Annotated in this window: 46 protein-coding genes, 4 tRNA genes, 3 rRNA genes and 2 pseudogenes (2 of these 55 cut by a window edge); 13 read left to right on the top strand and 42 right to left on the bottom strand. The window is 48.3% G+C overall.

Going from position 1 to position 57,671, the window contains the following annotated elements:
* The 3 genes from IPK30_09420 to IPK30_09410 form a co-directional block, all read left to right on the top strand.
* On the top strand, positions 1–1,442 hold the 3' portion of the coding sequence (locus IPK30_09420; GenBank protein MBK8103479.1) for a protein kinase. The gene continues 907 nt to the left of window position 1, outside the view; 1,442 of the gene's 2,349 nt are visible here — the last part of the coding sequence; its start codon lies off the left edge, out of view; the stop codon is at positions 1,440–1,442.
* A 92-nt stretch (positions 1,443–1,534) separates the two neighbouring features.
* Positions 1,535–2,590, top strand: coding sequence for a hypothetical protein (locus IPK30_09415; protein ID MBK8103478.1), 1,056 nt, complete (start codon positions 1,535–1,537; stop codon positions 2,588–2,590).
* 851 nt (positions 2,591–3,441) lie between these two features.
* Entirely contained in the window at positions 3,442–3,621 is a 180-nt protein-coding gene (locus tag IPK30_09410; protein ID MBK8103477.1) for a hypothetical protein, read from the top strand.
* A 108-nt stretch (positions 3,622–3,729) separates the two neighbouring features.
* Here IPK30_09410 and IPK30_09405 read toward each other — a convergent pair whose 3' ends face one another.
* From IPK30_09405 to IPK30_09360, 10 genes are all read right to left on the bottom strand, one after another.
* The gene (locus tag IPK30_09405; GenBank protein ID MBK8103476.1) at positions 3,730–4,656 is read right to left on the bottom strand and encodes a YqaJ viral recombinase family protein; all 927 of its coding nucleotides are present in this window, start codon (positions 4,654–4,656) and stop codon (positions 3,730–3,732) included.
* 80 nt (positions 4,657–4,736) lie between these two features.
* Positions 4,737–5,150, bottom strand: a complete 414-nt coding sequence (locus IPK30_09400; protein MBK8103475.1) for a hypothetical protein — start codon at positions 5,148–5,150, stop codon at positions 4,737–4,739.
* 72 nt (positions 5,151–5,222) lie between these two features.
* Positions 5,223–6,197 carry a DUF932 domain-containing protein gene (locus tag IPK30_09395; protein ID MBK8103474.1) on the bottom strand — a complete coding sequence of 325 codons (975 nt, stop codon included), beginning with the start codon at positions 6,195–6,197 and terminating at the stop codon, positions 5,223–5,225.
* Between the two features lie 82 nt (positions 6,198–6,279).
* Entirely contained in the window at positions 6,280–6,639 is a 360-nt protein-coding gene (locus IPK30_09390; GenBank protein MBK8103473.1) for a hypothetical protein, read from the bottom strand.
* Between the two features lie 87 nt (positions 6,640–6,726).
* Positions 6,727–7,014: a hypothetical protein gene (locus tag IPK30_09385; GenBank protein MBK8103472.1), complete on the bottom strand. Its 288-nt coding sequence runs from the start codon at positions 7,012–7,014 to the stop codon at positions 6,727–6,729.
* A 220-nt stretch (positions 7,015–7,234) separates the two neighbouring features.
* Positions 7,235–7,480, bottom strand: coding sequence for a type II toxin-antitoxin system MqsA family antitoxin (locus IPK30_09380; protein MBK8103471.1), 246 nt, complete (start codon positions 7,478–7,480; stop codon positions 7,235–7,237).
* A 48-nt stretch (positions 7,481–7,528) separates the two neighbouring features.
* On the bottom strand, positions 7,529–8,731 hold the full coding sequence (locus IPK30_09375; protein ID MBK8103470.1) for an integrase arm-type DNA-binding domain-containing protein: 1,203 nt from the start codon (positions 8,729–8,731) through the stop codon (positions 7,529–7,531).
* A 158-nt stretch (positions 8,732–8,889) separates the two neighbouring features.
* Positions 8,890–8,966: transfer RNA gene (locus IPK30_09370), tRNA-Asp, on the bottom strand.
* Positions 8,967–9,002: 36 nt separating this feature from the next.
* Positions 9,003–9,078: transfer RNA gene (locus IPK30_09365), tRNA-Val, on the bottom strand.
* 47 nt (positions 9,079–9,125) lie between these two features.
* Positions 9,126–10,349 carry an SGNH/GDSL hydrolase family protein gene (locus IPK30_09360; protein MBK8103469.1) on the bottom strand — a complete coding sequence of 408 codons (1,224 nt, stop codon included), beginning with the start codon at positions 10,347–10,349 and terminating at the stop codon, positions 9,126–9,128.
* A gap of 116 nt (positions 10,350–10,465) precedes the next feature.
* Between IPK30_09360 and IPK30_09355 the strand changes: the two genes are divergently transcribed.
* The 6 genes from IPK30_09355 to IPK30_09330 are packed head-to-tail and all read left to right on the top strand — an operon-like array spanning position 10,466 to position 15,525.
* Positions 10,466–11,482 (top strand): glycosyltransferase, encoded by a 1,017-nt coding sequence (locus IPK30_09355; protein MBK8103468.1) that lies wholly within the window; start codon positions 10,466–10,468, stop codon positions 11,480–11,482.
* Entirely contained in the window at positions 11,479–12,477 is a 999-nt protein-coding gene (locus IPK30_09350) for a glycosyltransferase family 2 protein (protein MBK8103467.1), read from the top strand. Before IPK30_09355 ends, IPK30_09350 begins: the two co-directional genes overlap by 4 nt.
* Before the next feature lie 25 nt (positions 12,478–12,502).
* Positions 12,503–13,303, top strand: a complete 801-nt coding sequence (locus IPK30_09345) for a class I SAM-dependent methyltransferase (GenBank protein ID MBK8103466.1) — start codon at positions 12,503–12,505, stop codon at positions 13,301–13,303.
* A gap of 10 nt (positions 13,304–13,313) precedes the next feature.
* Complete coding sequence (locus IPK30_09340) at positions 13,314–14,288, top strand: sulfotransferase (GenBank protein ID MBK8103465.1); 975 nt, start codon at positions 13,314–13,316, stop codon at positions 14,286–14,288.
* Between the two features lie 8 nt (positions 14,289–14,296).
* Complete coding sequence (locus tag IPK30_09335; GenBank protein MBK8103464.1) at positions 14,297–14,797, top strand: hypothetical protein; 501 nt, start codon at positions 14,297–14,299, stop codon at positions 14,795–14,797.
* Positions 14,794–15,525 (top strand): 2OG-Fe(II) oxygenase, encoded by a 732-nt coding sequence (locus IPK30_09330; GenBank protein MBK8103463.1) that lies wholly within the window; start codon positions 14,794–14,796, stop codon positions 15,523–15,525. The genes IPK30_09335 and IPK30_09330 overlap by 4 nt, the downstream gene beginning before the upstream one ends.
* Here the strand turns inward: IPK30_09330 and IPK30_09325 are convergent.
* The 16 genes from IPK30_09325 to IPK30_09250 form a co-directional block, all read right to left on the bottom strand.
* Positions 15,518–17,737: a glycosyltransferase gene (locus IPK30_09325; GenBank protein MBK8103462.1), complete on the bottom strand. Its 2,220-nt coding sequence runs from the start codon at positions 17,735–17,737 to the stop codon at positions 15,518–15,520. The two genes, IPK30_09330 and IPK30_09325, sit on opposite strands and share 8 nt — an antisense overlap.
* A gap of 1 nt (position 17,738) precedes the next feature.
* Positions 17,739–19,316, bottom strand: coding sequence for a hypothetical protein (locus IPK30_09320; GenBank protein ID MBK8103461.1), 1,578 nt, complete (start codon positions 19,314–19,316; stop codon positions 17,739–17,741).
* Between the two features lie 3 nt (positions 19,317–19,319).
* The gene (locus IPK30_09315) at positions 19,320–20,153 is read right to left on the bottom strand and encodes a sulfotransferase (GenBank protein ID MBK8103460.1); all 834 of its coding nucleotides are present in this window, start codon (positions 20,151–20,153) and stop codon (positions 19,320–19,322) included.
* 16 nt (positions 20,154–20,169) lie between these two features.
* The gene (locus IPK30_09310; protein ID MBK8103459.1) at positions 20,170–20,853 is read right to left on the bottom strand and encodes an ABC transporter ATP-binding protein; all 684 of its coding nucleotides are present in this window, start codon (positions 20,851–20,853) and stop codon (positions 20,170–20,172) included.
* Positions 20,854–21,618 carry an ABC transporter permease gene (locus IPK30_09305; protein ID MBK8103458.1) on the bottom strand — a complete coding sequence of 255 codons (765 nt, stop codon included), beginning with the start codon at positions 21,616–21,618 and terminating at the stop codon, positions 20,854–20,856.
* 32 nt (positions 21,619–21,650) lie between these two features.
* Positions 21,651–22,118, bottom strand: a complete 468-nt coding sequence (locus IPK30_09300) for a hypothetical protein (protein MBK8103457.1) — start codon at positions 22,116–22,118, stop codon at positions 21,651–21,653.
* Positions 22,119–22,318: 200 nt separating this feature from the next.
* Entirely contained in the window at positions 22,319–23,632 is a 1,314-nt protein-coding gene (locus tag IPK30_09295; protein ID MBK8103456.1) for an acyltransferase, read from the bottom strand.
* A gap of 75 nt (positions 23,633–23,707) precedes the next feature.
* Positions 23,708–23,823 (bottom strand): 5S ribosomal RNA (rrf, locus tag IPK30_09290).
* 132 nt (positions 23,824–23,955) lie between these two features.
* Positions 23,956–26,836 (bottom strand): 23S ribosomal RNA (locus IPK30_09285).
* Positions 26,837–27,056: 220 nt separating this feature from the next.
* A tRNA-Ala gene (locus tag IPK30_09280) sits at positions 27,057–27,132 on the bottom strand.
* A gap of 18 nt (positions 27,133–27,150) precedes the next feature.
* Positions 27,151–27,227, bottom strand: a tRNA-Ile gene (locus tag IPK30_09275).
* Positions 27,228–27,346: 119 nt separating this feature from the next.
* Positions 27,347–28,882, bottom strand: a 16S ribosomal RNA gene (locus IPK30_09270).
* The 16S, 23S and 5S rRNA genes sit together here with 2 tRNA genes alongside, the layout of an rRNA operon.
* Before the next feature lie 259 nt (positions 28,883–29,141).
* Positions 29,142–29,984, bottom strand: coding sequence for a CDP-diacylglycerol--serine O-phosphatidyltransferase (pssA, locus tag IPK30_09265; protein ID MBK8103455.1), 843 nt, complete (start codon positions 29,982–29,984; stop codon positions 29,142–29,144).
* An 81-nt stretch (positions 29,985–30,065) separates the two neighbouring features.
* Positions 30,066–31,076 (bottom strand): ketol-acid reductoisomerase, encoded by a 1,011-nt coding sequence (gene ilvC, locus IPK30_09260; GenBank protein MBK8103454.1) that lies wholly within the window; start codon positions 31,074–31,076, stop codon positions 30,066–30,068.
* A gap of 42 nt (positions 31,077–31,118) precedes the next feature.
* Positions 31,119–31,610 carry an acetolactate synthase small subunit gene (gene ilvN / locus IPK30_09255; protein ID MBK8103453.1) on the bottom strand — a complete coding sequence of 164 codons (492 nt, stop codon included), beginning with the start codon at positions 31,608–31,610 and terminating at the stop codon, positions 31,119–31,121.
* Entirely contained in the window at positions 31,610–33,364 is a 1,755-nt protein-coding gene (locus IPK30_09250) for an acetolactate synthase 3 large subunit (GenBank protein ID MBK8103452.1), read from the bottom strand. Before IPK30_09250 ends, ilvN begins: the two co-directional genes overlap by 1 nt.
* A 534-nt stretch (positions 33,365–33,898) precedes the next feature.
* Between IPK30_09250 and IPK30_09245 the strand changes: the two are divergent.
* Positions 33,899–36,784, top strand: a pseudogene (locus tag IPK30_09245) (ribonucleoside-diphosphate reductase subunit alpha).
* Positions 36,785–36,911: 127 nt separating this feature from the next.
* The gene (locus IPK30_09240) at positions 36,912–38,195 is read left to right on the top strand and encodes a ribonucleotide-diphosphate reductase subunit beta (protein ID MBK8103451.1); all 1,284 of its coding nucleotides are present in this window, start codon (positions 36,912–36,914) and stop codon (positions 38,193–38,195) included.
* A gap of 86 nt (positions 38,196–38,281) precedes the next feature.
* Here IPK30_09240 and IPK30_09235 read toward each other — a convergent pair whose 3' ends face one another.
* From IPK30_09235 to nuoM (IPK30_09225), 3 genes and pseudogenes are all read right to left on the bottom strand, one after another.
* Complete coding sequence (locus IPK30_09235; GenBank protein ID MBK8103450.1) at positions 38,282–39,019, bottom strand: hypothetical protein; 738 nt, start codon at positions 39,017–39,019, stop codon at positions 38,282–38,284.
* A 115-nt stretch (positions 39,020–39,134) separates the two neighbouring features.
* Complete coding sequence (gene nuoN, locus IPK30_09230; GenBank protein ID MBK8103449.1) at positions 39,135–40,607, bottom strand: NADH-quinone oxidoreductase subunit NuoN; 1,473 nt, start codon at positions 40,605–40,607, stop codon at positions 39,135–39,137.
* Positions 40,608–40,612: 5 nt separating this feature from the next.
* Positions 40,613–42,077, bottom strand: a pseudogene (nuoM, locus tag IPK30_09225) (NADH-quinone oxidoreductase subunit M).
* Here nuoM (IPK30_09225) and IPK30_09220 point away from each other — a divergent pair.
* Positions 42,076–42,375: a hypothetical protein gene (locus IPK30_09220; GenBank protein ID MBK8103448.1), complete on the top strand. Its 300-nt coding sequence runs from the start codon at positions 42,076–42,078 to the stop codon at positions 42,373–42,375. The pseudogene nuoM (IPK30_09225) and the gene IPK30_09220 sit on opposite strands and share 2 nt — an antisense overlap.
* Before the next feature lie 122 nt (positions 42,376–42,497).
* On the opposite strand, the gene IPK30_09215 is transcribed toward IPK30_09220, so the two are convergent.
* Complete coding sequence (locus IPK30_09215) at positions 42,498–42,737, bottom strand: hypothetical protein (protein MBK8103447.1); 240 nt, start codon at positions 42,735–42,737, stop codon at positions 42,498–42,500.
* 61 nt (positions 42,738–42,798) lie between these two features.
* Here IPK30_09215 and IPK30_09210 point away from each other — a divergent pair, with 61 nt between their 5' ends.
* Positions 42,799–43,002 (top strand): hypothetical protein, encoded by a 204-nt coding sequence (locus tag IPK30_09210; GenBank protein MBK8103446.1) that lies wholly within the window; start codon positions 42,799–42,801, stop codon positions 43,000–43,002.
* A gap of 78 nt (positions 43,003–43,080) precedes the next feature.
* Here IPK30_09210 and IPK30_09205 read toward each other — a convergent pair whose 3' ends face one another.
* From IPK30_09205 to nuoC, 12 genes are all read right to left on the bottom strand, one after another.
* Entirely contained in the window at positions 43,081–43,887 is an 807-nt protein-coding gene (locus tag IPK30_09205) for a hypothetical protein (protein ID MBK8103445.1), read from the bottom strand.
* A gap of 267 nt (positions 43,888–44,154) precedes the next feature.
* Positions 44,155–45,624, bottom strand: a complete 1,470-nt coding sequence (gene nuoN / locus IPK30_09200; protein ID MBK8103444.1) for an NADH-quinone oxidoreductase subunit NuoN — start codon at positions 45,622–45,624, stop codon at positions 44,155–44,157.
* 5 nt (positions 45,625–45,629) lie between these two features.
* On the bottom strand, positions 45,630–47,120 hold the full coding sequence (nuoM, locus tag IPK30_09195; protein ID MBK8103443.1) for an NADH-quinone oxidoreductase subunit M: 1,491 nt from the start codon (positions 47,118–47,120) through the stop codon (positions 45,630–45,632).
* Between the two features lie 24 nt (positions 47,121–47,144).
* Positions 47,145–48,980 (bottom strand): NADH-quinone oxidoreductase subunit L, encoded by a 1,836-nt coding sequence (gene nuoL / locus IPK30_09190; protein MBK8103442.1) that lies wholly within the window; start codon positions 48,978–48,980, stop codon positions 47,145–47,147.
* Between the two features lie 11 nt (positions 48,981–48,991).
* A complete protein-coding gene (nuoK, locus tag IPK30_09185) occupies positions 48,992–49,300 on the bottom strand; it encodes an NADH-quinone oxidoreductase subunit NuoK (GenBank protein MBK8103441.1) in 309 nt (102 codons plus the stop codon).
* 6 nt (positions 49,301–49,306) lie between these two features.
* Positions 49,307–49,804, bottom strand: a complete 498-nt coding sequence (nuoJ, locus tag IPK30_09180) for an NADH-quinone oxidoreductase subunit J (GenBank protein ID MBK8103440.1) — start codon at positions 49,802–49,804, stop codon at positions 49,307–49,309.
* A gap of 10 nt (positions 49,805–49,814) precedes the next feature.
* Positions 49,815–50,360: an NADH-quinone oxidoreductase subunit NuoI gene (gene nuoI, locus IPK30_09175; GenBank protein ID MBK8103439.1), complete on the bottom strand. Its 546-nt coding sequence runs from the start codon at positions 50,358–50,360 to the stop codon at positions 49,815–49,817.
* Positions 50,360–51,388 carry an NADH-quinone oxidoreductase subunit NuoH gene (gene nuoH, locus IPK30_09170; protein MBK8103438.1) on the bottom strand — a complete coding sequence of 343 codons (1,029 nt, stop codon included), beginning with the start codon at positions 51,386–51,388 and terminating at the stop codon, positions 50,360–50,362. The genes nuoI and nuoH overlap by 1 nt, the downstream gene beginning before the upstream one ends.
* A 17-nt stretch (positions 51,389–51,405) precedes the next feature.
* Positions 51,406–54,135, bottom strand: coding sequence for an NADH-quinone oxidoreductase subunit NuoG (nuoG, locus tag IPK30_09165; protein ID MBK8103437.1), 2,730 nt, complete (start codon positions 54,133–54,135; stop codon positions 51,406–51,408).
* A 6-nt stretch (positions 54,136–54,141) separates the two neighbouring features.
* Positions 54,142–55,452 (bottom strand): NADH-quinone oxidoreductase subunit NuoF, encoded by a 1,311-nt coding sequence (gene nuoF, locus IPK30_09160; GenBank protein ID MBK8103436.1) that lies wholly within the window; start codon positions 55,450–55,452, stop codon positions 54,142–54,144.
* Positions 55,449–55,976 (bottom strand): NADH-quinone oxidoreductase subunit NuoE, encoded by a 528-nt coding sequence (nuoE, locus tag IPK30_09155; protein MBK8103435.1) that lies wholly within the window; start codon positions 55,974–55,976, stop codon positions 55,449–55,451. Before nuoE ends, nuoF begins: the two co-directional genes overlap by 4 nt.
* Positions 55,963–57,671, bottom strand: partial view of an NADH-quinone oxidoreductase subunit C/D gene (gene nuoC, locus IPK30_09150; GenBank protein MBK8103434.1) — the 3' portion only. Its footprint extends 88 nt past the window's final position; the window shows 1,709 of its 1,797 coding nt (coding positions 89–1,797); its start codon lies off the right edge, out of view; its stop codon occupies positions 55,963–55,965. The genes nuoE and nuoC overlap by 14 nt, the downstream gene beginning before the upstream one ends.

Below are 57,671 nucleotides of genomic sequence, written 5' to 3'. Positions count from 1 at the left end.
CACAAAAGCATGGTGTTGCGCTTGACCTCTGCAAGCCAGGTACGCGATACAAACGCTCAATTCTTGGCAAGGGAGAAAAGCAGCAAGCGGACATGCTCGTGTGTGTTCCAAACGAAAATCGAGGTAAAGACGGTTACATGGTCGTAGAGATGGACGACTTGTTGCCATTTGCAAAAGAAGCGATTGATCTAATTGCATTAGGACGCTATGCCGAGGCAGAACAGATTCTTCGTCCTCAAGTCCTCCCAGAGATACTTAGCAAGTGGATACAGTGGTGGGGACTGCCGCACGATATGGCTGTGAATTATGGTCTTTGCCTTTGCCATTTAGAACGGGCTCCAGAAGCTGAAAAACTTTTCCTTTTGTTGGCAATGAACAATGCCAAGCCCTCCGAGTTTTATGTCAACTATTCAATGACACTCAACCTTCTTAATAAGAACCGTCAGTCTGCAGACTTGTGTAGAGACGGCATTGAACATTTTCCAAATGATGTAGATATCCAAGGAAATTTGACAATTGCGCTAATGCAGGCAGCCGAGCATGAGCGAGCACTCGACTCTGCGCGCAAGCGGTTAAACATTCGGCGCGATGTCCACTCACTTGATGAGGCAGCTTGGGTTGCGCTCGAATACGCCACAGCTATTCGTTACATCGACCTACCGCGCGCTATGGGTTTTGCCAAGTTGGCGGGCGACTTGATTAAAGAAGGACTTACTCTCAATCCAAACTACTACACACTGCGGATGAGAGAAATACTTTTGCGACGTCTTATTCAAGATGGAGAGGTTGTAAATACGATTGCGCCTACTTTGTGGGTGAGTGATTTGGTTCCGATCGATATTCGTAAGCGCGCCCTTATAGAGATGCTTGAACATTGGTGCGATGACGGCTGGGGGACCGATAAAGGAGCCGATGGCGTTCTGCAATTCATCAAGAACCACCCCCAATGGCTGAGCGAGATTCGCGAACTCCAAATAATAGAGTTGCGAACAATAGCTCGATACAAGTTAATGAAGGGAAGGCTTGATACAGGAGAGCAAAATATTTTTTCTAATATCGAAAATCTATTTCTACACAAGTCAAGCTCTGGGGTATTTGTAGACGCGATTCTGGCAGCGCAGTTGAAGGATTGGCTTGGGGATACAAAAAGTGCTTTGGAAATTCTTTCTGATTTCCTTCGTGATGTGCCAGATGATTTTAACGGTATTAGAGCAATGGCTACAATTCAATTGCACAATAAATATTTTTCTGAAGCTATGAAGTATGCAAAATCATTGGTTAAGCTTGCCCCTTGGCGAGCTGAAAGCTATGACTGCTTAGCTTTCGTCGCTGAAAAAGCAGGGGATGCGAATTACGCAAAACAAGCCAAGATCGAAGGCGATAGAGTTTTTGCGTCAGAAAAACAGCTATATGATGAAGCAAAAGCATATCTGGATCGCTGATGCGGCATGATGGGTACTGCACCAGAAAGCTAATAAGCCAATCCAGCGGGGCGGTACACGCGCCGCTGATTTAAACACCAGAGGATAAAGCCATGAAAAATCTTAAGCAGTCATTCGTAGTTGCATGTATTGCATTTTATGTGAACCACTCACTTGCACAGCACAAATCGGAGGATGCTATTACCGAAGCAGCTGGTTCATATTTGGCTAGTGTATATGCGCTACAAGCAGTAAAACAAACCAAATGTGGTTACGCCTTGCTTATGAATATTGAGGAGCTCTCACAGAAGGCAGAGCAAGACATTGAATCTAATATATCATCAGCGTACAAAAATCAACTGCCTAAATATAAGAGCACTGCAAAAGCAGAAATGCAAAGTATCGTAGCCAATAACATAAGAAGCCTAGATGGTAAAATAGATCCAAAAACACAATGTGGTCTTGTTGTTGGTATGCTGCTGGGAAATTTTACGCAATACTGGACAGAGTTTGAAAAAGAGGTCGGGAAGGCCGCAATGAAGCCAGACTCGCAAGAAGCCGAGGCGAAAATCATCGAAGGATTTACCAACACTGCCAATCAATACAACCAGCAATTGCCAATGATGATTGATCAAGACACTCGATTGGATAAGCTCACTGTTGGGCCAGGGCCGAGAGCTGTATATCACTGCACCCTTCCTAAATACACGTCGAGAGACATTGATGCAAACTGGATTCAAACAAAGCTTCGTCCAGATGTTACGCGGAAAGCTTGTGCAAGCACAGACATGAAGAAAACGATCCAATATGGAGGCATTTACGTTTATGCATATTCTGGAAATGATGGAGCTGAAATCACCCGCTTTGAAGTCGGCAGAAATGATTGCAGTTTTCCAACGGTGGACCATAACGTGCAGTCAGATATAAAAATTGGCGATTGCCTAACTCCCAATAACGGGAACACCCTGGAAAAGATTGTCCAAGTTGTTTCGGTGACCCCAACCGAATACAAGGTGTTCACCAGCCTCCTTGTAAACGGCAAGTTGATTCAAGCGGAAGACTATCAGTCTCTTGACGCTAACAAGGCTTCATCCTCATACTCAAAGATTGCATGCCCAGCATTTGAGGGCAGCTTCTCTCCAGATGCATACATCAACCAAAAACAATAGCCGCGCGTCATGATGAACATCATTGCTAACATTTCAGTCAATCATTAGGTCTACTCGTAAGCAGGTCACATGGAAAACCAGAAATGCCCACTCTGCGATTTAGTTGCAAGCTTCAAGTCTGTTCACTCTCCCTACGGCAGGTTATTCTCATGTAAAGAATGTAGCGATTTCTTTATAGATTCAGCCAGCGAGTCCTACCTTCTAGAAATCCCAGAGGTCACACGGACGGAAGCTCGCAACAAACTAATCGAACTAGCCAAGTCTAGTAGAAATGGGCAACTCTTAGTTATTCGCGAGCCGCGAAATGATGAGATTCATGGAGATGGACACGGAGCTGCTAAGTTGAGAATGCTGACTGAGTGGAAAAGCCGGAGCGAATGAAATACCTAACAAGCGACTGTGGTAAAAAATCAATACTTATTTTGTAAAATTAGTTCACTTGTCACATGAAATTATCCCGCACCATGGCATTCAATATGGCCATCATTTTTCGCATACAGACGGTCAGCGCGACTTTCTTGTGTTTCCCTTAGTGCGACGAGTTTTTGATAAAACGCTTTTATTACAGATTGCCCAACTCCGGCAGTTCTCCCAATAAGATATACACCACACCATCGCCAATGCTTGGCGCTGAACTCAGAATATCTCGCATACGCTGACACTCACTAATGCCGTCCACCAAGAAAATTTCAGGCTACATTTTCAATATTGCACAGCAGTTTGATGGCTCATGCGAGCACATCCGTTATCTGCTAATTAGCTCCGGCGAAGAAAAGTTTGTTGCCAACTTAATTACGGGTTAAATCTCTCCACAGCAATTTTCAATTCCTCGCAACCAAAATGTTGTGTCAATGGCGCAATCCATTCTGAACGGATTCATAAGACCAATTCTTGGCGAGAAGATTGCGAGCGCAGAATTGCAACTCTCTATGTCTGGAGGAGAATCAATTACCGAAGTGTTATTGCAAGACAAAGAGGGAAATACATGGCAAAAACGGCTTGTTGTTGCAAACCCACTGATCCATCCATGAAGCTGCCTAAAAATCAGCATATAGACCACACTTGCAATGGATGATTAAATCCAAAAAAAATAACACTCACCAAACGTAACTTGGCAAGTGTTACTCTGCTACTCCAGATCACGCACGCACCAAAAACCTTCTACTTCCGGTTTTGTTTTTCTTCCATGACACTTCACCTGCCGGAAAAATAATCCGGCTTGCTTCGCCCATTTTTTCTTGCAGGGTTTGCTTGTACAGATCTTCCTGCTGCTGGGCTTGTGCAATAGTGTCGCGTGCTGCTAACAAATCAGTAAACACTTGGCACAGGTGTGAATCTTCCGTGAGATCCAATACATCACCGCTGTCGTTCGGGTAGAGGTATTTGAGCGCTCTGCCGGAGGAATCAGAGCCATCCACGGGTGGCGGTGTATCCGTTTCGACGCAATGCCAAAATTGCCGTTCCAGTGCGATCAGTTTTTCAATCAAGGCTTCATCGCGTTCAATGCGATAAATTTTGATTTCCTGCCCGCAAAGCAACACGCACACATCGGCGGCTTGTTTTCCTGTCACGGCCAGTTGGTGTTGCACTTGGCACTGCACATATTCGGGCACACCATCGCGCCAATGTTTGGCTCCCCACTCACCCGCTGTTTTGCATTCCAAAATCTGCACATCGCTGTTGTGCGTGACGGGGTAATCCAAATTCGCCAGCATCCAGTGTTTGTCGGCATCGGGGTGTTGCAACACGGCATTCACTTTGCGCACTTTGTTGCCGGTGCGTTTGGTGTAATGCTGCGCCACAATCGGTTCGAGGATATTGCCCCAATACATCGGTGACGATTCATCATCGGGATTGGGTTTTGGCATACCGCTGTCGCGACCGGTTTTGATCAGCCACAGCTCTAAAGGCGATTGGTACGGGCTAATGCCCACCGCTGCTGCGGCATCACTGGCACCAATGCCTTGTTTGCGTACATCGAGCCATGTTTCGCGCGGCATGGCTTGTGTGGAGACTAACTGCAAAGCACCGTGTCGATGCCGTTTTACTTGTTGTGTTTGCATCATGTGTTTCCTCAACATAAAAAAAAGCCCGCTGATGGCTCAGTCGGGCTTGGGGTGGATGTGATGTGGTTAAGCAATATTTCTTAGTGCAACCCTGCACTGTGGTCGATGTGAGTTTGACGGTGTATGCGTGCGTGCTGTTCGCTGTGAAAAAAGTCGTCAATCAAATCGCGCACAAAAGTTTGTACAAAATCTCGTGGTGGCAAACGGCCTTGGTTGAGTAATAAATAATCACCAAGGATAGAACCCAAGGGTGCAATCACTTCGCACTCAAATACGCCAGGAAATTGCGCTTCGTACCAACGCGGTTCAATTTGTCGCCACACTTCCGGCAAATACGCACACACGGCTGCCATTAAATCAACGCGACCTTGGTTCCAATGTCGTAACACTTCCGTTTCTCTGGTGGTATTTTTTGCACACACCCATACGCCTTCGTACAAAAAAGCACCCCAGATCGCCGCCACATTGGCGGGAATGGGCTTTAGTTTTTCCATGGTTCTCTCCTGAAAAAATAAACCCCAGTAAGCGGACTCTACTGGGGTTCCGTTTTTGTTGATGACAGGCACTCACGCGGCCATGGCATAAGCCAAGTCCAGCGCGTTTTGTTTAATCACCGCACCGGCGCCAAACCACGCAGAATCCAAGCGGTTATCCGCACTGTGAGCGCGGCGTTCGTGATCAACAAACTCTGTCACGGCATTGAGCAAGCCGTAAGCCGTGCCTTTGGCTGAAGCCAAATCCGCACCGCGCCCACACCCGTCAAACAACTCCAGTGCTTTAGCCATGGCGCGTTCATTGGTTTTGGCGAACACCGGTTTGTGTGTGGCTTTGCTGGGTTCACTGAAGACGCGCAAGAAAAAGTTTTCTGCTTCTTTGGTGCTGACTTTGCGTTCAGCTAAAGTTTTCATGCGGTACATGAATTGATCCCAACCGGATACCGAAATACCCAACTGTTGCTTCACCGCTTGTGCATCAAACTTTGTGCTGTGTGGGACTTTGACGCAACCACGGTTATCACCCAAAGCCACCGCCAAGGTGTTATTGCACACCACGCGAATACTGGTGAACTGCGCCGTTGTTGCCAGCGTGCCATCGCAAGCGGTCGCCAACAAAATATAGCCATTGGTAATATCTTTGCCTTTGAGTGCAAAATCCTGACCGGTTTTAGCCAACGCCCAAAACTTCTTGCCGCCTTTTAAAACACCGGCTGTTTCCAGTTCAAAACCAGACACTTCGGTGAGATCGCGATAAAACTCCAAAATCTCACGCGGTTGCACCACTTGGTAACGATTGCTCACGACAGAGAGCGGTGCGTGTGTATCTGAGCGATACAACACTTTGTTGTCATCAAACGACAAGATTTCACCAAACTGTTTATTGGTTTTGCTGGTTACAAAACGCGCGGGGGTATCCAAAATATCCCAATCCATACCGGCTTGTTTTGCCCATACATCCAAGGATTGACGAGGAGCCAAAGCATTACCTAAACCATGCCAAGGCGTTTGACCGACATAGGCCATGTTTTCTACGAGATGTGCCATAAGAATTTCTCCAAAAATGAAACACGCAAAAAAACCTCACCAGACCATTCCAGCAAGGTGTTGTTGATGTAAAAAAGATTGATTAGGGTTCGAACGGAAATGACGGTGGATCGTCGTGCAAGCTAAAAACAAACTGACACGACAAGCATTGATAGTTATCCAGCACGTTGTTATCGATGGCTTCACCGAGCGCAATACCCGCAGAGCCACCTGCTAACGCACCAATAAAACCACCGATGATGGCACCGGCAATACCACCGATGACTGTGCCTGGCGGCCCTGCGATCATGCTGGCAGCAACACTACCGAGACGCGCGCCGCTGAGTGCTGCTGAATAACCGCCATATCCACCCGCCACCGCACCGATAGCGCCACCCGTGCGACGCGCATAGTTGCGGGTAACGATTTGCTCTGATTGGCATTGAGGGCATAGCAATGACATAAAAAATCTCCCTGTGAGTGAATGTCATTGCTGTGATATATGCCTGAAATTATTTCGAGTGCATCCGGAGAAATGTTTCAAAGATTGTTACGACAACACCGATCCATTGTGCAGATCGTCGTCCTCCATCCTGACATACACTTCTTCACCGGTAGAGGTAATGATTTTGCGGTAGCGCGGTGTTTTGGTGATGATTTTAATTTGCGTCTTTTGGATGAAAAAACACACCAATGCAATAAATAGCAAAGCCATGCAAAAGACCGCCTTAAACCGGACAATCAATACCAACATCACAATGCACAGCGCAGCAATGACCAAGAGGCTCATCATGGCAAACCAAACCATCAATATCTTTCCTAATGTTTTAAAAATCATAATGCACCTCCATTGAACAAGCAGTAACACCCACCTCAAAGCTGCAATACAAGTTGCACTGGCTATGAGAAATAGGAAACTGATTCTGAAAAAAATAGCAAGCGCGAAGCTTGCTATTCAATGTGGTTATATATACCTGAGCAATATTTCAATCTACATTGACCAGTAGATGCACTTCATAGTGTTTAACAATATCTCTCGCTGTTCAGCGTATCTTCCTCTACAAAGCCGTTCGAATTTCATTCAACAGTTCAGGATGACGATCCAGCACTTTGAGTAACTTGACCAACGCCAATGGTGGGCGCGTCTTACCGTTTTCATAACGCGAGAATGCATTCACGCCACCACCAAAAATTTCAGCTGCTTCACGCTGATCCAATGCAAGTTTTTTACGCACATTAGTAATAAATCTTGGATCCACGATAGATGCATTTACTTGTGTATTGAACTCCTGCTTCAATTCCATGACGCGTAGAGACTCTGCTGCATCAAACACTGCCTCCCGAATAGCCGGCTAACCCTCTGACTTAATTGTGTCCAAGTAATCTGCCCATACCTGCATCATGGTCTTCCTGTCCTCAAGATATTTAACGCGGTTGTAAGCGCCACCATTGGGATCTCTCACTTTATGCCCAAGTTGCAATTCAATATATTGATCTGGCATGCGCAGCACTTCGAGTAATACCGTCTTTGCCATCGCCCGAAATCCATGACCAGACATTTCATCTTTGCTGTAACCCATTCTCCTCAATGCGCCCAACACAGCGCTTTCAGATAAATGCCCTTCCTTACCGTAGCTATAAAAAACATGTTCTCGCCTACCTGTTAACTCATGCAGCTGCTTGAGAATGACAATGGCTTGTCGAGACAAAGGAACAATCAGATCAATTTGTGTCTGATTACGCGTTTTAGGTGGCGTATAACGCCACTCAGCTGTCTCAAAGTTAATATCTTCCCAGCGTGCCGAACGCAATTCACCAGGTCTGACAAAAACCAGCGGAGCCACCTGCAACGCAGACTTAACCACCATTGTTCCTGAATACTGATCAATATCTTTCAGCAGTCGGCCAACCTGTAACGGATCTGTAATTGCTGCACGATGTTTTGTTTGTGCGGGCTTTAGCGCACCGCCTAGATCACGAGTTGGATCGCTATCAGCACGCTCCGTTGCCACTGCATAACGAAAGACTTGACTGCATTTCACCTTGATTCTTTTTGCCGTCTCCAGCTTCCCCTGCTCTTCAAACTTGCGGCAAGTGGAGAGAACCATTGATGGAGTCACTTCTCGAATTGGACGATTACCAAAATCAGCAATAGCAAAATCTAGCAACCACCGCGCCTTGACCCTGGTGCTAGCCGCATCATTGGTTTGGCGCGCCAACCACTCTTCAGCAATAGCTTTGAAGTTGTTTTCTCGCGAAATTAAACCTGCAGCTTTTGAATCTGCACGATCTCGACTTGGGTCAACGCCCTGTGCCAGTTGCTTTCTTGCAATATCCCTCGCTTCCCTAGCCTCCTGAAGACTAACAGCGGGAAACAGTCCCAGTGATAGCATTTTCTCTTTGGACAAGTAGAAATAGCGTAACCGCCAACGCTTTGAGCCATTGGGCATGACGATCAGAAAAAGACCATCACCGGCATTGAGTTTGTAGGGTTTCGCCTCAGGTTTAGCAACCTCAGCCTGACGACTATGTGTAAGTGGCTTCCGGGCTGTCATCGCAACATTCCCTGGGTAACAAAAAGTTACCCAGAAAGTTACCCAGATTTTGCACGGATTACAACGGAAATTAGGGGACACAGGCGAACAGAGAAACGCCTGATTTCTAGTATTTACAAGGAGTTAGGGACACTTAGGGATGGAGAAGAACTAGAAAATGGCGACCTGGAAGGGACTTGAACCCTCGACCTCCGCCGTGACAGGGCGGCATTCTAACCGACTGAACTACCAGGCCATTTTCTAAGCACCGAAACGACAACACCACGGGAAATGGTGGGTGGTACAGGGTTCGAACCTGTGACCCTCGCCTTGTAAGGGCGATGCTCTCCCAGCTGAGCTAACCACCCGTTTCGGGAGGGCGCATTCTAACGGATTGCCCAGCGCTGTCAAACCATTATTTGTTTTTCAGTGCAGGCAATTGTCGCGCAACCGACTCACCCAACAATTCATAACCACGGCGACTAAAATGATTCCAATCGCGCGGGCCGTGTAAAGTTTGTGTTTGCGCGGCCTTGCGCAAATCGAGTGTTGTATCAATGAATGGCACGCCTTGTCTTTGGCTCGCCTGTGCAATTTGCTCCACGATCCACGCATGGCGCTGTTGCACTGCAGCAACACGGAAGTGCGTTTCACTGTCGCTAAAAAAATTCTGCGCGCTGACAGTATCACCTGCCATTTGATACACGGAAAGCACGGAAGGAATATAAACCACGGCGTACTGTGCATCAGGAAAATGGGCTCGACTCCACGCCAAGGCTTTATCAAAAGTACCGACTGCCTGCTGCAGTTGCTCCTGTGACAAATCCATCGATGGACCTTGCAAGTTATCCGGCAAAGGTATGTTTTCACCTTTAATCATGGCGTGGTTGATCGGCTCCGGCACAACGCGCGGCACCCAGCGCGATTGCGGCACATAGATCAACCCGAATTCATTGGGATATTTTTTCTTATAGAACTTTTTCCCCAAGAAATTTTCAGAAAAAACACGATAGGCGAACCGATACAAAAACAAGTGATGTTTCCAAGTTGCAGCCTCGCCTGCAAGATACAAATGCTGGCGGCCGAGTGCCACATCACGAATATACTGATCAAAAACCAGTGGATTATCGTAATCCGCCGCTGAATGATCGGGCAGAAATGTTTTTTCGTAGTACATCCAGTTTTCAGTTAAATCGTTTCCTTCATAGAAATACAACAACACCCAACGCGGCGCTGGGAAATCTTTATCGACCACTTTACGCAAATAGTGCAGAGCGCCAATGGGGTTGCTGATCGCACCGCGAATACTGCCGGAGCCAGGCTGACCAAAGGTGATGACATCGCGCCCCGTTAAATCTTGCAGGGTCGGCGCGCTGGAAAAGCGCGGCTGACGCGGATTAGGCCAGCCTTCGTACATCGCATCGCCCATACCCATGGCATAAGAATCCCCTGCGACTGCAATGTAATCCTGTGGATAAAAACCGCGCTTGGTACTCTGCAGCAAGGGCCAAACGCCATCGAACTCATCAAATTTTGTTGCCATACCCATTGGAAATATCTGCGTAAACACACGCGGAAAAGCCCACTCAGCGGCAACATAGCTAAACAACAGCACCGTGACGCCTAACGCGCCATTCACGAAGCGCCTACAGATTTTTTTGAGCACCTATACCCACCTTTATTTTTAGCTGCGCCAGTATCGCAAAACTCTTCTGCACTCGCTACTATTCACACAGCACTCAACAACAAACACGCATGAAGCCAAAGCTGTCCATCATCGTTATTGTCTACCGCATGTCTCGCCAGGCGATGAACACGCTGTACAGCTTGTCTGCCCACTATCAACGCAATGTTTGTGAAGCAGATTACGAAGTGCTGGTGATGGAAAATCTGTCTGATGACTCACTCAATGCAAGCGATATCACCGCACTGGGAAATAACTTTCGCTATTTTCCACGCCACGAAACATCAGCATCTCCCGTCAACGCCATTAACGAAGGCTTTCGCGAAGCCCAAGCGTCTTTTATTGGCTTGATTATTGATGGCGCACGCATTGTCACACCACGCGTGGTGGAATACGCCATCGCCGTAGCGCGCACATCTGAAAACCCGCTGCTCGCTACACCGACATTCAACTTAGGCCCTTACTTGCATTACAAAAATATCGATTTTGAATACACTGAAGAAACCGAAAAACAATTACTCGAACAAACCCTCTGGAAACAAAACGGCTATCGTTTATTCGATATCAGCAATCTTGGTGAAGCCAATCCGCGCGGATTGTTTCAACCGTTTATGGAGAGCAATTGTTATTTCACATCGAAAAGTAATTTTTCTACCATTGGCTATGCCGATGAACACTTCCAACTACCCGGCGGCGGCTCACTAAATTTGCACATGTTTCGCTCCATTGGCATGCTAACTCAATGTACACATTACTGGATGATGATTGACGAAGGCTCCTTCCATCAATTTCATCACGGCGTGACCACTGCTCAACAAGACGGCAGAGAAGAAAAACTGACACAATTCCGTGAACAATTAGAAGCCATTTGGCAAGGGCGTTTCCCTGCATTGGAACGAGAGCCGCTCTTAATTGGCGCAGCCAATAGCCACTGCCAAAATTTTCTTCATTACAGCGCTGAACGCGGACAAATTCGCTTCAACCGCTTACACGAAAAGCGCCGCGTATTCTGTCAAGATGACTGGCATCGACCAGCATTCTGCTACCAGCGCGACTCCACAGATATCACCAAGTTTGATCCGCGATGAACACCCTACCTCACAAACCCAAGCTGTCATTTGTCGTCGTGGTTTACAACATGCCACGACAGGCAATGAACACGCTGTTCAGCCTATCTGCAAAATACCAACGTAACATCACCGAAGAAGATTACGAAATTCTGGTTGTAGAGAATCAATCAGACAATAATTTAACATCAGAAAAAATATCCGAACTCGGAAATAACTTCCGTTATTTTTTGCGCCAAGAAACCAGTCAATCTCCGGTGGGCGCCATTAACTTTGGCTTGGCACAAGCAAAAGCAGACCACATTTGCTTAATGGTAGACGGCGCTCGCATGCTGACACCGCGCGTCGTGGAATACGCGCTGATGGCGATTCACACCAATGCCAACGCACTGATTGCCGTGCCTGGCTACAGCCTCGGTTGGCAAGATCAACACCACCATATCGACGCGCAATACAGTGAAGCGCAAGAAACAGCGCTATTAAATGCCTGCCAATGGCAACACAACGGTTATCGCTTGTTTGATATCGCCACCATCAGCGGTGCAAATCCTAACGGCTTTATGAATCCACTGATGGAGTGCAACTGTGTTATTGCTTCTGCAGGCCACTTTGCTGCTATTGGCGGCGCCAACTCGGATTTCCAGTTGCCGGGCGGTGGCTCCATCAATCTCCATATGTTTCGCCAACTCGGCTTGCTGCCCGAAAGCACGCCCTACTTTCTCATGGCGGGTGAAGGCTCTTTTCATCAATACCACGGCGGTATTACCACCTCGCAATGGCACGATCTCGCTGAAGTACTGGAAAGCCATCGTAAACAACTGCATAGTTACTGGGGCGGACATTTCCACTCACTGCGACGCGAACCCCTATTACTGGGATCTGCAACCAGTCACGCACAACGCTTTTTGAAGTTTTCGAGTCAAAAATGCAAAAAGCGATTGGGAAGATTAGAACGCCACGGGCAACAGCCATGGCCAGATACGCCTAATAATCCGAAACATTCACTAGATTATTAAATATAAAAAATTCAAACAGAGAAAAATAATGTCGCCTTTTCTACCGCCATCGCTTCGAAATTTTTCCATCGACTACATGGCATTCAGCACATGGGTTGATCATCTCCCATTTGGCTACGACATTGTCGCCGCTACCAGACCTAAACTCGTGGTAGAACTCGGCACACAAAATGGCACCTCATTTTTTTGTTTTTGTCAGGCTATGGCAGAAAACAATATTGATGGACTGTGTTACGCCGTTGATACTTGGGCCGGCGACGAACACACTGGCGCATACAATAATGAAACTTATGAAGCCGTACAAAAACACGCGCGCAGCAACTACGCCAGCATTTCATATTTAATGCGCATGCTATTCAACGATGCACTGGCACACTTCAGCGAAGAATCAATTGATTTGCTCCACATCGATGGCTTGCATACTTATGAGGCTGTCTCCGAAGACTTCCGCAACTGGCATCCCAAAGTAAAGCCAGGTGGCATCATTCTTTTTCATGACATTCAGGCGCGCATGATGGATTTCGGCGCGTGGAAATTTTGGGAAGAGATTTCCAATCAATACAATACATTTACCTTTAAGCAGGGATTTGGGCTCGGCGTGCTACGCAAAGCAGGCGGCGAGGAACTCAACCATGACTTGCTAAAGATGTTATTTAGCACAGACACAAAAACGCAGGAAGATTTGCGTGCTTTTTATGCACACGCCGCACGCTTCCATGAATACAAACGCAAAGTTATTCGACAGGAGCGTCTACAACAACAGCGCAAACAGCAGCAAGCTGAATCGGCTCAAAAAGCGCAAATCAGTAACCACAACGAGCCATAAGGAACCCGGCATGGCTTTTGATCATTGTGCCCACGGCATGCAGCCACCGCTAATCCATATCGGCTTTCCCAAAGCCATGTCATCTTGGCTGCAAAAATTTCTCTTCCAGCCGGAACAAGGTTACATCAATATTCTAGATTCGCTACGAACAACTATTAGCGTTATTGACCCAAGCCCTTTCACTTTTGACGAATCAAAGTGCATGGCTTTTATTGAGGAAACACTGAGCAAAACTCCGAACTACCAACGACTGGTTCCTGTTTGTAGCGCAGAGGCTCTTGCCGGCAATTATTACTGCGGCGGCTTCAACGCCAAACAGAATGCTGACCGTCTGAAAATTTTATTTCCCGATGCAAAAATACTTTTTATTGTTAGAGAACAGCGCAGCCTAATGCGCTCACTGTACAAAACTATGGTGGTCTGGGGGATGCCTCACAGCATTAAGCGCCTACTCAACCCCAAACACACCTCACTGGTACCACAGTTCAACTTGGATCTACTGCGTTTCGATTTAACTACCGCGTATTATCAAGAATTATTTGGGCGAGACAATGTGTTGGTGCTGCCCTACGAATTCTTTATCAGAGACCCGAAAAACTTCGTAACAAAAATACTCTCACACACCCAATGCATGGCAACCACAGCTTTCGAGAAACTTCCGTGGAAAAGAAAGCTCAACAAAAATCAGCCACTACTGAATATCTATATCCAACGACTCAAAAACCTCTTCCTAAAAACGCCTTTTAATTACGCGGCTCCGCTAGAACTCACCGAAGCTCGTATAGCCGCTAACATTAAAAACAGTAAGTCTAGTAAGCTCCCTGCCTTTACACATAACTGGTTTGAAGATGACTTCAATCAAACTGTCTCCCATGCCTTTGCTGGACAATTTTCTGCAAGCAACCTACATCTAGAACACTTAACGGGGCTGCAGCTAAGCCAATACGGCTACGATGTGGCCACATCACAATCAAACCGTGTATAGATATGTCTATGTCAGACAAACCGCACAATGCTCTTTTTAGTTACGGGTCAATGAGAGCCGCTTATGTCAATTCAGATTTTCCTTCTCAAGGCTCTTTATCTATTACACAATTCGTGCGGCCAGAGTATTCGAAAGAACTGCACAAGGCACTGATTCAAGATAAAGCTATTTTCTTGCAACATCCAAACACTCTACAACAAAATCAGCTGTCGCCTGTTAGTCGCCAATGCCTGTGGGAATTACAAAGCGGCATCATGATACGCCTCTTGGAAAACATGACAGGAATAACCCATTTATTACCTGACACACACTGTAATTACAGCGGCTTAGACATGCCAGACACCTGCAACACATTAAAATCTGCGCTACGAGTCTCTATTTGTCTAATCACTGGCGATGCTGTAATAAAAAAAATCGACAATACAGAACCCTTTTATCAACAACACGCAGACACTTTCTACATGCATTACTGGCAAAGCCCTGCCCTGCTTGGAGAAACAGCGCTATGAATTTAGGAATTACTCCACTACTGAATTACGCGCGACTAGAAAATATTGCACGAACACAAGCAGAAATTTATCAGCAGGAAACACCGTTCTCGCATATCGCTATTGATAATTTTATCGATGAAAATACTGTCACACAGATCCTTGAACACTTCCCTGATTTGAAAGAGAAACCCACGCAAGCCACTCTTGAATCCGGAAAGTTTCCACAACCCAACAAGCTCTGGCTATCCAACCAAGCCGGCGTTGACCCCATCATTCGCCACCTGTACTGGGAGTTAAACTCCGCACCTTTTCTTTCGTTTCTAGAAAAACTGACAGGAATTGAAAACCTAATCGCAGACCCGCATATGGCTGGTGGCGGTGTACACGAAACGCTAAAAGACGGGCTGCTGATGATCCATGCTGATTTCAACAAACACCCGCATTTCAATCTAGATCGCCGTTTGAATATCCTGATTTACCTGAATGAAAACTGGCAGGACGATTGGGGTGGACACTTAGAATTATGGGAACGCGATATGAGCCGCTGCGTTAAAAAAATCGCACCCATCGCTGGACGCTGTGTCATCTTTTCGACCCAGCGGGACAGCTTTCACGGTCATCCGCATCCACTGAATTGTCCGGCAGGAAATTCTCGCAAATCCATTGCACAGTATTACTACACTATAGGTCGGCCGGCTAATGAAGATGCCAGCCCACATAAAACACTATGGCAAGAAATCAACTAGACGCTTGATCATTGATGACTTCATGCAAAGGTCGATGACTGAACCAACGCTTAACTTTTCTCTGCCAAGCAAATGGCACAAGTTTCAGTATATGACGAACACCGTATTTCTCGCGACAATGCATTAAACCCAGTAAAATTTTTTCCCGCGCCTGTACATCTAATGTTCGATTTGCAGGTGGTGCATAACACCAGCGCATCACTTGACGCAACGAAGGTAGGGAAGGAATTACGCTTGGCGCTTTGTCTTCCGCTAATGTAACGACATAGTCACGCCCATATAAAAACGCGCAGTTTTCGGGCGAAGCTTGATGCCACTCCAATGCCGCACTTTTGTTTTCAGCACAGCCAATTAGCAAATCTCGAATCTGCAATAATGTGTCATTCCATTCGATTGGCGTTGAACGCCATGGTTTAATAAAACTTAACGGCCTACCTTCCAAGCGCTCAGGAAAAGAACCTAAATCTGTAGCCAAAATCGGCAACCCACTGCGTAACGCTGCACTCAATGTATAGCAATAAGTTTCGTGCCACTGCGCAGGAAACCAAACTAAATGCGGCTTGAGGGTTTTTATTAAATCATCCAACTTTTCATCGTCATAAGCGCCATGTTGTACCACTTCTGGCGCCAATGGCTTGTAAGCATAGCCTATCAAATGATACTGCAACCGATTTAAGGCATCGCGATAGGTGGCTGTCCTCTCAAGTACATCAGCACCTTTTTCACGGCTCATTGCGCCAATAACCAAGATACGCAGCTGCTCCTGCGCAGTCATTTCTGGCACACGAGGGTGCGCATACGGATGAGATTGCTCCCACTCTGGGTGATACGCCACCTCAATAGCCAACTGTGGAAAATACTCCAAATACACTTCGCGACAACGCTGTGAGGGTGAAAAAACCCTATCCGCGCGCAAAAGTATTTCAGAAAATTTACTTCGCCACTCTGCAACATTCATTTGGTGCGGCAGAGGATAACTTTCTGCACACAATGTATCGCGCGTCACGGGATCCTCGGCAAACACTCCGTGGCGATCCGTTAATGTCGGGTTCGCACTAACAAAATAATAATCATGCAAGGTAACATCAAAAGGAACAGAGAGATCATCCACCAAATCCAACACATCATCAGAGATGTTCATCACATGATGTAAATGAACTCTCTCGATTTCTATTGATTGCAGAAACTCCAAAAGACGAGCGTACTCATCATGCAAATTGAAAAACAAAGACCAGTGGTAATCTCCATAGTGACAACCAACCTCAACAAAACCTTCTTCCGAAGACCGCAAAAACAAGCACTCAACCTGCTCAACAACATGTTCGGCCAACTCATGCAAATGTTTAACAACACCGCCACCCAAACTGTGTGTTACAAATAAATACTTAGGTTTTCTTGATTGCCGCATCAACGCCAACTGAGCCATCACGCGAAATGGTCTCTCGGGGTCTTTTTTCAGATGCTCCTGCACGAGCCGGTGATAACTTGGATACTTTTTATCTAAAATAGCCATAGCATTTTGTACGCGCTCAGCTTTTTCTGATGAGAAGCTAACGCCGCCGTCATGAAATACAAATACATTACTGCAGGTTACATTACGCCAACCCGCAGCTGAAACACGCATACAAAAATCGTTCTCCTCTCCATAGCCACGCCCAAAGGCTTCCTCATCAAAAAGCCCGACATCATTGATCGCATCCCGACGAATATACATACAAAAACCAACGCCAGTGGGAACATCTATCTGCTCAGCAGGCAGCCCTGCAAATACCGCATCAATTTCTGCAACTGTTTTTCCTAAAAACAATGAATTTGGCTGGCAATAACGCGGAAAGCTGCAAATTTCAGCGTTGTTAGAAAACGGCGTAATTGTTGCAATACGCTCATCTTTTGCTGCATGCGCAAGCATTCTATCCAACCAATCATTGGCAACTTCCGTATCACTATTCAATAAAACGACATCGCGATCAGCATGCAAACGCATGCCAAGATTAACCGTGCCAACAAAACCCTTATTGGTTTTATTAGTATGCAGCTCTATCTTTTCTTCAGCAGCTAGCTTTTCTAGATATTTTTTTATCTCAGCATTAGGCGAGCAGTCATCCACTACCAGCACATTAAACTTCGCCACATTACTTCCGCTCAACACAGACTCAATGCATCGACGCGTCTCTTCCAAACCATCGTAAACAGGAACGATAACATCAATCATCCTAACTCTCTCCCTTCGACACCTGCCGATCAATCACCCTAACAACACGCCACGACAACAAGCTATCTAGACGCTCTTTCACCTCAGACAGCTCATCTGCGACACAGAAAAACTCATCGTTTCTTGTCGTTAGCTTTTTTTCAAGCTCATCAATCACACCTAATGCAGACAAGTAGTTAGCACGCTGCCCAACAAATAGCTGATCCAGTTCAATAATTCGCTGTTCTGCACCAGCAACAGCTCGCGTTTTACCATCGAGCTCTATATTTTTTTGCTGCAGTGTCGCTTCTATCTGTGAAATTCTTTCTCGAAGTGCCTCAAACTCAGTCACCGCCTCATGTAACTCAGCTATCCTCGCATCTAATCTTGCAATATATGCCTCGTTGCGCAGAGCTTCCGCATTCCGCTGAGCTATCAACTTTTCCAAACTCGCAATACGCTCTCTTACAGCCGAAAACTCGCCAACTGCAAACTCGAGATCGAAAATTCTGGCTTCACATTCAGCGATATATGCGCTGCATGCAGCCAAAGAATGCTGTAGAGCATCGACACTGTCCTTGGCTTGAGCAACAACAAGCTGCAATTCGGCTGCACGAGTATCCCCTGCATTTATCTGCTCTACCTTCTCCTGCAATAGAGCGTCCTTCTCTCTGATCACATGAAGCGCATGGGTATGCATCTCTCCAATAGCAACCAACTCTTTTCGCAACCCAGAAATATTGTTATTTGATTCATTTAGCGCATATACAAAATCGTTATTTGTAAAAATAAAACTTTCAAAACTATCGATGCCTTTTACAACATCATCGCTGTCTGTTACCACAGCCCCATGCAGGTACGCGATATAAAAATACTTTGCCAAGCTATAGACATGACCACTATCGGGAAATTCAGCACTAAAATTTCTTTGTAGACTACTATCAATCGCCCTCAGCCAAGCCTCGCCGTCAACCTCCCCAACACCTAAAAACGAGATAATGGCACCACAAGAATGCGGGTCACTCAAAATATTTTCGTAATTTAAATAAAGAACTTCCCCCGTAAACTCACGCGAGAAAACCGAGAAAAAGTAGTACATCCATAGCAAGTGCCCAGAAAACAAAGAAAAGCCATCTCTTGCCTGCAAGGACCCTGCAACAGCGGCCGGATGCCTATTAACAAATAGAATTTTTACATCACAATGATTTCTATCGATGACAGAAAGCCACACCTGAAACAAAATACACAGTCGAGGATCTTTAATCACCAACTGGCCATGCTTTTCTAATTCAACATCGATAAAAACTTTTATGTCCCGCGATATTTCACGCAAAGCATCCGGTGAAACAGCCTTGTAGAAATGCCCTACTGGACAAACATGAAACCACTTTAGATTGGCCGCATCTAACAGCCGCTCGTTTAAGGCAACGACCTCCTTGGACTCCCAAAAACCTCGCGCATTCACTTCGTCGATAGATTCCAGTAATTCACCGGGGACCGCATATCCCAGCCCACTCACCAGCTCCGCCGTAAGCGATGTTCCACTGCGATGGGTTCCCAGAACAAAGACTATTTTCTTGCGGTTACCGCTGGAGCTCATAAATTAAGCATAGCCATACTGCGAAAAAAACGGCTCGCACAATTGTTTCACATAAGAAATCTCCGTCTCCGACAAGATTTTCTTGTATTTATCTTTCTCTTTATGTGTGCTGACCTTGGAGTAATCCATTAAATCAGGATCTTCCGTTACAAAACGAAATATTTTTGAAACCTCCGGCTTAGGATCCGCCACCAAGTCTTCGTATTTCACTTCCAAAAAACGCTCCGCACCACCGGGCATTTTTTTGTATTCATTAATCATGATCATGGATTCCAACCAATAGTTAATCCCTCCCTTGACCTCATGTTTTGCCATTACACGCCCTTCTTTAAGGCTGGACACAACATTGAGCGGATTGCGATAGATATGCACAAACTTGGCTGTTGGGTACATATGGCCTAACAACAAAATCCCATAGACATTTTGGGGCGTTTTATCAAACCATCTCCCATCAATATTATTTCTGGCTTGTAGAAAAAATTTTCCATAAAAATCAGAAATATCTTTTCGGTTTTTTGCCATCTGACGAGAAAACTCAAAGTCAAAGTCGCTAACCCCATCCAAGTCGCGATGATTCTTAAACAACTTCACGCCCACATAGTTGCGCTCATATCGCGGGCTGGCATAGGGATCGGCCCAACGAAAAAAATGCGTCTCTTCTGGAGACTCCAAGCGCGGATGTATTCTCAAAATATCGCGAAGCAGTGTTGTTCCTGATCGCACGCAGCCCAAAATAAAAAAAGGCGTGTTATCCGCGCCATATACAACATCTATTGAACCACTATCCACACCACTCTCCCTTATTTTAGTTGGTTTCTTTTTTCTACCGAGAATCATTGTGCCACACTCTCACTCATGCCGCGCCATACGCGGCAAGAACCTTTTCTGTTTCAGCCACCATCACAACACGGCCAGCTTCCAACCAAACACAACGCGCACAATACTCGCGTAGCATCGACTCACTGTGGGAAACCAAAACAAAGGACCGATCAGTCTGCATCCGCTCTTCAATAATCATCTTACTTTTTTTGCGAAAACCCGCATCCCCAACACTAAATGCCTCATCAATGAGAAGGATATCTGGGTCCGCTTGGCACGCCACGGAGAACCCCAGTCTAGCTCTCATGCCCGAGGAGTAGGTATTCAGTGGCTGATCAATAAACTCGCCCAATTCGGAGAACTCTATAACCTGATCCATTTGCCGCTCAATTGCCCTGCGTCGCATCCCCAAGAGCAAAGAACTCAAAATAACATTCTCTCGCCCTGTTAACTCTTGAATAAACCCTACTTGCAGTGACAACAACTGAATTTTATCGACCCCAGATGTCAGTTCGCCAACATCCGGCTTCACGATTCCCGCCACGACCTTCATCAGCGTACTCTTTCCAGAGCCGTTCTTTCCAATTATGCCGAGCACCTCACCTTTCATTATCTTGAAGCTAACGCCATCCAATACTGGCGGGGGATTTTTGCCAAACATGTGCCGCCGGGCATATGAAAACCCAACCCCATCAAGACTGAGAGCTTCTTTACCCATTTATTTCACGATCCTTGGATAATATCTATCAAAACAAAGCAATAGCAGAACACCAAACATACCAAATATTCCAGCAGAAAATAAAACTCTTCCCACTGATATCCAATCCGGAATTTTGTTATCCAGAAATAACCCTCGGTATGCTTCGATTAACTGTACGGTAGGTATCCACAACAACCAAGACTTAACAGGCTCCTCTAATTCCGCGACATTAAAAAAGACACCTGACAGAAAAAACAGCATCGTCATGCCATATTGAACTGCGTACCTCAAATCAGGAACTAATGGAACCACAGCCGCAGCAGCTAAAGACATACATAACACCAATAAAAATTGTACAGTCACCAAAATGGGAAGGAAGCTCCATGATGTTGTTGGATATATGCCGCATAAAATTAGCGCAGCAACCAACAGAAACAGCACAATAAAAAATTTATAGGTATTTGCAACAACAATATAGGCTGGCAAAAGCCACTTAGGAAAATACACTTGCTGCATCAACCCAACACTAGAAAGAATTACTCCCGACGCAGTTCTCACCGTACTATCAAGCCACTTCCAAGGAATAAGCCCGCACAAAAGATAAAATACAAATTCAATTCCGCCTTTCTTTAACCCCATACCAAAAACAACATAAAAAACAGCCATGTACAACAATGGCTCTAATACCCACCAAAACATCCCCAAATACATACCAGAAGCACCGCGACGCAATTCTGCCAACGCGCGATAACTGATTAACTCCAAGCATTGCCGAAGCTTCATAGGGTAATTCTACAAATCATTGAGACAGCACCTTATTCAAAAACTCTCTGAAACATAGGAATCAATAGCTTGTTGCCAGACGCACTTAAATGGTCATCATCAAAATATACCGGCCATCCATCTCTATCCCCATAGCAGGCTTTGTCATCACACAAATACGGTAGAGGATCCAACATCTGAACTCCGCAATCTTTCTTTGCATCATTCATCAATGAAAAGACAAATTGACTTCTTTCGTTATATTCAGCCAAAGAAACAAAAACCCGCTTATCCATATTTCTCATTTTTGCTCTAGCCATAACTTGTGGCACACCAATCTTTAATTCAGGAGTCGGCTTCATCCAATACAATTTTCTTGATTTACTCACCTCGCACAGTGTATCCAATGTGTGCTGCCGAAACTGCGCAAGAAACTCTGGCGCCGGATAATCATATGGCTGATCAAAATATATAGGTGGCTTAACCTTGCCCGTACCAACAACACCTTCATTAGCACCCATGACATAAAGCGATGACCGTTGAATCAGAATAACGGGAACATTCGACGGAACAGACTTTATGTTCTCCAACACCCAGCTCACGAAATCATTACAGTCTTGATCAATTTTTGCCGTTACGCCCTTTATAAAAGGACAAGCAGCTCGTGACCACAGCAAAATCTTCCCACTTCGCTCGGGCAATGCCGCTTGGACAGCTGAAGCTATAGCAATCGCGTGACTATCCCCAGAACTACAGCCTTAATTTCACCTTTGCCGTATTCACAAGACAAAGGACCTTGGGCAGGATTTTCACCATAAATACAATTACTTTTACCTTTATCTATATTTCCTTTTTCAGCGGCCAACTTAACAACAACTGGATCAACACGATCCGGCAGCCCTTTAAGCTTAATTACACCGAGCGCCATCGCACAAACGCCTACACTGGCTAACAACACAATGGCAGGCACCACCCAAACCACACTATTTCTGCGTTTTCTAAATGGATTCTCAATGAGTCTGTACGACAACTCTGCGACCACAAAGGAGCCCAGCACGCCAAAAGCCACTAGGTATATGCTGGAAAGCAATTGAAAATAATCCAGCAATACCACTGCCGGCCAGTGCCACAAATAAATTGAATAGGAGCGCTCACCCACCCAAACCACTGCTTTATTATTGACCACTGCAAGATCAGATCGATTTACCAATATAAAAGCAGCAGCGCCCAAAACTGGAATTAGCGCCAGATATCCAGGCCAATGGCTTTCTGAAGTAACAAAAAATACCGGCAGCAAGACTCCTAAAATCGAAGCAACATAAACAACAGTGCCAGCTCCCCTAGATATTTTATCTCGCAAAAAATCAGACAGAAAATAAACTAACCCGCCAGCCAACATCTCCCAATAGCGATACTTAATCATATAAAAAGCTTTTGTAGGCGCTTCGTTGGTTTTTAAAATACATGACACCAATGAATACAAAAACACCACAAAAACCACAGAAAAAAGCCATCTGCGCTTTTTATTTATTAACCATGCAACATACAAAAAAACAGGGAGAATTAGGTAGAACTGCCATTCAACCGATAGCGACCAAGTATGCAGCAGCCATTTCTCATGTGAAAGCACATCAAAATAACCAGATTCCTTTCTATATGTGTTGTTTGACACAAAAAGCAAAGTGTCTTTGACATGCTTCGCTAGTATTTCGTAATCGTCGGGGGCAAGCAAAAACCAGCCAAGTGCCAAAAGCATGAGACAAAGAAGAAGCAACGCCGGAATAATTCTATTTATTCGCGCGAAGTAAAAATTTAGAACAGAAAATTTTCCTACCTCAAGACCAGAAACAATAATTCCCGTCATCAAGTAGCCTGAAATTACAAAAAATATATCAACGCCAACAAAACCACCAGAAAAGCCAGGCACGCCAAAATGGTAAAGAACAACTGACACCACCGCCCAAGCTCGTAACGCATTTATATCTTGGCGAAATTTATTCTTACTTCCAGCTACAACAGAACCACTATTTTCCATAACTTCCTAACAACACATACATTTAGACCAAAAAAAACCCTTACCAGTGTTTACTGGTAAGGGTTTGGTTTAGATGCCTGACGATGACCTACTCTCACATGGCGAAGCGCCACACTACCATTGGCGATGATCTGTTTCACTTCTGAGTTCGGCATGGGGTCAGGTGGTTCCAGATCTCTATTGTCATCAGGCAATTCGTTTGGGTATCGTGGGCTTATCTCCCTGGGGAGCGCCACGAGTGACCCGAATAAAGCGATAGATACTGTAGTGTTTGTATGCCGATCAAGCAACGCAATCCGCGTATTTCCAGTCATTTCTATTATATGGTCAAGCCTCACGGGTAATTAGTATGGGTTAGCTCAACGCCTCGCAGCGCTTACACACCCCACCTATCAACGTCGTAGTCTTCGACGACCCTTCAGGGGGATTGACTCCCCAGGGAGATCTCATCTTGAAGGAGGCTTCCCGCTTAGATGCTTTCAGCGGTTATCCCGTCCGCACATAGCTACCGGGCAATGCCACTGGCGTGACAACCCGAACACCAGAGGTGCGTTCACTCCGGTCCTCTCGTACTAGGAGCAACTCTTCTCAAATCTCCAACGCCCACGACAGATAGGGACCGAACTGTCTCACGACGTTCTGAACCCAGCTCGCGTACCACTTTAAATGGCGAACAGCCATACCCTTGGGACCGACTTCAGCCCCAGGATGTGATGAGCCGACATCGAGGTGCCAAACTCCGCCGTCGATGTGAACTCTTGGGCGGAATCAGCCTGTTATCCCCGGAGTACCTTTTATCCGTTGAGCGATGGCCCTTCCATACAGAGCCACCGGATCACTATGACCTACTTTCGTACCTGCTCGACTTGTGGGTCTCGCAGTTAAGCACCCTTCTACCATTGCGCTCATTGCATGATTTCCGACCATGCTGAGGGTACCTTCGTGCTCCTCCGTTACTCTTTGGGAGGAGACCGCCCCAGTCAAACTACCCACCAGACACTGTCCGCAACCCGGATAACGGGTCAGCGTTAGAACCCCAACACCACCAGGGTGGTATTTCAAGGTCGACTCCACGCAGTCTAGCGACCACGCTTCAAAGTCTCCCACCTATCCTACACAGATAGTGTCAGAGTCCAGTGCCAAGCTATAGTAAAGGTTCACGGGGTCTTTCCGTCTTGCCGCGGGTACACTGCATCTTCACAGCGATTTCAATTTCACTGAGTCTCGGGTGGAGACAGCGCCGCCATCATTACGCCATTCGTGCAGGTCGGAACTTACCCGACAAGGAATTTCGCTACCTTAGGACCGTTATAGTTACGGCCGCCGTTTACCGGGGCTTCGATCAAGAGCTTCGCTTGCGCTAACCCCATCAATTAACCTTCCGGCACCGGGCAGGCGTCACACCCTATACGTCCACTTTCGTGTTTGCAGAGTGCTGTGTTTTTGATAAACAGTTGCAGCGGCCTGGTCACTTCGACTCCCCAACGCTTACGGAGCAAGTCCTTCACGTCAAAGAGCGCACCTTCTCCCGAAGTTACGGTGTCAATTTGCCTAGTTCCTTCACCCGAGTTCTCTCAAGCGCCTTGGTATTCTCTACCTGACCACCTGTGTCGGTTTCGAGTACGGTTTCTTGATACCTGAAGCTTAGAGGCTTTTCCTGGAAGCATGGCATCAACCACTTCGCGCCACATGGGCACTCGTCATCAGTTCTCGGCCTTAAGATCCCGGATTTGCCTAAGATCTCAGCCTACCACCTTAAACGCGGACAACCAACGCCGCGCTGGCCTAGCCTTCTCCGTCCCCTCATCGCAGTACCAAAAGTACAGGAATATTAACCTGTTTCCCATCGACTACGGCTTTCGCCCTCGCCTTAGGGGGCCGACTAACCCTGTCCCGATTAGCGTTGGACAGGAACCCTTGGTCTTCCGGCGGGGGAGTTTTTCACTCCCCTTGTCGTTACTTATGTCAGCATTCGCACTTCTGATACCTCCACCCGACTTCTCAATCGAGCTTCACAGGCGTACAGAACGCTCCTCTACCACGCATCATAAGATGCATCCGCAGCTTCGGTTCATGGCTTGAGCCCCGTTGGATCTTCCGCGCAGGCCGACTCGACTAGTGAGCTATTACGCTTTCTTTAAAGGATGGCTGCTTCTAAGCCAACCTCCTAGCTGTCTATGCCTTCCCACATCGTTTCCCACTTAGCCATGATTGGGGACCTTAGCTGGCGGTCTGGGTTGTTTCCTTTCACGACGGACGTTAGCACCCGCCGTGTGCCTCCCGGATAGTACTCACTGGTATTCGGAGTTTGCAAAGGGTTGGTAAGTCGCGATGACCCCCTAGCCTTAACAGTGCTCTACCCCAGTGGTATTCGTCCGAGGCGCTACCTAAATAGCTTTCGAGGAGAACCAGCTATCTCCGAGCTTGATTAGCCTTTCACTCCTAACCACAGGTCATCCGAATCTTTTTCAACAGATCCCGGTTCGGGCCTCCAGTCAGTGTTACCTAACCTTCACCCCTGCCCATGGCTAGATCGCCCGGTTTCGGGTCTACTCCCAGCGACTAAAACGCCCTATTAAGACTCGCTTTCGCTACGCCTCCCCTATACGGTTAAGCTTGCCACTGACAGTAAGTCGCTGACCCATTATACAAAAGGTACGCAGTCACCCCGAAGGGCTCCTACTGCTTGTAAGCATTCGGTTTCAGGTCTATTTCACTCCGCTCACCGCGGTTCTTTTCGCCTTTCCTCACGGTACTGGTTCACTATCGGTCAACGAGGAGTATTTAGCCTTGGAGGATGGTCCCCCCATATTCAGACAGGATAACACGTGTCCCGTCCTACTCGATTTCACACAATGAGCCCTTTCGTGTACAAGGCTATCACTTTCTACGGCTGCACTTTCCAGAGCATTCCACTAGAACTCACTGTGCTTAAGGGCTGGTCCCCGTTCGCTCGCCGCTACTAAGGGAATCTCGGTTGATTTCTTTTCCTCAGGGTACTTAGATGTTTCAGTTCCCCTGGTTCGCCTCCTGCACCTATGGATTCAGTGCAGGATACCTGCCTTATGACAGGTGGGTTTCCCCATTCAGAGATCTCCGGATCAAAGGTCGGTTGCCACCTCCCCGAAGCTTATCGCAGGCTCCAACGTCTTTCTTCGCCTCTCGTTGCCAAGGCATCCACCGTATGCGCTTAGTCGCTTGACCATATAAGACAAACGACTGGAACAGAAACAATCGACTGGCTGTCTCTGCTTTTTTCGCCGGATTGCAGCCGTTGCGTCTAGGCGACACAACAGCATGCGCTTGATTCAGCATACTTATTACTACAGTTTCTATCTTTTAAAGAACATCTGGCGCAAAAACCAGAAAACAGTGATGACACTCATCACTCCGTTCTGATTTCTCTCAGATCACACAGCAACAATGGTGGAGCTAAGCGGGATCGAACCGCTGACCTCCTGCGTGCAAAGCAGGCGCTCTCCCAGCTGAGCTATAGCCCCTTGTCTCCTCACAAAGAGTGGTAGGCCAGGGCAGACTCGAACTGCCGACCTCACCCTTATCAGGGGTGCGCTCTAACCAACTGAGCTACAGGCCTGTATCCATTGCCTGCGCCCAAGCGGCGATAATCTGCCGACTCTTCACCCGCGGGCATGTTCGCTGTGTGCGTTCACTATCAGACAATGAGTGTGAGTACTCGTTTGGGCAGCGTTCGTTTAAGGAGGTGATCCAGCCGCAGGTTCCCCTACGGCTACCTTGTTACGACTTCACCCCAGTCATCGACCACACCGTGGACGGCGCCCTCCTTGCGGTTAGGCTACCGGCTTCTGGTGCAGTAAACTCCCATGGTGTGACGGGCGGTGTGTACAAGGCCCGGGAACGTATTCACCGCGACATGCTGATTCGCGATTACTAGCGATTCCGACTTCACGGAGTCGAGTTGCAGACTCCGATCCGGACTACGAAACGTTTTATGGGATTAGCTCCACCTCGCGGTATTGCAACCCTCTGTGCGTTCCATTGTAGTACGTGTGTAGCCCCGGTCGTAAGGGCCATGATGACTTGACGTCATCCCCACCTTCCTCCGGTTTGTCACCGGCAGTCTCCCTAGAGTGCCCAACTGAATGCTGGCAACTAAGGACAGGGGTTGCGCTCGTTGCGGGACTTAACCCAACATCTCACGACACGAGCTGACGACAGCCATGCAGCACCTGTCTCTGGGCTCCTTGCGGCACCCCTCTATCTCTAAAGGGTTCCCAGGATGTCAAGACCGGGTAAGGTTTTTCGCGTTGCGTCGAATTAAACCACATACTCCACCGCTTGTGCGGGCCCCCGTCAATTCATTTGAGTTTTAACCTTGCGGCCGTACTCCCCAGGCGGTCTGCTTATCGCGTTAGCTCCGCCACTGAAGGGACAAGCCCCCCAACGGCTAGCAGACATCGTTTACGGCGTGGACTACCAGGGTATCTAATCCTGTTCGCTACCCACGCTTTCGCGCCTCAGTGTCAGTATCGGTCCAGGGTGTCGCCTTCGCCACTGATGTTCCTTCCTATATCTACGCATTTCACCGCTACACAGGAAATTCCACACCCCTCTACCATACTCTAGCCAAGCAGTTCGACCTGCAGTTCCCAGGTTAAGCCCGGGGCTTTCACAGATCGCTTACTTAACCACCTACGCGCGCTTTACGCCCAGTAATTCCGATTAACGCTCGCACCCTTCGTATTACCGCGGCTGCTGGCACGAAGTTTGCCGGTGCTTATTCTGCGGGTAACGTCAATCCCGATGGATATTAGCCATCAGGCCTTCCTCCCCGCTTAAAGTGCTTTACAACCCGAAGGCCTTCTTCACACACGCGGCATGGCTGGATCAGGGTTGCCCCCATTGTCCAATATTCCCCACTGCTGCCTCCCTGTAGGAGTCTGGACCGTGTCTCAGTTCCAGTGTGACTGATCATCCTCTCAGACCAGTTACCGATCGTCGCCTTGGTAGGCCTTTACCCCACCAACTAGCTAATCGGACGCAAGCTCATCTAATAGCGCAAGGTCTTACGATCCCCTGCTTTCTTCCTCAGAACGTATGCGGTATTAGCGTTCCTTTCGAAACGTTATCCCCCACTACTAGGTAGATTCCTAGGCATTACTCACCCGTCCGCCGCTGAATCCAGGAGCAAGCCCCCTTCATCCGCTCGACTTGCATGTGTTAGGCCTGCCGCCAGCGTTCAATCTGAGCCATGATCAAACTCTTCAGTTCAATCTTTTAACTCTGTCAAAAGACAAGAGCGGATGATTTCGCAGTTACCCGCTAACCATCCAAAACTCGGCTCAATACTTCAACTTTCACAATATGAATTGTCAGGTCTTGTATTGATAATACTGCTTCCAATACAAGTACCCACACGCATTGTCTGATATCTTGTTAACCAACCCGCCTGAGGCTCGCTCAGTGCGGACGCGCATTATAGGCAACTAAAAAATCGTTGCAACATTTAAGTGCGCTTTTTTACATTTATTTACTGATTTGATTCTAGGCTGCTATTCACTTCTGCGGCTACTTGCTTGCGTGTACGCCAATGCAAAACAGGGCCAGATAGCGCGTAGATTACCGCCAAACTCAACACCATCAGCTCAGTGTGCCAAGCCAACACCATAATGATCAAAGGAACCGCCAATAAATACACCAAAGGCACGCGACCTTTGAAATCAATTCCTTTAAAACTGTAGTAACGCAGATTAGTCACCATCAATAGCCCGGTCACTGCAGTCAACACTGTTAACAAAACAGGCACTAAGCCCGGCTCAATCTGCGTATTGCTACCCAACCACACAGTTCCCGCTATAACGGCAGCAGCAGCCGGACTGGCCAAGCCTGTGAAGTAGCGCTTATCCGCCGTCTCAACCTGTGTATTAAACCGAGCAAGGCGCAAAGCCGCACATGCGCAATACAAAAATGCTGCCGACCAGCCAAATTTACCTACATTCACCAGCGCCCAGTTAAACATCACCAAACCGGGCGCCACACCGAAAGACACCATGTCAGACAGACTGTCGTACTGCACACCAAATGCGCTTTGCGTATTGGTGAGACGCGCAACGCGCCCATCCAAGCCGTCAAAAATCATTGCGACAAAAATGGCGATAGCTGCGTTATCAAAACGATGCTGCATACCGGCAATCACCGCGTAATAACCACAAAAGAGAGCCATTGTAGTGAACAAATTTGGCAGCAAATAAATGCCGCGATGGCGAACTTTTTTTCCATCGGCACCCGCAACTTCTTCCACATGCTCACCCACAGGAAGCACACCACCATCTTCTTCGGCGATACCGGCTGAATTCTGCTGATCCTTTGACATACGGACTACCTTTCTAAACTTTTAAAAAAATACGCTACAAAAACAAAACGCGGCCTAAGCCGCGCTTCGCTTCAACAGCTATCAATTTTTGCTCTTGTCTACAATTTTCTTGATCCAAGGCATCATTGAACGCAGTTTAGTACCCACCACTTCAATTGGGTGCGCTGCATTGTTGCGACGATACGCCGTCATGGATGGGTAGTTGGTTGCACCTTCCAGAATAAATTTCTTGGCGTACTCGCCATTCTGGATGTCTTTCAACGCTTGGCGCATGGCTTTGCGCGACTCTTCGTTGATAACACGAGGACCCGTTACATATTCGCCGTACTCAGCATTGTTTGAAATTGAATAATTCATGTTGGCGATGCCACCTTCGTACATCAAATCAACAATCAGCTTCAATTCATGCAAGCATTCAAAATAAGCCATCTCTGGCGCGTAACCCGCTTCAACAAGCGTTTCAAAGCCCATCTTGACCAGCTCAACCGCGCCACCACACAGAACCGCTTGCTCACCGAACAAATCGGTTTCGGTTTCATCTTTGAAAGTGGTTTCGATAATACCGGTACGGCCACCGCCAATAGCAGAGGCATAAGACAATGCAACTTCTTTCGCCTTACCCGATGCGTTCTGATAAATTGCAACGAGATCAGGAATACCGCCGCCTTTTACAAACTCATTGCGCACGGTGTGGCCAGGCGCTTTGGGTGCGATCATGATGACATCCAAATCAGCGCGCGGCACGACTTGGTTGTAGTGAATGGCAAAACCGTGTGCGAACGCCAGCGTTGCACCCTGCTTCAAATTGGGTTCGATTTCACTTTTGTACAACTGTGATTGAAACTCATCAGGCGTCAACACCATCACCAAATCAGCCCACTTGACAGCCTCCGGCACGGATTTAACCGCCAAGCCCGCTGCTTCTGCTTTTTGGGCAGTAGGTGAGTTTGGACGCAAAGCCACTACCACATCTACGCCAGAATCTTTCAAATTGCCTGCATGCGCATGGCCCTGAGAACCAAAACCGATAATCGCTACTTTTTTACCGCGAATGATAGAAATGTCAGCGTCTTTGTCGTAATAGATTTGCATGGTTTACCTCGTGAGTTTTGGCTTGTGCCAGTTAAATAAAAATTAGAGCCCTAATACTTTTTCACCGCGTGCGATACCGGAAACACCGCTGCGCACCACTTCCAGAATAGCTGCATCACCAACCGCTTCCAAAAATGCATCCAACTTCGCGCTAGAACCCACCAACTGGATGGTATAAATCGCGCTAGTGACATCCACAATTTGCCCGCGAAAGATATCAACGCAGCGTTTAATTTCTGCGCGCTGCGCGCCGCCAGCACGCACTTTGATCAACATGATCTCACGCTCGATGTGTGCGCCTTCGGTGAGATCAACCAACTTCACCACATCCACCAATTTATTCAGATGCTTGGTGATCTGCTCAATCACATTTTCATCACCAATCGTCGTCAAAGTCAGGCGCGACAAAGTGGGATCTTCCGTCGGCGCCACGGTCAGCGTTTCGATGTTGTAACCGCGCTGCGAGAACAGGCCCACCACACGCGACAAAGAACCCGGCTCATTTTCCAGCAATACAGAAATAATGCGTCTCATCAGGTGCGCTCCATCTTGCTCAACAACATATCGCGCATCGAACCATTCGGCGCAATTTGCATCGGGTACACATGCTCGGTGCTATCCACATAAATATCCATAAACACCACGCGATCTTTCATGGCAAAGCACTGTTCCATCGCCGCTTCTAAATCTTCGTAGCGTGTTACTTTGATACCAACATGACCGTATGCATCCATCAACTTAATGAAATCCGGCAACGAATCTTCGTACAAACTTTGCGAGTGACGGCCTTCGTACTGCATATCTTGCCACTGCTTCACCATGCCCAACGCTTGGTTGTTGAGATTGATGATTTTTACCGGCAAATGGTATTGCGTACAGGTAGACAACTCTTGAATGCACATTTGAATACTGCCTTCACCAGTGACGCAGGCAACCGTAGCGTCTGGAAACGCCATCTGCACGCCCATCGCTGCCGGCAAACCAAAACCCATTGTGCCGAGACCGCCAGAATTGATCCAACGACGCGGTTTATCAAACAAATAATATTGCGCGGCAAACATCTGATGCTGACCGACATCCGAAGTGATATAGGCATCGCCTTTCGTCACTTTGTGCAACATTTTAATTACATCTTGCGGCTTAATCAGCGTGCCACCAGATGGCGCGTAACGCGGCTGTGTATACAAACCGTATTCTTCACGCCACACCTCAATGCGCTTCCACCAATCTTTCAGTGCAACGGCATCTGGCTTTTCTTTGCTTTCTTTGATGATGTCCAGCATATCGCGCAGCACAGAATCTGCCATGCCAACGATAGGAATATCTGCATGCACAGTTTTTGAAATCGCCGCCGGATCAACATCAATATGAATAATTTTCGCATCGGGGCAAAATTTAGACGGCGTGTTGGTAACACGATCATCAAAGCGTGCACCTACTGCCAAAATAACATCGGCGTGGTGCATCGCCATATTGGCTTCGTAATTACCGTGCATGCCCAGCATACCGAGATACTGTTTGTCAGAGCCCGGGTAACCACCCAAACCCATCAAAGTATTGGTGACGGGATAACCCAGTTGCTGCGCCAATTGCGTCAACAGTTGCGCGCTATCACCCTGCACGACGCCACCGCCGGCATAAATAACGGGACGACGCGCTTCCAACAATACTTGCACCGCTTTTTTAATTTGACCGGTGTGGCCGCGACCTGGAGGCTGGTACGCGCGCAGCTTCACTTTTTCCGGAAATTTGTATTCAAATTTCAGATGCGGATGCGTTTTGTCCTTCGGAATATCAACCACCACAGGACCAGGACGACCCGTGCTGGCGATGTAAAACGCCTTGCGAATAATCTCTGGAATCTCCGCCGGATCTTTCACCATAAAACTGTGTTTTACGATGGGGCGCGACACGCCGATCATGTCCGTTTCTTGAAACGCGTCACCGCCAATCAAATGGCTTTGTACTTGACCGGAAATCACCACCATAGGAATCGAATCCATATACGCAGTGGCAATGCCAGTAATAGCATTGGTAGCGCCTGGACCAGAAGTCACCAACACCACGCCCACCTTGCCGGTGGCGCGGGCGTAGCCATCGGCTGCGTGTGTGGCCGCCTGTTCGTGGCGCACCAAAATATGCTGGACATCTTTTTGCTGAAAGATGGCATCGTAAATATGCAATGCCGCGCCGCCCGGGTAGCCGAAAACATATTCCACGCCTTCGTCGTGCAGCGCGCGAATCAACATCTCTCCGCCAGATAACAATTCTGTTTTGCGTTCAGTCATGTCTTTTCCAATTAGTTTCTTGCCGCGGCACCAACGGGCATCAAAAGCATGCAAGGCGACCTTAGGCTGTATCGAGAACCAGAGTGCGCACACTCTGCCTTCAAAGCCACGGGGCACAAGCCGGATAAGGCCCTTGCCAGACGCGGGAAGCGTGCACTGGATATGCACATAAAGACCGGGAAGCAGATGATTTATCTGACAGGGCGATCATCAGGATTTGACCTGCGATGACCGCTCCCCAGTGCGAGGCTGACGATTTTGCCAGCACAGCCAGTAAAGTCAATCACGATTGACAACACATCCCCATATCCAAGCTGAAGGCTTTTTATATCCAAGCCGACGGCTCTTTGACCAAGCACATCTTATCCACAGATTTTCCGCCCAGATATCCCTTGCTATCGAGCAAAAAGCGCATTATCTTGTAGCTCGCCAGTTCAAAAACCCAATATATAGGGTTTTATGTGAACTAGCCCTCATAACGGAAGCAGGTGCCACGACGGCACCTTACATAATAAGAGAGATCAAGAGGCCGCCATGCAGACTGAAATCACACACGCACAAGAACCCGCACTAACCACCACTTCACCCGCTGCTTTTGCTGATGAACCCACCAGTATCGCCGCCACTGCCCCTGGGCAACTGCGCGTTATCAAGCGCAACGGCACGGTTGTCCCCTATGACAGCAGCAAGATCGCCGTGGCACTCACCAAAGCCTTTCTCGCCGTTGAAGGCGGCACGGCGGCCGCGTCCTCGCGCATCCACGAGACAGTGGCCAACCTGACACAGCAGATTGATCAAACCTTCCGCCGCCGCATGCCTTCAGGTGGCACGGTGCATATCGAAGACATTCAAGACCAAGCCGAGCTGGCGCTGATGCGCAACGGCGAGCAAAAAGTTGCACGCGATTATGTTTTATACCGCGAAGAACACGCCCGCCTGCGCGCCGCCAAACAACCGGCACAAAAAGCACACCCTTCTATCAATGTGACTTTGGCAGATGGCTCCAAACAGCCATTGGATGTTGGTCGCTTAGAAACCATCGTGCGTGAAGCCTGTGTGGAATTAGAAGGCGTTGATGCCAACACCATCATTGAAGAAGCAATGCGCAATTTGTACGACGGTGTTTCGCACGACGATGTCAACACCTCACTGGTGATTACTGCGCGCGCTTTGGTTGAAAAAGAGCCAAATTATTCTTACGCCACTGCGCGTTTATTGATGGATCAACTGCGTGCCGAAGCGCTGTCATTTCTCGGCCTCGCACAGCAGGCCACGCAGAGTGAAATGGCGGCGCTGTATCCACGCGCACTGCCTGCTTACATCCACAAAGCAATTGAACTGGAATTGGTGGCGCCACATCTGGCGCAATACGACATGGAAAAACTCGGTCGCGCTTTAGATGCCAAACGCGATATGCAGTTCAATTATTTGGGGTTGCAAACGCTGTACGACCGCTACTTTATTCACACCGAAGACGATATTCGTTTTGAATTGCCGCAAGTTTTCTTCATGCGTGTCGCGATGGGTTTGGCAGCAGCGGAAGCGAACAAAGAAGAACGCGCCATTGAATTCTATGAATTGCTTTCTTCATTCGATTACATGGCCTCTACGCCCACGCTGTTCAACGCCGGCACGCTGCGTCCACAGCTTTCTTCTTGCTACCTCACCACTGTGCCTGATGATTTGCACGGCATTTACGGCGCAATCCAAGACAACGCCATGTTATCTAAATGGGCAGGCGGTCTCGGCAATGACTGGACACCGGTGCGCGCACTCGGCTCGTACATCAAAGGCACTAACGGCAAATCACAAGGCGTTGTTCCATTTTTAAAAGTCGCAAACGATACCGCTGTGGCTGTGAACCAAGGTGGCAAGCGCAAAGGCGCGGTGTGTGCATATCTCGAAACTTGGCACATTGATGTCGAAGAATTTATTGAATTGCGCAAAAACACTGGCGACGATCGCCGCCGCACGCACGACATGAACACTGCCAACTGGGTGCCAGATTTGTTCATGAAACGCGTATTCACCGATGGTGAATGAACACTGTTTACACCGAGCGAAACACCCGATTTGCACGACTTATACGGCACAGCATTTGAACAGCGCTACGAGCACTACGAACAACTCGCGCGCGAAGGAAAAATCCGCCTGTTCAAACGCGTACGCGCTGCAGATCTCTGGCGCAAAATGTTGGGCATGTTGTTTGAAACCGGTCACCCTTGGATCACCTTCAAAGACGCGTGCAACCTGCGCAGCCCGCAACAACATGTCGGCGTGGTACACAGCTCGAACCTGTGCACAGAAATTACACTGAACACCAAAGCCAATGAAGAAATTGCTGTGTGCAACTTGGGTTCTATCAATTTGTTGCAACACATTGAAAACGGCAAACTCAACACAGAGAAACTGGCGAAGACGATTAAAACTGCCGTGCGCATGCTCGACAATGTCATCGATATTAACTACTACTCTGTCGAAGCGGCACGCACTTCTAACTTGCGCCATCGCCCTGTGGGCTTGGGCATCATGGGCTTCCAAGATGCGCTGTACAAAATGCGTATTCCGTACAGCTCCGATGCCGCCGTGGAATTTGCGGATCGCTCGATGGAAGCCGTGAGCTACTACGCGATTGAAGCCTCCAGCAACCTCGCGCTGGAGCGCGGCCGTTACTCCACTTTTGAAGGCTCGCTGTGGTCAAGAGGCATCCTGCCGATTGATTCCATTGAAACATTGGTGCAAGCGCGCGGTGCAGAGTTTATTGAAGTCGATTGCAGTCAAACACTGGATTGGAGCAGCCTGCGCAACAAAGTGCGCTCGCAAGGCATGCGCAATTCCAATGTAATGGCGATTGCACCGACTGCCACGATTTCCAACATCTGTGGTGTATCGCAATCCATCGAACCGACTTATCAAAACTTGTATGTGAAATCGAATTTGTCTGGAGAGTTTACTGTCGTCAATCCCTTCTTGGTGCACGATTTAAAAGCGCGCGACCTGTGGGACAGCGTGATGGTGAACGATCTGAAATATTACGAAGGCAGCGTGCAAAAAATTGATCGCATTCCCGATGACATGAAAGCGCTGTACGCCACGTCATTTGAAGTGGAACCGCGCTGGTTGGTGGATGCTGCGAGCCGCCGACAAAAATGGATCGATCAAGCGCAATCACTCAACTTATATATTTCCGGTGCGTCCGGCAAAAAACTGGATGTCACTTATCGCATGGCTTGGTATCGCGGTTTAAAAACCACTTACTACTTGCGCGCGCTAGCTGCCACCACCACAGAAAAATCCACCATCAATACCGGCGCACTCAATGCGGTATCGGCGGGTGGCTCTGCCAGCATGGCACCACAGGCTGCGCCCGTTCCCAAGGCCTGCTCTATCGACAATCCTGACTGTGAGGCTTGTCAGTAACCGTTCTCTCTGGGGGGAGAATCGTTGGCGGTGCGGTGGGAAATGCACGGCCGCCAGCGATATTTTTTCACTCAGATATAGCAATAGAAACTTTGATTGAGTTCAGAAAAAAATCAGGAGAAAGACGATGTTAAGTTGGGATGATTACAGCGAAGAGACTCTCAGCCCAGTTGCCACCACGGCAGCTGTCAGCAACAAGGCTATGGAAGAAGCCACACCTGCCCCCGTGGTACAAGCCGCTGCTGCAGCGATTGCGCAACCCGCCGCGCCAGCACAAGCACCTGTGCGCATGGAAAACGCTCCCGCCAATCTCGCAGCAGCCATTGCGCGAACGCAACACGCTGTCGACACCATGGATTCCGCCACCGGTTTAGAAGAACTGGAAATGGGAGCCGCGCGCATCACCGTTGATGAAAAACGCATGATCAACTGCCGCGCGGATCTCAATCAGCTCGTGCCTTTCAAATACGATTGGGCGTGGCAAAAATACCTCGATGGCTGTGCAAACCATTGGATGCCGCAAGAAATCAACATGGCGAAAGATGTGCAAACATGGAAAACGCCAGAGGCACTTTCAGAAGATGAGCGCCGCATTGTGATGCGCAGCCTCGGTTATTTTTCAACGGCGGATTCGCTGGTGGCGAATAACTTGGTGCTGGGTATTTATCGCCATATCACCAACCCAGAGTGTCGCCAGTATTTGCTGCGCCAAGCCTTTGAAGAAGCCATTCACACGCACGCCTATCAATACTGCATTGAATCACTGGGCATGGATGAAGGCGAAGTGTTCAATATGTACCGCGAGCTGCCCTCCATCGCCAAAAAAGCCACTTGGAGCTTGCGCTATACACAAGGTTTGGCGGATCGCGATTTCCACACTGGCACACCAGAATTGGATCAAAAACTGCTGCGCAATTTGATCGGCTTTTATGTCGTCACCGAAGGCATTTTCTTCTACTGCGGCTTCACACAAATTTTGTCGATGGGTCGCCGCAACAAAATGACTGGCGTGGCCGAACAGTTCCAATACATTTTGCGCGATGAATCCATGCACCTGAATTTTGGCGTGGATGTCATCAACCAAATCAAACTGGAAAACCCACACTTGTGGACTGCAGAGTTCCAACAAGAAGTCATTCAAATGATTTTGGAAGGCACGCAGTTGGAAGTGGAATACGCACGCGACTCCATGCCACGCGGCGTACTCGGCATGAACGCCGCTATGATGGAAGAGTATTTGCACTTCATCGCCAACCGCCGTTTAGCGCAGCTCGGCCTGCCAGAAGCCTTCCCCGGTGTAAAAAACCCGTTTCCGTGGATGAGCGAAATCATGGATCTGCGCAAAGAGAAAAACTTCTTTGAAACGCGCGTGATTGAATACCAGACTGGCGGCGCATTGAGTTGGGAATAATTTCTATCTCTATTTGCATTGGCCAATAAAAAAGCACCCAGTGGGTGCTTTCTATTTTTACAACCTTTGTTGGCAAAACTATGCCGTTAAAGAACCAGTGTAGAATCGCCTTGCGCAGTTGCTGTTACCTTGATAGTAATTTTCTTTGAAGGCGCACAAACAAAGCTGTAGTCACTGCCTAATGTACCTTTCAGCGCGCACTGACCCGGCACTTGCATTGTTCCCGTAGAAGAAAACTTCACTTTGTAAGTGCCTGTTGATGGGTCACTCGTGCTGTTGCTGTGCGTCAACGAGCCGCTGACTTTGTTACCGCGAGCGTCATAGTAAGGACCCCACCATGGCATCATTTGCTGTTGCAAAGTGCCGCCATCTTTACACTTGATTTGGCTGTCGTAAGCGCCGCCAGCCAATGAATCAAAATAGGCTTGAACATCCCAGTAACCACCACCAACAATATTAAAACTCACCGAGCGTTTACCGCTCTTTACCTTCTCAGTAACTTTCTCACCCGCGCTTTCGGCATAGTTATACGCGTTTACGCTAACGGAGCCATCGTTTGTATAAAAATTAAATTCAGCGTAGGAGCTGTCCTTGTCTATTTGACCAGCGGTAGTGTTGTCTGAATACTCGTTACCGTAGTAAACCTTGGTTACCGGCACATCTATTTTGGCAGAGCAGGCACCACTCAATGTAATCGTCAAACTGGCTTTTTGTGGGCTATTTTCTTCGTAGTCATAATCATAACTGCCAGCCTGTGCGGAACAAGCAATAACACTAGCACTCAGCAATGCGCACTGCGCGCTGTGAATCATTATTTTTTTCATCGTTCAATCCTCGAAAGATAATAAGTATTTTTTTGTTGCTGCATCCATTACATAAAAAACGAAAGGGCAGCGCGATCATTTTACTCCCAACATAACCCTCTTGTCTTGAGCTGTCTCAAACCACGGGTAAATTCATCGCCGCAAAGGTCAGCGGTTCTGGGTACACACCGAGCAATATTACCAACACAGCCACCAACAACAACACCAAACCGCCGGTAGTGCGCCCCCAATTCAGCGGTGCCTCAAAACGGCGCATGCCCGGCTCCAGTAAATACATAGTGATCATAAAGCGCAGGTAGTAATACAAACCCAGCGCGCTGCCCAACACCAGTGCTGCCAACAGCCACCACAGCTTTGCACCCACGCCCGTCATCACTACATAAAACTTGCCGATAAAACCAGCCGTCATTGGAATGCCCGCCATCGACAACATTGCCATCGTCATTACAGAAGCGAGATACGGACGCTTCCAAAACAAACCGCGATAGTTGTGCAAGTTATCGGCATCGGCACCTTGATACGGGCTAGACACTTGCACCACCACACCAAAGGCTGCCAACACGGTGACTACATAGGTCACCAAATAAATCATCACCGCCGAGCGCTCAATATTTAAGCCAGACACTACCGCGATCAACAAATAACCAAAATGCGCAATCGACGAATAGCCCAACATGCGTTTGATATTGGTTTGCGTCAGCGCCAATAAATTACCCACCACAATCGATAAACCAGCAACCGCCGCCAGCACATCATTCATCACGCCATCTGACAACGCGGGCATCCACTGCCATAAACGCAAAAACGCGGCGAACACTGCCACTTTACTTGCCGTGGCGAGGAAGGCCGAAACTGGTGCGGGCGCGCCTTCGTATACATCGGGCGTCCACAAATGAAATGGTGCAAAAGATAGTTTGAAAGCGAAGGCGATAAAAATCATCGCAAATCCCGCCAACATTAATGGCGCTGTTTGTGCTGTTTGCGCCAAGGCGGATTGAATACCTGTGTAGGAAAGGCTGCCTGTTTGTGCATACAGCAATGCCATGCCGAACAACATGAAGGCGGTGGACGTGGCCGACAACACCAGATATTTAAGGCCGGCCTCCAGTGAACGCGAACGGGCAAAACTGTAAGCAGCCAGACCAAACAAGGGAACCGTCAGAATTTCCATGCTGATAAACAATGCCGCCATGTGACGACTGCACACCATCAGCATCGCACCGACAGCCGACAACACCAGCAACAGATAAAACTCTTCACGATTGCCGCTGTGTGTTTCCATGTAGGCGTGTGACAAGGTGACGCACGCCAGTGTAATCACCAGAATCAGCGCCATATAAACACAGGCAAAACTGTCCACGATAAACAGATCTGTCACGGCCTGCGGCGGTAACTTTTGCGACACCCACCACACAGACAGTAATGAAGCATTCAGCCCGATAACAGCGAGTGTGGCGTTGACAAAATAATTGCGCCTGATGGCAATCCCAAGCATCACACAGACAGCTGTCAGGCTGCACAAAATAACAGGAAGCAAACTCAGTAAACTGTGCAGTAACAGCGAAGCATTGGCAGTTTCAACAGGCATCGCGTTTACCTCACCAGCGGCAGCATGCTGGCTTGCGTCAGATCAAGCACAGGCTGGGGATAAATACCCAACCACAATAAAAAAAACACCAACAACAACACCATGACCACTTCGCGCGCGGTTAATCCCTCTAGTTTAGTTTCGGCCTGTGCTGCGCCATAAAACGAACGCTGCATCATCAACAAGCTGTATATCGCTGCCAAAATTAACGCCGCCGCCGCGAGTGATGCCAGTACAGGCGATGTTTTGAACGTGCCAAGTAAAATCAAAAACTCACCGACAAAATTACCCATGCCGGGCAAACCCAAGGAGGCTGCCACAAAAAACATAAACAAACCGGGCAGCCAAGTGATGCGCGACCACAAACCGCCCATCAAACGCAAATCGCGCGTATGCAGCCTTTCATAGATTTCACCGCACAAAATAAACAAGGCACCGGCAGAAATACCGTGCGCCAACATCTGCACCACCACACCTTGCAGCGATAACAAGTGGAACGAGTAAATACCTAAAACGACAAAACCCATGTGCGAAATGCTGGTGTAGGCAACCAGGCGTTTAATGTCATTTTGCGCGCAGGCCATCATTGCACCGTAGAAAATACCAATCACACCCAACGTCATCGCCACAGGTGCAAACTCTTGCGAGGCATTCGGAAAAATTGGCAACACATAGCGCAGCAAACCAAAAGCGGCTGTCTTTAACAGTACGCCCGCCAGATCCACACTGCCCGCTGTTGGTGCTTGCGCGTGCGCATCGGGCAGCCAAGAATGAAACGGCACTATCGGCATCTTTACCGCAAAGGCAATAAAAAAGCCGAGCATCAAACCGAGTTCAATAATGGGCGACATCACGGTATGGCGCACAACATCGTAATCAAAACTCAGTGTGCCGGTTTGTTGATACGACACAATCACCAAGCCAATGATCGCAATCAGCAACAACAAACCACTGGCCTGCGTAAAAATAAAAAACTTATTCGCCGCATGAATTCTGCCTTTACCACCCGGCGTGTTATGCCCCCACAGTGCAATCAAAAAATACATGGGAACCAACATCACTTCCCAGAAAAAGAAAAACACAAACAAGTCCAGCGCCAAAAATACGCCAGCCACGCCGGAGAGATTCCACAACAAGTTGAGATAAAAGAAACCGACGTTGCGCTGAATTTCGCGCCACGAACACAAAACCGCAGCAATACCCAATCCCGCCGTCAGCAAAATCATGGTGAGCGATAAGCCGTCCAAGCCGAGGTGAAAGCTGATCCCCAATGAAGGAATCCACGGCGCACGATATTCCGCCTGCCAAGCCGTTGCGCCATCTGCAGAAGGCGCCAATGTAAAATCGCCGTGCGCCAGCAAATGCACGCCCAACGCGCCCATCAACAGCATACTCAGCAGCGCTATCCAACGCGGTGCAGCGCGTCAAGCCGCCGAGCAACGGGATAAAAATTAGCCAGATAATACTCATGTTGTCATGTATTCCCGTTCATATTCACAACCACAACACAATCAGCAGAATAGCCGCCGCACCTGCCGCAATGCTGGCGGCATACCAGCGCACCAAACCGTTTTACAAAAGTGCTTTCGATATGAATGTGAAACTGGAACTGAACGGCAAACCACGCTGCGCCGGAAACTCAGTCGCATTCAGTTTTGACGTAGTCATGACCGGCATGAAAATTAGCCCGATTGATGTCTTTGAACTGAATGCCGATGGCAAAGTACAAAGCATGAAAGCGTATTGGAGTGCGGACAACATGAGCTGACAGCATCGCCTCATGTTTTGACATAAAAAAAGAGGCACTGAAGCGCCTCTTTCATTCCTCCTCTACCGGTAAAGTTCACTCCAAAAGTGTAACCAATCCTGTAAAAGCTGTTTCAGTAACGTTTATTCAATTTGTTGCATATCAAACTCATGCAAAGATACATCGTGATGGCATTCCAGATATCCGCAATGCATCACGGCATCTTCTTCATCCACACACACCGACGCATCCGTATCATCAAACTGCGCCAGCATCGCATTCTTCATCGCGTTATTCAGCGTGCCGTAACCCGGTTGCACACGCAGGCCATTGGTGTTGCCGTAATCTGCCACTAGTGCCGAACCTGTCCAGAAAGTTGTCATCACCCTATCCCTCGTTTGCCCGTATTACATATGTTGTAGTTAAGCTTTGGTTACAGTTAGGTTGAAGCAGAAAGCGTGCCAGATTGCACAAGAGGATTTTTATAGCAGATTTTTTGGCAGAAAAAACGGTTTTTATCGGGAAATTTTGCAATTTAGTACAAAAATAATGCGGGGAAATATTGCTGGCGCAGATAATGCCTTGCTGCGTAAACGGAACCCTAATGGCGCACAGCAGCTCTGTGCTGGTGCAAAAACAAGCAATTAGCCAGCGTTACTGTGATAAAAAAATGGCAAAAAAAAGCACCCGAAGGTGCTTTTTTTACGGTATCAAATCAAAAATGTATTAAGGAACAAGAACAGGACCAGTAATAGTCGTGTTATCATCGCCTTTGCCTTTGATTTGTACTTTTACTTTGATCGCCGCTGGCTGCTTACAAGTCAAGCTATACTCAGGATCAGTAACCTTGGCATCAGCTTTAGTTGTACAGACACTTGGCTGATACAGTGAACCGCTAACGGTTCCACTCAGCTTGTAAGTACCAGGTACATTAACGGTTGTAGCTGGATCCGCTGCCGCCGGTGTTGCTACCACAGCATTCTGATGACTTAAAACCGAAGACGGTTTAGAAGCTTGACCGTTAAGGTAAACATTACTAACTACATTGTCACCGTTTGTATCTTTGTATGTCAAAGCTTGCGCCAAAGTGCCAACTTTACAAGTGATAGCACTGTATGTAGGCGATGTAGCGTTGCTGGGCAAATTTACATAAACGTCAGTCTTAGCTGTGCTTGACCACTTAAGCACCTCTTTCTTCAATGATTGTGTGAATTTATCCGTTGCATTCGCAGTCGAATTGTACGCAGTAAAATAGACTGAATCATTATTGTCAGCCCCTGTATATGCATACATATTAACGTAGTTTGTACCCTGAAAAACCACGCCGGTCTCTTCAGAAAAACCAGTCTCGGTCACTAAACTAGTAACAGGGAGTTCAAGCTTACCTTTACATGCACCGCTAAAAGTAACAGTAATTGTCGCTGAAGCAGGAGCAGCAGTGTAGACTTTATCTACGTCTGTAGCAGCAGCATGACCCATTTGCATGAAACCAGCAGCCATTAAGCCAATTGTTAATCCAGTAATTTTCTTCATATAAAACTCCAGCGTGATCAATTTTACCCCCCCCCTCTTCTGACTACAACTAGAGCAAGATGAGGAATTAGCAAGTCTTCTACCAAGGCAATATTTCACCGCAGTAGATTTTGGTAATTCTAGACCAAGTATTTGTTAGGCGTCAAGCAATTAAAGTGTATATAGACAATGAAATCAGCGTTTAATTCCAAAAACACTAGATTGCCCTACTAAAAAATCCATTTTATCAATACAAACAGCATGTTTGTTATTGTCCAGCATCAGATATCAGGTACCAATTCCCATCACAGTCTGCAACAGCGGCTCCGGATACACGCCCAGCAAGATCATCATCAACGCCGCCAACAGCAGCATCAAACCGCCAGTGGTATGTCCCCAATTGAGAGGCGCTTCAAAGCGACGCATGCCCGGCTCCAGTAGGAACATGGTAATCATCAAACGCAAATAGTAGTAAAGCCCCAGCGCACTGCCGACCACCAATGCCGCCAGCAACCACCATAAATGACCGCCCACACCGATCAACACAATATGAAACTTACCGATAAAACCGGCTGTCATCGGAATCCCTGCCATCGATAACATCGCCACCGTCATCACCGAAGCGAGATACGGGCGTTTCCAGAACAGACCGCGATAATGTTGCAGGTTGTCGGCATCCACACCTTGGTACGGGCTGGAGACTTGCACCAGCACACCGAAAGCTGCCAGCGCAGTGATGACGTAAGTAACAAGATAGATCGCGACGATGGGCTGCTCCAAACGATGCACAGACACCACGGCAATTAACAGATAACCGAAATGCGCGATCGAGGAATAACCCAACATGCGTTTGATGTTGCTCTGTGTGAGCGCCAACAAATTACCGACGATAATCGACAAACCTGCGATAGCGGCCAACACATCGTGCATGGGACCAAAAGACATCAGCGGAAAATCTTGCAACAAGCGTATGAACGCGGCGAACACAGCTACTTTGCTGGCAGTTGCCAGAAATGCAGACACGGGCGCAGGCGCACCTTCGTATACATCCGGTGTCCATAAATGAAACGGCACGAATGAAAGTTTGAATGCAAAAGCGACAAATATCATTGCAAAACCGACCAATGCTAACGGCTCAATAAATGCAGATTGCGCTAATACAAACTGAATACCGACATAAGACAAGCTACCTGTTTGCGCGTATAACAACGCCATACCAAACAACATAAAGGCTGTTGATGTAGCCGACAGAATCAGATACTTGATGCCAGCTTCCAATGAACGAGAACGCGCAAAACTGTACGCCGCTAAACCAAACAAGGGAATAGTCAGAATTTCCATGCTGATAAACAATGCTGCCATATGACGGCTACATACCATCAACATCGCGCCCACAGCAGATAACACCAACAGCAAATAAAACTCTTCGCGATTACCACTATGCGTTTCCATATACGCGTGAGACAACGTCACGCACGCCAAGGTAATTACCAGAATCAATGCCATATAAACGCAAGCAAAACTGTCTACGATAAATAAATCCGTTACCGCTTGCGGCTGCATATTTTGTGATACCCACCACACTGCCACCAGTGATGCACTCAACCCAACCACAGCAATTGTTGCATTGAAAAAATGATTGCGTTTAATCGCAATACCTAACATGACGCACACAGCCGTCAAGCTACATAAAATAACAGGGAGCAGACTCAGCAAACCCTGCATAGACAGCGAAGCGTTGGCAGTTTCGATAGGCATCGCGTTTACCTCACCAACGGCAACATGCTGGCTTGCGTTAAATCAAGCACCGGTTGCGGGTATATCCCCAACCACAATAAAAAACCCACTAGCAACAGCACCATTACCACTTCACGCACTGTTAAGCCTTCCAGTTTTGTCTCTGTTTGTGTAGCGCCATAAAAAGAGCGCTGCATCATTAACAAACTGTAAACAGCCGCCAAAATCAAAGCCGCCGCCGCCAGCGTTGCCAACACAGGCGATGACTTAAAAGTGCCGAGCAGAATTAAAAATTCACCCACAAAGTTGCCCAAACCTGGCAAGCCGAGCGATGCTGCAACAAAAAACATAAACAAGCCGGGCAACCATGTAATGCGCGACCACAATCCGCCCATCATGCGCAAATCGCGTGTATGCAATCTTTCGTAGATTTCACCGCACAAAATAAACAGCGCACCGGCAGAAAGCCCATGCGCCAACATCTGAATCACTACCCCTTGCAGCGACAGCATATTGGCCGAATAAATACCCAACACCACAAAACCCATGTGCGAAATACTGGTGTAAGCCACCAAGCGTTTAATATCGTGCTGCGCGCATGCTAAAACTGCACCGTAAAAAATACCCAACACACCCAAACTCATCGCCACCGGCGCAAATTCCTGCGATGCATTGGGAAACAAAGGCAACACATAACGCAGCAAACCAAATGCTGCAGTCTTTAACAACACGCCAGCCAAATCCACGCTGCCCGCCGTGGGCGCTTGCGCGTGCGCATCCGGCAACCAGGAATGAAATGGCACGATGGGCATCTTCACAGCAAACGCAATAAAGAAGCCCAACATCAAAGCCATTTCCACCGGTGGCGACATGACAGTTTTGCGCAAATCGTCGTAATCAAAACTCAGCGTGCCAGTTTGCTGATAAGACACGATGACTAAACCAATAATGGCTATCAGCAACAACAAACCACTGGCCTGCGTAAAAATAAAAAACTTGTTGGCCGCATGAATTCTGCCTTTGCCGCCCGGCGTGTTGTGCCCCCACAGCGCAATCAAGAAATACATGGGAACCAACATCACTTCCCAGAAAAAGAAAAACACAAACAAATCCAGCGCCAAAAACACGCCTGCTACACCCGCAAGATTCCACAGCAAGTTGAGATAAAAGAAACCGACATTGCGTTGAATTTCACGCCATGAACACAAAACTGCTGCAAGACCCAAGCCAGCCGTCAACAAGATCATGGCCAAGGACAAACCATCCAAACCGAGATGGAAGCTGATACCCAATGAAGGAATCCACGGCGCGCGATACTCAAATTGCCATGCGACCATTCCGTCAGCAGAAGGTACGAGCGTGTAATCACCGTGCGCTAGAAAATGCACACCTAACGCACCCATCAGCAGCATGCTGATCAGTGCAATCCAACGCGGTGCAGCGCGACTCACGCGCTCGCTCTGCCAACACAGCAAGCCGCCGAGCAACGGGATAAAAATTAACCAAATAATACTCATGTCGTTATGTATTCCCGTTCAAATTCACAACCACAACACAACCAGCAATATCGCTGCTGCGCCTGCTGCAATGCTGGCGGCGTACCAACGCACCAAGCCATTTTCTGTCACGCTGAGTGCGTCATGCCCTTTGCGCATCAAAGTGGGGATGCTTTCCACCACAACATCAATAGCATCACGACTATTTATGCGCACCAACCACAAATACGGGCGCACAAAAATTCTGTCGTACAGCACATCAAAGCCCCACGCGTATTTCCATAGGCAGCGCACACCGTGCGCCCAATGCTGTGCAAACAGTGCTTGCAATGGTTTTTGCGCTGGCAAGAACAGCCACGCTGCAATGCCGACACCAGCTATCGCCACCGCAGCAGAAACAATTTCCACCCAGTGCTTGGCTGATTCATCGGCAATTGTTGATTCAGGTAATACACCTGCAAGCGGCGGATGAATCATCGCGCCCACCGCCGTGGACAACAGCAACAACACCGCCAACGGCAGCACATGCGCAACACCGTGACCAGCATGGGCTTTGGTTTTTTCTTCGCCGTGGAAAACAATAAAAATCAAACGGAAGGTATAAATGGATGTGAGCAACGCGCCAAACAATCCCACATAGAAAAATACTTGCTGACCATTGGCAAACGCCAACCATAAAATTTCGTCTTTGCTATAGAAGCCTGCTGTCACAAACGGCAATGCCGCCAAAGCGGAACCGCCCACCAGAAAACAGGCGTATACCAGTGGCAATTTTTTACGCAAGCCGCCCATGCGAAAAATATCTTGCTCGTGATGACAGGCAACAATGACTGCACCCGCAGACAAGAACAGCAGCGCTTTGAAAAACGCATGCGTCATCAAATGGAATACCGCCGCTTGCCACGCACCCACACCCAATGCCAAAAACATATAACCGATTTGACTCATGGTGGAATACGCCAAAATGCGTTTGATATCGGTTTGCACCAACGCGCTAAAGCCTGCCAACAACAAAGTTACTGCACCTGTAGTTCCGACCAATAGCAATACATCCGGCGACACCTCAAACAAAGTGTGCGTGCGCGCAATCAAATACACACCTGCTGTCACCATCGTGGCGGCGTGAATTAACGCCGATACTGGTGTAGGGCCCGCCATCGCATCGGCCAACCAAGTCTGCAGCGGCAATTGCGCAGATTTACCGACAGCACCACCCAACAACAACAACGCTGCCAATGCCAGTGCACCGCGATCTGCATACTCTGGAATAGCCTTCAACATCGGTTGAATATCCAGCGTGCCGAATGCGTGAAACAAAACCAACAAACCCAGCATCATAAATACATCGCCAACGCGCGTGATGATGAAGGCTTTCATCGCGGCATGGCCGTTTGCTGCGTGCTTATAATAAAAACCAATTAACAAATAACTGCACAAACCCACGCCTTCCCAACCCAAAAACAGGAATAACAAGTTATCGGCCAGCACCAAAAACAACATGCTCGCCACAAACAAATTCATGTAGGCAAAAAAGCGCGAATACCCCTCTTCTCCACGCATATACCAAGAGGCAAATAAATGGATAAAAAACCCGACACCGGTGACAACGCACAACATCGTCAATGACAAGCCATCCAAATGCAGAGCAATGCGCGGCGCAAAATCACCCACCTGCATCCATGTCCACAACACCTGCGAAACGCTAGCAGGCACAGGCTGCGCTACGAACTCAAACGCCACGCACGCTGCTGTCAATGCTGACAACGCCATACTGCCCACGCCAATCACTGCCGATATATTTTCAGACAAACGACCACGCGAAAATGCCAACAGCACAAAACCCAATAACGGAAACAAAAAAGTAAAGGGCAACCAAGTCATCATTGAGCTACTCATCCGCGCATCTCACTTGCTGCATCAATATCCAGCGAATGGAAACGGCGATGTAAGCGCAACACAATAGCAAGACCGATAGAAGCTTCTGCTGCAGCCAATGTAAGAATCAAGATAAACATGATCTGACCATCCGGCTGACCCCAACGGCTTGCCGCCAGCACAAATGCCAAGCCAGCGGCATTCATCATGATTTCAATACTCATCAACACGAACAAAATATTGCGGCGCACCAACACTCCCGTGAGTCCTAATGCAAAAAGCACTGCCGCCAACATCAAACCGTGTTCTAACGGAATTCCATTCATCGTTGATTACTCTTTTTCATCTGCACGCCCCAAGTGATAGGCCGCCACTAATGCCGCCAGCAGCAGGATAGACGCCAATTCAACGCACAATAAATAAGGACCGTACAGTGCAATACCCACTTGTTTGGCATCAACACTGTGCAAACCGGCAGCAGGCAATTCACCCGTAAACATGACATACAACAACTGCAATAACAGAATGGCAGTGAGTACAGAGGGACCTATCCATACCGACAGCCCCGTCCATGCACTTTCTTGACTCAAACCTTTTTCACCAAGATTGAGCATCATCACCGCAAACACAAACAGCACCATGATGGCGCCTGCGTAAACAATAATTTCCAATGCACCGGCGAACGGCGCGCCAACCGCAAAGAAAATCATCGCCACAGCCAGTAAGGACACCACTAAATACAACAAGCCGTGTATCGGTTTGCGCGTGCTAATTACCATCATGGTGGATAACAGCGCCACCACGGCCGACAAATAAAATGCAATCACCATTGTGTAAACCTCATGGCAATAAACCTCTCACATCGACCGGCGCCGCTTCATTGTTGGCAGCACCTTTGGGCTTGCCGGCAATTGCCATGCCTGACATGCGATAAAAATTGTAATCCGGATATTTACCCACACCAGAAATCATCAAATGTTCTTTCTCGTACACCAAATTCTGGCGATCGTATTCCGCCATTTCAAAATCAGGCGTCAATTGGATTGCTGTGGTTGGACAAGCCTCTTCACACATACCACAAAAAATACAGCGCGAAAAATTGATGCGGAAAAAATCCGCATACCAGCGGCCGTCTTCTTTCTCTGCTTTTTGCAGCGAAATACAGCCAACCGGACAGGCCACCGCACACAAGTTACACGCCACACAGCGCTCTTCGCCATCGGGATCGCGCGTCAACACAATACGACCGCGATAACGCGGCGGCAAATACACTTTTTCTTCTGGGTATTGCAGCGTGTCACGCTTGCGCCAGGCATGAGAAAATATCATCCACAAGCTGCGCAGTTGACTGCCAATACCCCACAAAATCTGTTTAGCAGTAGCCATCACGCACCCCCTACTGCTGTTGGGTTTTGCAACAACACAACGACAGCTGTCGCCAACAAGTTAAGCAGCGTCAACGGCAAACAAAACTTCCAACCGGCGGCCATCACTTGATCATAACGAGGGCGCGGCAATGCAGCGCGCGCCAAAATAAACAACATAATGAAAAACGCTGTTTTGCAAGCAAACCAGAAAAAGCCAGGAATAAAAGACAACCATTGCGGCCACAAATCAAAACCCAACAAAGCTGGCTCATGCCAACCACCAAAAAACAGCGTGACGAGCAATGCAGAAACTAACACAACGCCAACATATTCACTGACGAAAAACATCACCCATTTCATACCGGAATATTCGGTGTGATACCCTGCCGCCAACTCCGATTCCGCCTCTGGCAAATCAAACGGCGTTCTATGTGCCACCGCCACTCCAGCTACCAAAAAAGTGATAAAGCCAAAGAATTGCGGGACAAAAAACCAACCATCGCGCTGCGCTTCCACAATGTCGCGCATGTTGAAAGAACCGGCGAGCATCACCACACCCATCACCGAAATCCCCATGAACACTTCATAACTAACGGTTTGCGCAGCAGAACGCATTCCACCTAGCAATGAATATTTACTGTTGGATGACCAGCCCGCAAACAGCACGGCATACACAGACAAACCCGCCATTGCGATAAAAAATAGAATGCCGATATTGAGATCAGCAACCCCCCAAGTTTCTGTCACTGGCACTATCGCCGCCGATACCAACAGTGCACTCATCGCAATAAATGGTGCGAGCCAAAAAGTTAATTTATCGGCAAATGGTGGCGTCCAGTCTTCTTTGAATAACAATTTCACAATATCGGCTGGCAGTTGCAACAAACCAAAGGGCCCGACACGATTCGGACCGTGACGATCCTGCCACAGCGCCAACACGCGGCGCTCCACAAAACTTAAGAAACCACCGCCCACCAAAGTGCACACCAAAATCACAACAGCTTTCACCACCGTTATACCAATGGTGATGAGGTCGTCGAACGACAAGCCATCTATCACGCTATTCATGCACCGCTCCCTGTAGCCAGTTGCGCGTACGCGTGACCCAATATCGGCGGCATTCCAGGAATACCGGCGGGCAAACCAACTAACCCCTCTGCCAGCGTTTTACTGATCTGCAAGCGCAGAGAATAAGTTCGGTTTGCCAGTGAAACTTTCACCAAACTATTTTCTGCTAATTTCAAACGCGCAGCGTCTACCACCGACAATGCCACATACGCCTGCACCACCATAGATTGCGTGGCCGGTGCCATTGCCGAGAGTTCATCACTACCAAACAGGTGATACAACGGCGCTACGCGCAGCGCATCGTCACGCACAGAAAATGCTGCAGGTATCTCTGTGAAATATTTTGATTGCGCCTCAGATTTTGGCTCAATCAAACGCACGCCAGAATCACCGGTGCGCAAATGTCCGCCCACTTCGTCTTGAAACTTGGTCCACGCTTGCGGCGAATTCCAACCAGGTGCCCATGCAAAGGGAATGAAAGGCGCGGGCTCGTTTGGCCCCACATAACCTTCCATTGAAAAAGACAGCGCGGTATCAGAATCTTGTGATGCGCGTGGCTCGTGCACAGAAATATTGGCGCGCATTGCCGTTCGCCCGGAATAGCGACGCGGTGAACGCGCAATTTTCAAACCTTTGACGCGGTATGTTGCATCGGGTGAGGCTTCCATGATGCGCGACAGCGCTGGAATGGTGGCAGCACACATGCGCGTAATATCATCAAAGTGCGTCCACGACACTTCCCTGCTTTCTACCGATGTTTGCAGCGCATAAACCCAACGCCAACTTTCGTGAATTTTGCAATCAGGATCGTAATACGCGGGGTCGTATAACTGGAAGAAACACTGCGCGCGACCTTCCATGTTAATCATCGTGCCATCGCCTTCCGCAAAACTGCTGGCTGGCAATACAAAATCGGCTTTCGCTATGGTCGGCGTCTGTTGATGATCGATCACCACTAACACTTTAGCTTTCGCCAATGCCGCTTCAACTCGTTCGACATCGGCTCGACGGTAAATATCATTTTCAATCACGACAACGCCATCGGCTTCGCCGCTTTCCAATAAAGCGAGCGCTTTTTCTACCGAATCACCGCCCAACATAGCAACGCCGATGCTGTTTACTTCAGGCTGACATAAAGCCAGTTGCGCACAGCGACCTTTGTTGTGCAAAGCGGCGGCGATATTGGCAGCAGCTTGCATGATGGCTACGGACGCACAACCGGTACCAGAAACCACTAAAGGTTTTTCTGCCGCCAACAATGCCTCTGCAATTTGTTCGGCTAATATTTTTTGTTCTGCCGTTAAATCATTAACCGCTGGCGCGCTGGCATCTATGCAATGCGCCACTGCAAAACCCAAGCGCGCAATCTCTTCACTGGAGAGTTGCACGCAGGCTTCTGCCACATCATCCAAACGCGTTTCAGCAAACGCTGCAATAAATAACGGGCTTTTTTCATTTTGCGCAATATCTTTTACACCGATCGCCTGCCAATCCGCGATCTTGCTATCGGCCGCCATTTGCAAGCCTTTATTCTTTACGGCTTGACGCAGCGCCAGTGCAATGCGCGGTGCGGTTTGCGTAACATCTTCACCCAACACGAATACTGCATCCGCGCGTTCCATCTCGCGCAGTGATGGCGTGCGCACAGGGCTGTTTTGCAAAATAGCTAGAGCTTGCTCCACCAGAATTTGTTTGGCGGCACTGGTGCCACTGAAAAAGTTTTGCTCACCCAACCACTGACGCAGTGCAAAATTTGCTTCCACGCTGGCGCGCGGCGAGCCAATACCAATTACGCGTTTACAACTGCGCAACGCATCCGCCGTTGCATCTAACGCCGCATCCACATCCATCGTGTTAATGGCATCACCCACGCGCTGCCAAGGCTGGCGCGGTCTATCTTTGCGGTTTACATAACCGTGACCAAAGCGCCCGCGATCACACAAAAAATAATGGTTGATGTCACCGTGATAGCGGTTTTCGATGCGGCGCAATTCACCGTAGCGCTCGCCCGGGCTGGTGTTGCAACCGACGCTGCACTGCTGGCAGATACTCGGCGCAAATTGCATATCCCATTTACGGTTGTAGCGTTCAGAGTGGGTGCGATCGGTAAACACGCCGGTTGGACACACTTCTACCAAATTGCCAGAAAATTCATTTTCAAAAACGCCGTCCGTTTCACGACCGAAATACACATTGTCGTGCGCACCGTACACGCCGAGGTCTTCACCGCCCGCGTAATCTTTGTAGTAGCGCACACAGCGATAGCAGGCGATACAGCGATTCATTTCATGGTTAATGAAAGGACCGAGATCCTGATTTTGATGCGTGCGTTTTGTGAAGCGATAGCGGCGCTGATTGTGGCCTGTCATCACGGTCATATCTTGCAAATGGCAATGACCGCCCTCTTCACACACGGGACAATCGTGCGGGTGATTGGTCATCAACCATTCCACTACCGATTTGCGAAATGCTTTGGCTTCTTCATCATCTATCGAAATATAAGTGTTGTCAGTGGATGGCGTCATACACGACATCACAATGCGACCGCGTTTGTCATCCGCGTTTGCATACTGCTTAACAGCGCAGGCACGACAAGCACCGACGGAACCCAGCGCAGGGTGCCAGCAAAAATACGGCACATCCAAGCCGAGCGACAGACAGGCACGCAGCAAATTATCTGCGCCATCTACTTCTTGCGGTTTGCCATCAACGTAAATAGTGGCCATTGTCTGTCACCCTACCTGCTGTTCTTGTGTGGTGGTGTTGATGCCCTGCTCAAACGCACCACGAAAGAATTTCAACGCGCTCTGCAGCGGCTCCATCGCACCCGGTGCATGCGCACAAAAGGTTTTGCCGGGGCCTAAAAAGCGCGTGGTCTGTTCCAACATTTCAATATCACCCGCCAAACCTTCGCCGTTTTCAATGGCCTGCAAAACTTTTACCGTCCACGGCAAACCATCGCGACACGGCGTACACCAACCGCAAGATTCACGCGCAAAAAATTGCTCTAAATTGCGCACCACCGAAACAATATTTTGTTTGTTATCTACTGCCATGATGAGACCAGTACCCATACGGCTGCCGGCTTTTCCAATGGTGTCAAAATCCATGGCTAAATCGAGATGTTCCGGCAGTAAAAAATCGGTCGATGCGCCACCCGGTAGCCAACACATCAAATCCAAACCGTCTTGCATGCCGCCGGCGTAATCTTCAAAAATTTCGCGCGCTGTGGTGCCGATAGGTAGCTCCCACACACCCGTGCGTTTAGTGCGACCAGACATGCCGTACAACTTCGTACCCGCATCTGGGCTTTTGCCCTGCGACAAACTTTTAAACCACTCCGCACCGCGCAACACAATCGCCGGCACATTGTTCAGTGTTTCGACATTATTAACGACTGTCGGTTTGCCCCACAGACCAGACACCTGCGGGAACGGTGGCTTGGCACGCGGGTTGGCGCGGCGACCTTCCAGCGAATTGATCAACGCAGTTTCTTCGCCGCAGATGTAGCGGCCCGCGCCGGTGTGCACAAACAATTCCATGCCCCAACCGCTGCCGAGAATGTTATCGCCGAGATAACCCGCCGCTTTCGCTTCGGCAATCGCACGATTGAGGTTGTGTGCCGCCACAACATATTCACCGCGCAGAAAAATATACGCTTTGGACACTTGCAGTGCGTAGCCGACAACAATCATCGCTTCAACTAATTGATGCGGCAATTGCTCCATCAACAAGCGATCTTTGAAGGTGCCTGGCTCCATTTCATCCGCATTGCACACCAAATATTTTTGCTTCGGCGCACCCTCACCCATCGGCACTAACGACCATTTAATACCAGCGGGGAAACCGGCACCGCCGCGACCGCGCAAATTGGCGTCTTTAACCAATTGCTGCAGATCTTGCGGCGACATCTCTTTCACTACTTTACGCAGTGCAGCAAAACCTTCCAAACTTTCGTAAGTTGGCAAATCTAAAACGCGATCTTTCAGATGATCCAAACGCCAAGTCAGCGGATGCGTGTCCGCAGTTTTATTTGCGTTCATACATAACGCTCCAACAGCGCAGGCACATCAGCAACACGCACGGGGCCGTGGGTATCGTTGTCGATCATCAAGGTCGGGCCTTTATCGCAATTTCCCAAACAACAAATCGGCAACAGTGTGAAACGGCCATCGGCCGTGGTTTGACCGTACTCAATCGCCAAATGTTTTTTAATTTCGGCAGTTAATTCTTCATAACCAGTGAGAAAACAGCCGATGCTGTCACACACTTTAATGACATGACGACCGACCGGACGACGAAAAATTAAATTGTAAAAAGTTGCTACGCCTTCCACATCGGAGCCTGGAATACCCAAAATACCGGCGATAGCGTCAATCGCTTCATCCGGCACCCAACCGTGGCGCTTTTGCACAATTTTCAGGGCATCAATGGAAGCGGCGCGCGCATCATCGTAGTGATGAATAGCGTGCAGAATTTCTTCGCGATCTGCAGGGTGAAAGGCATAACGCGGCGGACGATCTGTCGCCAACACGGCCTTGCTTGGAGTAGGTTTAGCGGTCGACATCTGCCATCACAAAATCAATAGAAGCCAAATAAGCAATCAAATCCGCGATCATCGAACCGCGAATCACCGAAGGAATTTGTTGCAAGTGCGGGAAGCTGGGCGTGCGTATGCGTGTGCGATAACTCATGGTGCTGGCATCCGAAACCAAGTAATAACTGTTGATGCCTTTCGTCGCCTCTATCATCTGACTGCTCTCGCCAGACGGCATCACCGGCCCCCACGAAACACCGAGGAAGTGTGTGATCAGCGTTTCAATATCTTTTAATGTGCGCTCTTTTGGTGGCGGACAAGTTAACGGGTGATCCGCTTTATAGGTGCCAGCCGGCATATTTTCTAAACACTGACGAATGATGCGCAAACTCTGACGAATTTCTTCCAAACGCACCATGGCGCGATCGTAAGCATCGCCATTTGCCGCCAGCGGCACATCGAAATCAAATTGCTCATAACCCGAGTACGGGCGTTTTTTACGCAAATCGTAATCGACACCGGTAGCGCGCAAACCAGAGCCTGTTACACCCCACTCCAAAGCCTGTTTGCTGTTGTATTGAGCCACGCCAATGGTACGCGCACGCAAAATACCGTTTCTAAACGCAGCTTTTTCGTATTCGTCTAAACGCTTAGGCATCCAGTCGAGAAACTCGCGTACTTTGCCATCCCAACCGCGTGGTAAATCATGCGCCAAACCACCGATGCGATACCACGCTGGGTGCATACGAAAACCGGTAATCGCTTCAATGACATCGTAGGCTTTTTGACGATCGGTAAACATGAAGAAAATTGGCGTCATGCCACCGACATCTTGCACATAAGTCCCGAGAAACAACAAATGCGAAGTGATGCGAAAAAACTCCGCCATCATCACGCGTATTACTTCCACGCGCGCTGGCACTTTGATGCCTGCTAATTTTTCCACTGCCAACACATACGGCAGGTTGTTCATTACACCGCCGAGATAATCAATGCGATCGGTGTACGGAATAAATGAGTGCCAGCTCTGGCGCTCTGCCATTTTTTCTGCACCGCGATGGTGATAGCCAATATCCGGTACGCAATCGACAATTTCTTCGCCGTCCAACTGCAACACAATACGAAATGCACCGTGTGCTGATGGATGGTTAGGCCCAAGATTGAGGAACATAAAATCTTCATTCTTGGTGCTGCGTTTCATGCCCCAATCTTCAGGCTTGAAACGCAAGGATTCCTGCTCGGCATCTTGCTTGGCAGCATCTAAATAAAACGGATCAAATTCAGTAGCGCGCGCGGGATAACTTTTGCGCAGCGGATGCCCTTGCCAATACGCCGGCATCAAAATACGCGACAAATGTGGATGACCTTCGAAGGTGATACCGAACATATCCCACACTTCGCGCTCATACCAATTGGCGTTTGGCCAAATACCGGTCACGGATGGCAAATGAATATCACTGGCAGCCAACGCCACTTTGATGCGCACATCGCTATTGCGCTCAATCGACAGCAAGTGATAGAAAACTGTGAAATCTGAAGATGGTTGACCGCGACGGTGCGTGCGCAGTTGTTCGTCGATAGCAGACAAGTCGTACAACATCACGAACGGGCGTGGCAGGTTGCGCAAAAACAATAACACTTCTTTTAAGCGTTCACGCGGCACCCATACCGTTGGTACCGCATCGCGCGTGCGCTGAAAGTGACACACACTTTCGCCAAATTGCG

The organism is Cellvibrionales bacterium, assembly GCA_016713115.1.
Taxonomy (GTDB): Bacteria; Pseudomonadota; Gammaproteobacteria; order Pseudomonadales; family UBA7239; genus UBA7239.
The sequence above is the reverse complement of the archived record's forward strand: the minus strand, read 5'-3'. Positions and strand labels throughout refer to the sequence as shown.

Coding starts and splice junctions, on each gene's coding strand:
- IPK30_09335 (MBK8103464.1), top strand. CDS start 14,297: ATGTCAGACAAACCGCACAATGCTCTTTTTAGTTACGGGTCAATGAGA.
- IPK30_09320 (MBK8103461.1), bottom strand. CDS start 19,316: ATGAGCTCCAGCGGTAACCGCAAGAAAATAGTCTTTGTTCTGGGAACC.
- IPK30_09405 (MBK8103476.1), bottom strand. CDS start 4,656: ATGATGCAAACACAACAAGTAAAACGGCATCGACACGGTGCTTTGCAG.
- IPK30_09240 (MBK8103451.1), top strand. CDS start 36,912: ATGTTAAGTTGGGATGATTACAGCGAAGAGACTCTCAGCCCAGTTGCC.
- IPK30_09315 (MBK8103460.1), bottom strand. CDS start 20,153: ATGATTCTCGGTAGAAAAAAGAAACCAACTAAAATAAGGGAGAGTGGT.
- IPK30_09235 (MBK8103450.1), bottom strand. CDS start 39,019: ATGAAAAAAATAATGATTCACAGCGCGCAGTGCGCATTGCTGAGTGCT.
- IPK30_09295 (MBK8103456.1), bottom strand. CDS start 23,632: ATGGAAAATAGTGGTTCTGTTGTAGCTGGAAGTAAGAATAAATTTCGC.
- nuoK (MBK8103441.1), bottom strand. CDS start 49,300: ATGAATGGAATTCCGTTAGAACACGGTTTGATGTTGGCGGCAGTGCTT.
- IPK30_09300 (MBK8103457.1), bottom strand. CDS start 22,118: ATGGGTGCTAATGAAGGTGTTGTTGGTACGGGCAAGGTTAAGCCACCT.
- IPK30_09215 (MBK8103447.1), bottom strand. CDS start 42,737: ATGACAACTTTCTGGACAGGTTCGGCACTAGTGGCAGATTACGGCAAC.
- IPK30_09220 (MBK8103448.1), top strand. CDS start 42,076: ATGTTGTCATGTATTCCCGTTCATATTCACAACCACAACACAATCAGC.
- IPK30_09410 (MBK8103477.1), top strand. CDS start 3,442: ATGGCGCAATCCATTCTGAACGGATTCATAAGACCAATTCTTGGCGAG.
- nuoM (MBK8103443.1), bottom strand. CDS start 47,120: ATGAGTATTATTTGGTTAATTTTTATCCCGTTGCTCGGCGGCTTGCTG.
- IPK30_09355 (MBK8103468.1), top strand. CDS start 10,466: ATGAAGCCAAAGCTGTCCATCATCGTTATTGTCTACCGCATGTCTCGC.
- nuoN (MBK8103449.1), bottom strand. CDS start 40,607: ATGCCTGTTGAAACTGCCAATGCTTCGCTGTTACTGCACAGTTTACTG.
- nuoI (MBK8103439.1), bottom strand. CDS start 50,360: ATGGCTACTGCTAAACAGATTTTGTGGGGTATTGGCAGTCAACTGCGC.
- nuoJ (MBK8103440.1), bottom strand. CDS start 49,804: ATGGTGATTGCATTTTATTTGTCGGCCGTGGTGGCGCTGTTATCCACC.
- nuoN (MBK8103444.1), bottom strand. CDS start 45,624: ATGCCTATCGAAACTGCCAACGCTTCGCTGTCTATGCAGGGTTTGCTG.
- nuoG (MBK8103437.1), bottom strand. CDS start 54,135: ATGGCCACTATTTACGTTGATGGCAAACCGCAAGAAGTAGATGGCGCA.
- IPK30_09325 (MBK8103462.1), bottom strand. CDS start 17,737: ATGATTGATGTTATCGTTCCTGTTTACGATGGTTTGGAAGAGACGCGT.
- IPK30_09305 (MBK8103458.1), bottom strand. CDS start 21,618: ATGAAGCTTCGGCAATGCTTGGAGTTAATCAGTTATCGCGCGTTGGCA.
- IPK30_09350 (MBK8103467.1), top strand. CDS start 11,479: ATGAACACCCTACCTCACAAACCCAAGCTGTCATTTGTCGTCGTGGTT.
- nuoE (MBK8103435.1), bottom strand. CDS start 55,976: ATGTCGACCGCTAAACCTACTCCAAGCAAGGCCGTGTTGGCGACAGAT.
- ilvC (MBK8103454.1), bottom strand. CDS start 31,076: ATGCAAATCTATTACGACAAAGACGCTGACATTTCTATCATTCGCGGT.
- IPK30_09380 (MBK8103471.1), bottom strand. CDS start 7,480: ATGGAATTGAAGCAGGAGTTCAATACACAAGTAAATGCATCTATCGTG.
- IPK30_09310 (MBK8103459.1), bottom strand. CDS start 20,853: ATGGGTAAAGAAGCTCTCAGTCTTGATGGGGTTGGGTTTTCATATGCC.
- IPK30_09415 (MBK8103478.1), top strand. CDS start 1,535: ATGAAAAATCTTAAGCAGTCATTCGTAGTTGCATGTATTGCATTTTAT.
- IPK30_09340 (MBK8103465.1), top strand. CDS start 13,314: ATGGCTTTTGATCATTGTGCCCACGGCATGCAGCCACCGCTAATCCAT.
- nuoL (MBK8103442.1), bottom strand. CDS start 48,980: ATGACTTGGTTGCCCTTTACTTTTTTGTTTCCGTTATTGGGTTTTGTG.
- IPK30_09390 (MBK8103473.1), bottom strand. CDS start 6,639: ATGTCATTGCTATGCCCTCAATGCCAATCAGAGCAAATCGTTACCCGC.
- ilvN (MBK8103453.1), bottom strand. CDS start 31,610: ATGAGACGCATTATTTCTGTATTGCTGGAAAATGAGCCGGGTTCTTTG.
- IPK30_09395 (MBK8103474.1), bottom strand. CDS start 6,197: ATGGCACATCTCGTAGAAAACATGGCCTATGTCGGTCAAACGCCTTGG.
- nuoF (MBK8103436.1), bottom strand. CDS start 55,452: ATGAACGCAAATAAAACTGCGGACACGCATCCGCTGACTTGGCGTTTG.
- pssA (MBK8103455.1), bottom strand. CDS start 29,984: ATGTCAAAGGATCAGCAGAATTCAGCCGGTATCGCCGAAGAAGATGGT.
- IPK30_09400 (MBK8103475.1), bottom strand. CDS start 5,150: ATGGAAAAACTAAAGCCCATTCCCGCCAATGTGGCGGCGATCTGGGGT.
- IPK30_09205 (MBK8103445.1), bottom strand. CDS start 43,887: ATGAAGAAAATTACTGGATTAACAATTGGCTTAATGGCTGCTGGTTTC.
- IPK30_09250 (MBK8103452.1), bottom strand. CDS start 33,364: ATGACTGAACGCAAAACAGAATTGTTATCTGGCGGAGAGATGTTGATT.
- IPK30_09375 (MBK8103470.1), bottom strand. CDS start 8,731: ATGACAGCCCGGAAGCCACTTACACATAGTCGTCAGGCTGAGGTTGCT.
- IPK30_09330 (MBK8103463.1), top strand. CDS start 14,794: ATGAATTTAGGAATTACTCCACTACTGAATTACGCGCGACTAGAAAAT.
- IPK30_09385 (MBK8103472.1), bottom strand. CDS start 7,014: ATGATTTTTAAAACATTAGGAAAGATATTGATGGTTTGGTTTGCCATG.